Source organism: Allobosea sp., assembly GCF_017308015.1.
Taxonomy (GTDB): domain Bacteria; phylum Pseudomonadota; class Alphaproteobacteria; order Rhizobiales; family Beijerinckiaceae; genus Allobosea.
This window is the reverse complement of sequence record NZ_JAFKFW010000003.1, coordinates 110,678-166,881: the sequence shown is the minus strand read 5'-3', so window position 1 is coordinate 166,881 and position 56,204 is coordinate 110,678. Positions and strand designations below refer to the sequence as shown.

General features: G+C 66.1%; 53 protein-coding genes and 1 tRNA gene (2 of these 54 running past the window's edge). 27 read left to right on the top strand and 27 right to left on the bottom strand.

Annotated features, from left to right (window positions below):
• The 3 genes from J0I42_RS03870 to J0I42_RS03860 all read left to right on the top strand — a co-directional run.
• A protein-coding gene (locus J0I42_RS03870; RefSeq protein ID WP_291652971.1) for a 2-isopropylmalate synthase crosses the window boundary here: on the top strand, window positions 1–1,533 show its 3' portion. The gene continues 30 nt to the left of window position 1, outside the view; the window shows 1,533 of its 1,563 coding nt (coding positions 31–1,563); its start codon lies off the left edge, out of view; its stop codon occupies window positions 1,531–1,533.
• Between the two features lie 315 nt (window positions 1,534–1,848).
• Window positions 1,849–3,126: a solute carrier family 23 protein gene (locus J0I42_RS03865; RefSeq protein ID WP_291652970.1), complete on the top strand. Its 1,278-nt coding sequence runs from the start codon at window positions 1,849–1,851 to the stop codon at window positions 3,124–3,126.
• 139 nt (window positions 3,127–3,265) lie between these two features.
• Window positions 3,266–3,341, top strand: a tRNA-Lys gene (locus tag J0I42_RS03860).
• Window positions 3,342–3,488: 147 nt separating this feature from the next.
• On the opposite strand, the gene J0I42_RS03855 is transcribed toward J0I42_RS03860, so the two are convergent.
• The gene (locus J0I42_RS03855; protein WP_291652969.1) at window positions 3,489–3,827 is read right to left on the bottom strand and encodes an RcnB family protein; all 339 of its coding nucleotides are present in this window, start codon (window positions 3,825–3,827) and stop codon (window positions 3,489–3,491) included.
• 223 nt (window positions 3,828–4,050) lie between these two features.
• Between J0I42_RS03855 and J0I42_RS03850 the strand changes: the two genes are divergently transcribed.
• A complete protein-coding gene (locus J0I42_RS03850) occupies window positions 4,051–4,509 on the top strand; it encodes an MgtC/SapB family protein (protein ID WP_291652968.1) in 459 nt (152 codons plus the stop codon).
• A gap of 73 nt (window positions 4,510–4,582) precedes the next feature.
• Window positions 4,583–4,840 (top strand): hypothetical protein, encoded by a 258-nt coding sequence (locus tag J0I42_RS03845; protein ID WP_291652967.1) that lies wholly within the window; start codon window positions 4,583–4,585, stop codon window positions 4,838–4,840.
• Between the two features lie 6 nt (window positions 4,841–4,846).
• Here J0I42_RS03845 and J0I42_RS03840 read toward each other — a convergent pair whose 3' ends face one another.
• On the bottom strand, window positions 4,847–6,235 hold the full coding sequence (locus J0I42_RS03840; RefSeq protein WP_291652966.1) for a M20 family metallopeptidase: 1,389 nt from the start codon (window positions 6,233–6,235) through the stop codon (window positions 4,847–4,849).
• A gap of 83 nt (window positions 6,236–6,318) precedes the next feature.
• On the opposite strand from J0I42_RS03840, the gene J0I42_RS03835 reads away from it, so the two are divergent.
• Window positions 6,319–7,776 (top strand): SNF2-related protein, encoded by a 1,458-nt coding sequence (locus J0I42_RS03835; protein ID WP_291652965.1) that lies wholly within the window; start codon window positions 6,319–6,321, stop codon window positions 7,774–7,776.
• A 5-nt stretch (window positions 7,777–7,781) separates the two neighbouring features.
• Here the strand turns inward: J0I42_RS03835 and J0I42_RS03830 are convergent, their stop codons facing one another.
• Window positions 7,782–7,940 carry a hypothetical protein gene (locus J0I42_RS03830; protein ID WP_265060169.1) on the bottom strand — a complete coding sequence of 53 codons (159 nt, stop codon included), beginning with the start codon at window positions 7,938–7,940 and terminating at the stop codon, window positions 7,782–7,784.
• 160 nt (window positions 7,941–8,100) lie between these two features.
• Here J0I42_RS03830 and J0I42_RS03825 point away from each other — a divergent pair, with 160 nt between their 5' ends.
• Entirely contained in the window at window positions 8,101–8,841 is a 741-nt protein-coding gene (locus tag J0I42_RS03825; protein ID WP_291652964.1) for an alpha/beta fold hydrolase, read from the top strand.
• 19 nt (window positions 8,842–8,860) lie between these two features.
• Here J0I42_RS03825 and puuE read toward each other — a convergent pair whose 3' ends face one another.
• Together puuE and uraH are read right to left on the bottom strand one after the other, a co-directional pair.
• Window positions 8,861–10,285, bottom strand: a complete 1,425-nt coding sequence (puuE, locus tag J0I42_RS03820) for an allantoinase PuuE (protein WP_291652963.1) — start codon at window positions 10,283–10,285, stop codon at window positions 8,861–8,863.
• A gap of 6 nt (window positions 10,286–10,291) precedes the next feature.
• Window positions 10,292–10,645, bottom strand: a complete 354-nt coding sequence (uraH, locus tag J0I42_RS03815; protein WP_291652962.1) for a hydroxyisourate hydrolase — start codon at window positions 10,643–10,645, stop codon at window positions 10,292–10,294.
• Window positions 10,646–10,866: 221 nt separating this feature from the next.
• Here uraH and J0I42_RS03810 point away from each other — a divergent pair, with 221 nt between their 5' ends.
• Both J0I42_RS03810 and J0I42_RS03805 read left to right on the top strand, forming a co-directional pair.
• Window positions 10,867–12,105, top strand: coding sequence for a urate hydroxylase PuuD (locus J0I42_RS03810; protein ID WP_291652961.1), 1,239 nt, complete (start codon window positions 10,867–10,869; stop codon window positions 12,103–12,105).
• Window positions 12,106–12,461: 356 nt separating this feature from the next.
• Window positions 12,462–14,957 carry a glycosyltransferase family protein gene (locus J0I42_RS03805; protein ID WP_291652960.1) on the top strand — a complete coding sequence of 832 codons (2,496 nt, stop codon included), beginning with the start codon at window positions 12,462–12,464 and terminating at the stop codon, window positions 14,955–14,957.
• A 60-nt stretch (window positions 14,958–15,017) separates the two neighbouring features.
• On the opposite strand, the gene J0I42_RS03800 is transcribed toward J0I42_RS03805, so the two are convergent.
• A complete protein-coding gene (locus J0I42_RS03800) occupies window positions 15,018–16,079 on the bottom strand; it encodes an NAD(P)/FAD-dependent oxidoreductase (protein ID WP_291652959.1) in 1,062 nt (353 codons plus the stop codon).
• A gap of 158 nt (window positions 16,080–16,237) precedes the next feature.
• Window positions 16,238–16,666, bottom strand: coding sequence for a GlcG/HbpS family heme-binding protein (locus J0I42_RS03795; protein ID WP_291652957.1), 429 nt, complete (start codon window positions 16,664–16,666; stop codon window positions 16,238–16,240).
• Window positions 16,667–16,843: 177 nt separating this feature from the next.
• Here J0I42_RS03795 and lysM point away from each other — a divergent pair, with 177 nt between their 5' ends.
• From lysM to J0I42_RS03760, 7 genes are all read left to right on the top strand, one after another.
• Window positions 16,844–17,284, top strand: a complete 441-nt coding sequence (lysM, locus tag J0I42_RS03790; protein WP_291652955.1) for a peptidoglycan-binding protein LysM — start codon at window positions 16,844–16,846, stop codon at window positions 17,282–17,284.
• Between the two features lie 147 nt (window positions 17,285–17,431).
• Window positions 17,432–17,749 (top strand): rhodanese-like domain-containing protein, encoded by a 318-nt coding sequence (locus J0I42_RS03785; protein ID WP_291652953.1) that lies wholly within the window; start codon window positions 17,432–17,434, stop codon window positions 17,747–17,749.
• Between the two features lie 56 nt (window positions 17,750–17,805).
• Window positions 17,806–18,765, top strand: coding sequence for a DUF3829 domain-containing protein (locus J0I42_RS03780; protein WP_291652951.1), 960 nt, complete (start codon window positions 17,806–17,808; stop codon window positions 18,763–18,765).
• A 101-nt stretch (window positions 18,766–18,866) separates the two neighbouring features.
• Window positions 18,867–21,176: a xanthine dehydrogenase family protein molybdopterin-binding subunit gene (locus tag J0I42_RS03775; RefSeq protein WP_291652949.1), complete on the top strand. Its 2,310-nt coding sequence runs from the start codon at window positions 18,867–18,869 to the stop codon at window positions 21,174–21,176.
• Window positions 21,177–21,307: 131 nt separating this feature from the next.
• Complete coding sequence (locus J0I42_RS03770) at window positions 21,308–21,739, top strand: c-type cytochrome (RefSeq protein ID WP_291652947.1); 432 nt, start codon at window positions 21,308–21,310, stop codon at window positions 21,737–21,739.
• A 179-nt stretch (window positions 21,740–21,918) separates the two neighbouring features.
• Window positions 21,919–22,860: a c-type cytochrome gene (locus J0I42_RS03765; RefSeq protein ID WP_291652945.1), complete on the top strand. Its 942-nt coding sequence runs from the start codon at window positions 21,919–21,921 to the stop codon at window positions 22,858–22,860.
• Window positions 22,861–22,880: 20 nt separating this feature from the next.
• Window positions 22,881–23,516: an HAD-IA family hydrolase gene (locus tag J0I42_RS03760; RefSeq protein ID WP_291652943.1), complete on the top strand. Its 636-nt coding sequence runs from the start codon at window positions 22,881–22,883 to the stop codon at window positions 23,514–23,516.
• On the opposite strand, the gene J0I42_RS03755 is transcribed toward J0I42_RS03760, so the two are convergent.
• The 3 genes from J0I42_RS03755 to J0I42_RS03745 all read right to left on the bottom strand — a co-directional run bounded on the left by J0I42_RS03755 (window position 23,494) and on the right by J0I42_RS03745 (window position 26,221).
• Window positions 23,494–24,114, bottom strand: a complete 621-nt coding sequence (locus J0I42_RS03755) for a helix-turn-helix domain-containing protein (RefSeq protein WP_291652941.1) — start codon at window positions 24,112–24,114, stop codon at window positions 23,494–23,496. The genes J0I42_RS03760 and J0I42_RS03755 overlap by 23 nt on opposite strands.
• Before the next feature lie 99 nt (window positions 24,115–24,213).
• The gene (locus J0I42_RS03750; RefSeq protein ID WP_291652939.1) at window positions 24,214–25,137 is read right to left on the bottom strand and encodes a DMT family transporter; all 924 of its coding nucleotides are present in this window, start codon (window positions 25,135–25,137) and stop codon (window positions 24,214–24,216) included.
• A 304-nt stretch (window positions 25,138–25,441) separates the two neighbouring features.
• Window positions 25,442–26,221 carry an SDR family oxidoreductase gene (locus J0I42_RS03745; RefSeq protein WP_291652936.1) on the bottom strand — a complete coding sequence of 260 codons (780 nt, stop codon included), beginning with the start codon at window positions 26,219–26,221 and terminating at the stop codon, window positions 25,442–25,444.
• Between the two features lie 129 nt (window positions 26,222–26,350).
• Here J0I42_RS03745 and J0I42_RS03740 point away from each other — a divergent pair, with 129 nt between their 5' ends.
• Window positions 26,351–27,181, top strand: a complete 831-nt coding sequence (locus J0I42_RS03740) for a UDP-2,3-diacylglucosamine diphosphatase (RefSeq protein WP_291652934.1) — start codon at window positions 26,351–26,353, stop codon at window positions 27,179–27,181.
• Window positions 27,181–28,293 (top strand): glycosyltransferase family 4 protein, encoded by a 1,113-nt coding sequence (locus tag J0I42_RS03735; RefSeq protein WP_291652932.1) that lies wholly within the window; start codon window positions 27,181–27,183, stop codon window positions 28,291–28,293. Before J0I42_RS03740 ends, J0I42_RS03735 begins: the two co-directional genes overlap by 1 nt.
• Here the strand turns inward: J0I42_RS03735 and J0I42_RS03730 are convergent.
• Window positions 28,229–30,022 carry a cation:proton antiporter domain-containing protein gene (locus J0I42_RS03730; RefSeq protein WP_291652930.1) on the bottom strand — a complete coding sequence of 598 codons (1,794 nt, stop codon included), beginning with the start codon at window positions 30,020–30,022 and terminating at the stop codon, window positions 28,229–28,231. The genes J0I42_RS03735 and J0I42_RS03730 overlap by 65 nt on opposite strands.
• 216 nt (window positions 30,023–30,238) lie before the next feature.
• Between J0I42_RS03730 and J0I42_RS03725 the strand changes: the two genes are divergently transcribed.
• The 7 genes from J0I42_RS03725 to J0I42_RS03695 all read left to right on the top strand — a co-directional run bounded on the left by J0I42_RS03725 (window position 30,239) and on the right by J0I42_RS03695 (window position 39,169).
• Entirely contained in the window at window positions 30,239–31,084 is an 846-nt protein-coding gene (locus tag J0I42_RS03725; protein WP_291652929.1) for an AAA family ATPase, read from the top strand.
• A 43-nt stretch (window positions 31,085–31,127) separates the two neighbouring features.
• A complete protein-coding gene (locus J0I42_RS03720) occupies window positions 31,128–31,655 on the top strand; it encodes a SixA phosphatase family protein (RefSeq protein WP_291652928.1) in 528 nt (175 codons plus the stop codon).
• A 13-nt stretch (window positions 31,656–31,668) separates the two neighbouring features.
• Window positions 31,669–33,114, top strand: coding sequence for a YcjX family GTP-binding protein (locus J0I42_RS03715; protein ID WP_465247634.1), 1,446 nt, complete (start codon window positions 31,669–31,671; stop codon window positions 33,112–33,114).
• 13 nt (window positions 33,115–33,127) lie between these two features.
• Window positions 33,128–34,141, top strand: coding sequence for a YcjF family protein (locus tag J0I42_RS03710; RefSeq protein ID WP_291652926.1), 1,014 nt, complete (start codon window positions 33,128–33,130; stop codon window positions 34,139–34,141).
• Between the two features lie 177 nt (window positions 34,142–34,318).
• Window positions 34,319–35,731 (top strand): flagellar hook protein FlgE, encoded by a 1,413-nt coding sequence (locus tag J0I42_RS03705; protein WP_291652925.1) that lies wholly within the window; start codon window positions 34,319–34,321, stop codon window positions 35,729–35,731.
• A 59-nt stretch (window positions 35,732–35,790) separates the two neighbouring features.
• A complete protein-coding gene (gene flgK / locus J0I42_RS03700) occupies window positions 35,791–37,647 on the top strand; it encodes a flagellar hook-associated protein FlgK (protein WP_291652924.1) in 1,857 nt (618 codons plus the stop codon).
• A gap of 7 nt (window positions 37,648–37,654) precedes the next feature.
• Window positions 37,655–39,169 (top strand): flagellin, encoded by a 1,515-nt coding sequence (locus tag J0I42_RS03695; RefSeq protein ID WP_291652923.1) that lies wholly within the window; start codon window positions 37,655–37,657, stop codon window positions 39,167–39,169.
• A 91-nt stretch (window positions 39,170–39,260) separates the two neighbouring features.
• Here the strand turns inward: J0I42_RS03695 and flaF are convergent, their stop codons facing one another.
• The 8 genes from flaF to J0I42_RS03655 all read right to left on the bottom strand — a co-directional run bounded on the left by flaF (window position 39,261) and on the right by J0I42_RS03655 (window position 45,832).
• Window positions 39,261–39,632 (bottom strand): flagellar biosynthesis regulator FlaF, encoded by a 372-nt coding sequence (flaF, locus tag J0I42_RS03690; protein ID WP_291652922.1) that lies wholly within the window; start codon window positions 39,630–39,632, stop codon window positions 39,261–39,263.
• Window positions 39,616–40,008, bottom strand: coding sequence for a flagellar biosynthesis repressor FlbT (gene flbT, locus J0I42_RS03685; RefSeq protein ID WP_291652920.1), 393 nt, complete (start codon window positions 40,006–40,008; stop codon window positions 39,616–39,618). The genes flaF and flbT overlap by 17 nt, the downstream gene beginning before the upstream one ends.
• Before the next feature lie 48 nt (window positions 40,009–40,056).
• Window positions 40,057–41,406, bottom strand: a complete 1,350-nt coding sequence (locus tag J0I42_RS03680) for a flagellin N-terminal helical domain-containing protein (protein WP_291652918.1) — start codon at window positions 41,404–41,406, stop codon at window positions 40,057–40,059.
• Window positions 41,407–41,600: 194 nt separating this feature from the next.
• Entirely contained in the window at window positions 41,601–42,917 is a 1,317-nt protein-coding gene (locus J0I42_RS03675) for a flagellin N-terminal helical domain-containing protein (protein WP_291652916.1), read from the bottom strand.
• Between the two features lie 262 nt (window positions 42,918–43,179).
• Entirely contained in the window at window positions 43,180–43,632 is a 453-nt protein-coding gene (locus tag J0I42_RS03670) for a hypothetical protein (RefSeq protein WP_291652914.1), read from the bottom strand.
• Between the two features lie 235 nt (window positions 43,633–43,867).
• Window positions 43,868–44,356: a hypothetical protein gene (locus tag J0I42_RS03665; RefSeq protein ID WP_291652912.1), complete on the bottom strand. Its 489-nt coding sequence runs from the start codon at window positions 44,354–44,356 to the stop codon at window positions 43,868–43,870.
• Window positions 44,343–44,699, bottom strand: a complete 357-nt coding sequence (locus tag J0I42_RS03660; RefSeq protein ID WP_291652911.1) for a rod-binding protein — start codon at window positions 44,697–44,699, stop codon at window positions 44,343–44,345. Before J0I42_RS03660 ends, J0I42_RS03665 begins: the two co-directional genes overlap by 14 nt.
• Window positions 44,699–45,832 (bottom strand): flagellar basal body P-ring protein FlgI, encoded by a 1,134-nt coding sequence (locus J0I42_RS03655; RefSeq protein WP_291652909.1) that lies wholly within the window; start codon window positions 45,830–45,832, stop codon window positions 44,699–44,701. The genes J0I42_RS03660 and J0I42_RS03655 overlap by 1 nt, the downstream gene beginning before the upstream one ends.
• A 323-nt stretch (window positions 45,833–46,155) precedes the next feature.
• On the opposite strand from J0I42_RS03655, the gene J0I42_RS03650 reads away from it, so the two are divergent.
• The gene (locus tag J0I42_RS03650; RefSeq protein ID WP_291652907.1) at window positions 46,156–46,563 is read left to right on the top strand and encodes a flagellar assembly protein FliX; all 408 of its coding nucleotides are present in this window, start codon (window positions 46,156–46,158) and stop codon (window positions 46,561–46,563) included.
• Window positions 46,564–46,767: 204 nt separating this feature from the next.
• Here J0I42_RS03650 and J0I42_RS03645 read toward each other — a convergent pair whose 3' ends face one another.
• The 3 genes from J0I42_RS03645 to J0I42_RS03635 form a co-directional block, all read right to left on the bottom strand.
• On the bottom strand, window positions 46,768–47,313 hold the full coding sequence (locus J0I42_RS03645) for a 2,4'-dihydroxyacetophenone dioxygenase family protein (RefSeq protein ID WP_291652905.1): 546 nt from the start codon (window positions 47,311–47,313) through the stop codon (window positions 46,768–46,770).
• 89 nt (window positions 47,314–47,402) lie between these two features.
• Entirely contained in the window at window positions 47,403–48,140 is a 738-nt protein-coding gene (locus tag J0I42_RS03640; RefSeq protein ID WP_291652903.1) for an SDR family NAD(P)-dependent oxidoreductase, read from the bottom strand.
• Window positions 48,141–48,217: 77 nt separating this feature from the next.
• Window positions 48,218–49,033: a hypothetical protein gene (locus J0I42_RS03635; protein ID WP_291652901.1), complete on the bottom strand. Its 816-nt coding sequence runs from the start codon at window positions 49,031–49,033 to the stop codon at window positions 48,218–48,220.
• 212 nt (window positions 49,034–49,245) lie between these two features.
• Here J0I42_RS03635 and J0I42_RS03630 point away from each other — a divergent pair, with 212 nt between their 5' ends.
• Window positions 49,246–50,460, top strand: a complete 1,215-nt coding sequence (locus J0I42_RS03630) for an NADP-dependent isocitrate dehydrogenase (protein ID WP_291652899.1) — start codon at window positions 49,246–49,248, stop codon at window positions 50,458–50,460.
• 78 nt (window positions 50,461–50,538) lie between these two features.
• Here J0I42_RS03630 and J0I42_RS03625 read toward each other — a convergent pair whose 3' ends face one another.
• The 5 genes from J0I42_RS03625 to cckA form a co-directional block, all read right to left on the bottom strand.
• Window positions 50,539–51,174, bottom strand: coding sequence for a class I SAM-dependent methyltransferase (locus J0I42_RS03625; protein ID WP_291652898.1), 636 nt, complete (start codon window positions 51,172–51,174; stop codon window positions 50,539–50,541).
• 68 nt (window positions 51,175–51,242) lie between these two features.
• Window positions 51,243–51,902, bottom strand: coding sequence for a hypothetical protein (locus J0I42_RS03620; RefSeq protein ID WP_291652896.1), 660 nt, complete (start codon window positions 51,900–51,902; stop codon window positions 51,243–51,245).
• On the bottom strand, window positions 51,902–54,544 hold the full coding sequence (gene alaS / locus J0I42_RS03615; protein WP_291652894.1) for an alanine--tRNA ligase: 2,643 nt from the start codon (window positions 54,542–54,544) through the stop codon (window positions 51,902–51,904). Before alaS ends, J0I42_RS03620 begins: the two co-directional genes overlap by 1 nt.
• Window positions 54,545–54,834: 290 nt before the next feature.
• A complete protein-coding gene (gene recA, locus J0I42_RS03610; RefSeq protein ID WP_291652892.1) occupies window positions 54,835–55,920 on the bottom strand; it encodes a recombinase RecA in 1,086 nt (361 codons plus the stop codon).
• Between the two features lie 273 nt (window positions 55,921–56,193).
• A protein-coding gene (gene cckA, locus J0I42_RS03605; RefSeq protein WP_291652890.1) for a cell cycle histidine kinase CckA crosses the window boundary here: on the bottom strand, window positions 56,194–56,204 show its end. The gene runs 2,494 nt beyond the window's last position; the window shows 11 of its 2,505 coding nt (coding positions 2,495–2,505); the start codon falls outside the window, past its right edge; the stop codon is at window positions 56,194–56,196.

The window sequence follows — 56,204 nt, the reverse complement described above, 5'->3', positions numbered from 1 at the left end:
AAAGATCGCGTCCTGATCTTCGACACCACCTTGCGCGACGGCGAGCAATGTCCCGGCGCCACCATGACCTTCGAGGAGAAGCTGGAGATCGCCGAGATGCTCGACGCGATGGGCGTCGACATCATCGAAGCAGGTTTCCCGATCGCGTCCGACGGCGATTTCGAGGCGGTGTCCGAGATCGCCCGCCGCCTGAAGCGTGCGACCGTGGCGGGCCTCGCCCGTGCCATCAGCGCCGATATCGCGCGGGCCGGCGAGGCGGTGCGCCATGCGGTCAAACCGCGCATTCACACCTTCGTATCGACCTCGCCTATCCATCTGGAGCACCAGATGCGCAAGACGCAGGAGCAGGTGCTGGAGATCATCACCGCAACGGTGACGCAGGCGCGCAATCTGGTCGAGGATGTCGAGTGGTCGGCCATGGACGCCACCCGCACGCCGATCGATTATCTCTGCCGCACGGTCGAGGCCGCAATCAGGGCCGGCGCGACCACGATCAACCTGCCGGATACGGTGGGTTACGCCACGCCGGACGAGTATCGCGCCATGTTCAAGGCGGTGCGGGAGCGCGTGCCGAACGCCGACAAGGCGATCTTCTCCGCGCATTGCCACAATGATCTGGGCTTGGCTGTCGCCAATTCGCTGGCGGCGATCGAGGGCGGCGTGCGGCAGGTCGAGTGCACGATCAACGGCATCGGCGAGCGCGCCGGCAATGCCGCGCTGGAGGAGATCGTGATGGCGCTGCGCGTGCGCGGCGACGTGATGCCCTACGATACCGGCATCGATGCGACGCAGTTGATGCGCATCTCCAGGGCCGTCTCGACGGCCTGCTCCTTCCCGGTGCAGTACAACAAGGCGATCGTCGGCCGGAATGCCTTCGCGCATGAGAGCGGCATCCACCAGGACGGGATGCTGAAGAACAACACTACCTACGAGATCATGACGCCGGAATCGGTCGGCGTGACCAAGACCTCGCTGGTGATGGGGAAGCATTCCGGCCGCGCCGCCTTCCGCTCCAAGCTGAAGGAGATGGGCTACGATCTCGGCGACAACCAGCTCGAGGACGCCTTCACCCGCTTCAAGGCGCTGGCCGACCGCAAGAAGCATGTCTACGACGAGGATATCGAGGCGCTGGTCGACGAGAACATCGCGACCGCCCATGACCGCATCAAGCTGGAATCGCTGACGGTGATCGCCGGCACGCGCGGCCCGCAGCGTGCGACCATGAAGCTCAATGTCGATGGCAAGCACGTTACCGAGGAGGTCGAGGGCAACGGCCCGATCGATGCGATCTTCAATGCGATCAAGACGATCGTGCCGCACGAGGTGACGCTGGAACTCTACGACGTGCATGCGGTGACCGAGGGCACCGATGCGCAGGCCGAGGTTTCCGTCAGGCTCTCGCGGGACGGTTCGTCCGTGACCGGCCGTGGCGCCGATCCCGATACGCTGGTCGCCTCGGCCAAGGCCTATCTCGCCGCGCTCAACAAGCTGATCGCGCGGGGCGGGCGCCTGCACGCGCAGGCGGCCGAGTAAGAAAGCGAGTCCTTCGGGGAAGGGTATCATCCCGTGCGCGCCGCAGCCTGAAACGCCGCGGCGCGAATACGGGGTCGCGTGGCGATCGAGCTCCTTCTTTCAGGAGCTCTGTCAGGGCGTCTTTCCCGAGAACGATCCCGCGTCTGCGCAGCGGCATTTCACACCGCAGCGCGCACGGGATGACAGCGCTGCGGTCAAAACGCCGACAGCGCTTGATTTCAGTGGATGACGCTGGCGCGATCTGGCGCCGGCTCGCCTTTTGCTTTCATCTGCGCTTTCGGTGCGGTCGCTCCCCCGGCGACCCTGGGGAGCGCGATGCCGATGGGCTATTTTCCGAACTGGACACTGAAAACCTCCGGCGCCGTGCTGCCGGACGAGCGGCTGCCGACCGGCCAGACGGTCGTGGCCGGCCTGCAGCATGTCGTCGCGATGTTCGGCTCGACGGTGCTGGCGCCCGTGCTGATGGGCTTCGACCCGAATGTCGCGATCTTCTTCTCGGGTATCGCGACGCTGCTGTTCTTCGTCATCACGCGCGGGCAATTGCCGAGCTATCTCGGCTCCTCCTTCGCCTTCATCGGCGTCGTCATTGCAGCGACCGGCTATGCCGGCTCCGGTCCCAACCCGAATATCGGGGTGGCGCTCGGCGGCATCATCGCCTGCGGCGCGGTCTATGCCGTGATCGGCCTGATCGTACAGGGCGTCGGCACAAACTGGATCGAGAAGCTGCTGCCGCCGGTCGTCACCGGCGCGGTCGTCGCCGCGATCGGCCTCAACCTGACTTCGGTCGCGATCAACATGATCTCGGCCAGCGCCTATACCAAGTGGATCGCGCTGTTCACCGTCGTCGCGGTCGCGCTGGTCGCCGTCTACGGACGCGGCTTGCCGCAGCGCCTGCCGGTGCTGATCGGCGGGCTTGCCGCCTACATCCTCTACGCATTGACGGCGTCCAGCTTCGGCGCGCCGACGATCGACTTCGGCAAGATTGCTGCCGCTGCCTGGTTCGGCCTGCCGCAATTCGTGGCGCCGGTCTTCGAGATGAAGGCGATCACCCTGATCGTGCCGGTTGCGATCATCCTCGTCGCGGAGAATCTCGGCCATATCAAGGGAATCTCGGTGATGACCGGGCGTAATTTCGACCACCTGATCGGCCGCGGCTTCTTCGCGGACGGACTGGGCACCATGATCGCCGGCTCCGGCGGCGGCACGGGCGTCACCACCTATGCCGAGAACATGGGTGTGATGGCGGTGACGCGGGTCTATTCGACCCTGGTCTTCGTCGCTGCCGGCATCATCGCGCTCCTGCTCGGCTTCTCGCCCAAGTTCGGCGCGGTGATCGGCACGATCCCCGTCGCGGTGCTTGGCGGCCTCGCGGTCGTGGTGTTCGGCCTCATCGCCGCCACGGCCGGCCGGATCTGGGTCGAGAACAAGGTCGATTTCTCCGAGCCGAAGAACCTGATCACAGTTGCGACCGCGCTGATTCTCGGCGCAGGCGACCTGAAGCTGCCGATCTTCGGCTATGAACTCGGTGGAATCGGCACCGCGACCTTCGGCGCGATCGTGCTCTATCACCTGCTGAACCGTCGTACGGCCTGACAATCCACAGCGCGGCGAACGCTTTTTCGCCGCGTTTGAAAAAACTGTCACAGATGGGTGGACAGGGGGCGGGGCCTTTGCTACACGCCCCCTGCCTGACGCGGCCGACGCCGCTGACCGGCGGCGCTTCGTGGCGTATGGGTGATTAGCTCAGTTGGTAGAGCAGCTGACTCTTAATCAGCGGGTCGTAGGTTCGAGCCCTACATCACCCACCACGACCTTTCCTTTAAGATCAAATAGTTGGATGCGGTGGCCGGGTTCGGTTGCCGGGGCAGGGCGCGAACATCGCGCCCTTTTTTCATGTCGCAGGCGTCGCGAGCGGCTGACCTGCTGGCACCGCCGCCCGTTCCGCCTTGCGGGCCTCAGCGGGCTGCAGCGAGGGCTGCGATCATGCCCGTGATGCTGTTGATCAGGATGAACTGATTATCCACCCTGACCCAACGCTGGCCGGGGCCCGGCGCACGCAGATGGTAGCGGTGATAATCCCGGACATGGCTTTGGCGGTATTGCCGGGGCAGGGCGTGCCCGCGCGCCCAGCGGTTCTTTCGGACGACGACTTTCTTCGTCACGTGCTTCTCGACGTGAACCGGACCGTGACGAGCGGGGCCGTGATACGGGGCTCTGTAAGATTGAGCGAAGCTGGGGGCGGTCGCTCCGAGCAGAATAGCACCAGCGATGGCAGAAGATAGAATTGTTTTCATGATTATCTCTCCTGTTTTTGATGGGTTCATCGTGGCGTTTCTTTAATAAACAGGAGATGAATGGCGGCATTAATTCTCTGTAATGTAATTTTCATCTGGGTCCTGAATTTTGTCTTTCTGGTCATTTTGCTTGTGGTCTGCGTCGCTTCGGTTCGCCTGCCTGCACCCGAGGATGGGGGCTGTGCTATCGTCCACCTGAAACGGCGACGGAGCGAACGGTATCGTGGCTGAATTCGAACTGGTGCTGCGGCTTCTGGCCGGTCTCGTGGCTGGCGGCGCCGTCGGCTGGCAGCGAACGCTGCAGCGCAAGAGCGCGGGCCTCAGGACGTTCGGGCTGGTCGGGCTCGGGACGGCGGCCGCGGCGAGCCTGTTCAGCGAGACCCTGCATCCCGATGCCGCCAGCCGCGTTGTTCAGGGCGTCCTGACCGGGGTCGGCTTTCTCGGTGCCGGCCTGATCATCCACCGCAACGGCGAGATGATGCCCCATGGCCTGACCACGGCTGCGGCGATCTGGGTCACGGCGGCGCTCGGCTGCTCAGCGGGGCTGGGCAAATGGCTGGTGACATTGGCGGCCACGGCGATGGCGCTGGCTCTTCTGCTTCTCGACCATTCGCTGGAAAGCTGGCTGCAGCGCCGCCATCCGCTACCGCCCGACGAAGATGCGTCTCGCCCGCCGGACTGAGCGGCGGCGTTCGCTGCGGTGGAGGGAGCCTTTCAGCGGCTCGGGCGTTTCCGTCCGAAAGGATGGATCTCGCATGATGCAGTTCAATCAGGGCCTTGCGGCCGCTCCCGGCAACACGCCGGCCATTCCGAACCCGCCGCCCGAGGCGCCGCCGCTGACGCCGGGTGAGGTTCCGCCCGCTCCGCCGGTCGAATCGCCGCCGGGCGAGGAGCCGCAGGGCATTCCGACGGAGCCGCCGCCGGAACTGCCGCCGAATGTGCCGCCGGAGGCTCCCCCGGCGACGCCGATCGACCTGCCGCCGGGGCGCGATCCGCGCCAGCCGCAGGAATAGTCCCGCTCAGACCTTCGGTGCGTTGCCGGCGCCGATATCCCAGTAGAGCCCGGCCATGGCGACGAGCCCTTCGCGGGCGATGGCGGCAGGCAGATGCTCGTCCGGCGCGTGCTGCGAGCAGCCGGGATAAGAATGCGGCACCCAGATCGTGCGCAGCTTCAGGATTTCCGCGAAGATGTCGTTCGGCAGCGAGCCGCCGAGATTGGGCAGCAGAGCCGGCTTCTTGCCGGTGCTCTCGGCGATCGAAGCGATGGTGAAGCGGACCCAGGCATCGTCAGGATCGAGCCGCGTCGCGCCGAAGCGCTCGGTGCCGGGCATGATGATCTCGACCATGTCGAAGCCATGACGATCGAGATGACGACGCAGCGCGGGGGCGACGTCGCGCGGGTCGATGCCCACGACGAAGCGCAGCGCGACACGGGCCCAGGCGCTCGGCGGCACGGCGTTGACGGGCGTTTCCGGCACGCCGGACTTCATCGCGAGAACGTCGAAGGAGCACCAGCCGAAGACCTGCTCGGCCGGGGAGAGGCCGGGCTCGCCCCAGTTCGGGTCGATGGTCGGGCCGTCCGGGCCGCCGTCGATCTCGCAATCGGCGAGCGCACGACGGACGCCGTCCGGCAGTTCCTTCGGCACCCATTCATGGATGCGGATCTGGCCGGTCGGCGAGGTGATCGAGGCGATGGCGTGGGCGAGCTGGATCGCCGGATCGGAGAGCATCCCGCCCCAGTTGCCGGAATGATGGCCGCCGTCGCGCGCCTTGATCTTGAGATCGAAGGTGATGACGCCGCGGGCGCCCAGGAAAACGGTGGGGCGCTCGGCATTGAGGCGGGGCCCGTCCGAGGCGATCAGGATATCGGCCTTGAGCAGTTCGGCCTCGTCCTCGCAGAGCTCGCGCAGGCCCGGCGAGCCGGATTCCTCACCCATCTCGATCAGGTACTTGGCGTTGAAGCCGAGCTTGCCGCGCGTCTCCAGCACGGCGCGCAGGCCGTTGATGTTGATCAGGTGCTGGCCCTTGTTGTCGACGACGCCGCGGCCATACCAGCGGCCGTCACGCTCGACGAGCTTCCATGGCGAGAGGCCCTCGCTCCATTGCGCATCGAGGCCGCGGATGACGTCGCCATGGCCGTAGCCGAGGATGGTCGGCAGGGCAGGGTCCTCGATACGCTCGGCATAGAGGAAGGGGCCGCGGGCCTTGGCATGGGTCAGGATGCGACAGGTGAAGCCGAGCGATTCGAGCAGGGGCTGCATCTCCTTGTCGAGATATTCGCCCAGCACGGGAGCACGGTCGGGATTCTGGCTTTCGGTGGGGATTGCGACGAGCCGGCCGAGATCACTCTTCATCCGGCCTGAATCGAAATAGTCCTGGGCTTTCGCGATCGCCTGCGCGCGGGTCATGGTCTTGTGGTCTCCCCAATCGGTGGCCGGCACAGTGCCGGTGGACGGAGGCCGGCGCCAGTGCCAAGAGAGCCGGGCGCGCCATGCCTGCCGGGCAGGGCGGGCACTGCACCGACCGACAGGGCTTCTTCTTCCGCATGACGATGATCCCGCACCCGCACCAGCTCGTCGCCCGTGACGCCATCCTGGCGGCGCGAGCGAAAGGCGCGTCCGGCTTCCTGCTGGGCGACCTCACCGGACTCGGCAAGACGCTTTCGGCCTGGCTCGCGCTCTCGGCGATGCCGGAGGAAGAGGTGCTGGTGATATGCCCGAAAGGCGCGATCCCGCAATGGCGGCGGACCATGGCGCTGTCCGGCCTGCCGGCGAAGCGCGTGACGCTGATGAATTTCGAGAAGACCAAATCGCTCCTCGCCCCCGTGGTCGACAGCAAGAAGCGCTCGACGCGGGCGAAGAACAACGAGATCGCCAAGCATGGAAGGCCGAAGCGCGTCTGGCCGCTCGTCGTGATCGACGAGGCGCATCGCATCCGCAATCCCAACTCGCAGCAGGGTCTGGTCTGCCGGCAGATGGCGGAGGCGGCCGCGTTCACGATCTATATGAGTGCGACCGCCGGGCAGTCGCCGCACGAGCTGTCCTATCTAGCGGGGCTGCTGGCGAAGGCCGCGGGCATGCCCTCGGCCGATCTCGACGGGTTTCGCGTGCTGATGAAGCGGCTGAAGATCGGCCGCGCCAAGGGACGCTGGAAGAACTGGAGCTGGGAGCCGAACGAGGCCGACCGCAAGGTGATGGCCGACCTGCTCTATCGCGGCGCCAATGCCATCGGCTTGCGTCGCCGGCCGGAAGAGATCGCCGGTTGGCCGGAGGTGCAGCGCGAACTGGCGCCGGTCGCGCTCGATACGGCCGCCCGCAAGCTCTATGACGCGACCTGGCGCGAGTTCCGGAAGGAGTTGGGTTTGGCCGGCGGCTCGACGCGCAAGCCGCAGGGCTGGGCCGCCGATCTGCGCTTTCGGCAGAAGGCCAGTTTGCTACGCATCCCAGGCACGGCGGATTTCTGCGAGGACCTGCTCGGGAATGATGAGCAAGTCGCGATCTCCGTCGCCTTCCTCGAGACCAGCGCGATGCTGGCCGAGACGCTCAGGGGGCGGGGCTGGCGCACCGCCGAGATCAATGGCGAGCGCTCGGGTACGCAGAACGAGGAGACGCGCATCGCCTTCCAGACCGGGCAGCTCGATGCGGTGATCTTCACCGTCACCGAGTCGATCTCATTGCATCGCGGCGAGATGCCGGGCGGCGAGCGCGAGCGGGCGCTCGTGATCCACGACATGCGCCATAGCGCGATCCAGCTCCAGCAGATCGAGGGGCGCTGCCATCGCGACGGCCAGCACGCGACGATCTTCTATGCCTATGCCGAGGATACGGTGGAGGAGGCGATCGCCGGCACGGTGATCCAGCGCATGGCGGCGATGGAAGGGCTGGCGGGCGACGATACGCGGATGCTGGAGGCTATTGCGGGAATCGTCGAGGGGCGGGCGGCGGCCTGAGGCTTTCAGTTGCGGGCGCGCTCGCCGAGTTCCTTGGCGCCTTCGACCGATGAGCCGGTGAGGCGAACGATGCTGTTCCAGGCGTCGCGCGTATAGGCGCCCTGATGGACGATGGCATCGTAGCCGACGACCAACACGATGATGATCAGAAGCAGGCGGAACACGAGGTCTCTCCTTATAGCCCGACATCAACGCCGGCATCCTGGCAGGGTTCCGTATGCCCGTTCGACGCTGAAAAGGGAGGCTTGTGAAGCGGCGCTCTCTTGTAAACGGCCGTAATACCGAGATGATGACCCAAGGGAAGATAGCGCTCTGGAGATCAAGATGAAATTCATCGCCTCCGTATTTGCCATTTGTCTCGGCATGATCTCGCTCGCAGGTTCCATATCGGCAATGGAGTTCAAGGGCACAACCGTCATCCTGATTCACGGCAAGGCCGGCGGGCAGGGGCCGTTGCAGCCGCTTGCCGCCGCGCTCAAGGCGGAAGGGGCCAGCGTCGTGCTCCCGCGCATGTCCTGGGTCTCGGGCTATCGCACCTACGAGCAGACCCTGGGCGAGGTGCAGGCCGCGGTGCAGCGTGCGCGGGCTGCAGGCGCTGCGCGGGTCGTGCTGATGGGTCACAGCCTCGGCGCCAATATCTCGATGGGCTATGCGGCACGCGTCGGCGGCGTCGCGGCGGTGGTCGCTCTCGCGCCGGGGCACCGGCCGGATTTCATCGCGTCGCAGACGGAGGACAGCCTCGCCCAGGCCAAGGCGATGGTTGCTGCCGGGCGCGGGCAGGAGAAGGCGCGCTTCCTTGATTTCAACCAGGGCCGGACTTTTCCTGTGACCACCACGGCTGCGGCCTATGTCAGCTTCTTTGATCCGTCGGGACCGGCAGCGAGCGCTGCGCAAGGCAGCGGCGTCGGTGGTCCGGTGCTCTGGGTGATCGGGACGGGCGACCGGGCCGCGATGAACGACCGCGCGCCTTATTCGCGCGGCACGCGCATCGAGGTCGCGGCCGGCCATGGGGACACCCCGCGCGTCGCCGTGCGCCAGGTCATCGACTGGCTGCGGGCGCAATAGCGGACAGCCTCCGGCAGGTTCAGCCCGCCGGCAGCAATTCCTTCAGCCGGAACAGAGCGATCTTCTCGACCTCGGCCAGCGCCGTCGCAACTTCCTGCTCGGGCGTGTTCTTCAAGCGTGCGTCGAAGGCGGCGAGGATCCGGGCCTTGGTCGCGCCCTTCACCGCCATGATGAAGGGGATGCCGAAACGAGCCTTGTAGGCCTCATTCAGCGCCGTGAAGCGGACGCGCTCGTCGCTGGTCAGGCGGTCGAGCCCGGCGCCGGCCTGCTCCTGCGTCGATTCAGGCGTGAGCTCGCCTGCGGCAGCGAGCTTGCCGGCCAAGTCGGGATGGGCGGAGAGCAAGGATTTCCGCTGCTCGGCCGAGCCCTTGCGCATCGCCTCGACCATCGCCCCATGCAGGCCGTCCGCCATGTCATGGCTCGCGCCGATGCCGGCGTCATGGGCGGCATCGGCGATCCAGGGCGAATGCTCCCAGACGCGGCCGAAGACCTCGGTGAAGAGGGCCTTCGGCAGCTTCGAGGGCACGTAGCCGCCCTCGGGCGGATGCGTGCGGACCCAATGGCGGGCGATATCGAGCCGGGTCGCGACCCAGACCCGGTCATGGCTCTGCACATAGTCGAGGAAGCGGGCGAGCGCGGCGGCCCGGCCGGGCCGGCCGGCGAGGCGGCAATGCAGGCCGATCGACATCATCTTCGGCGCGGTCTCGCCCTCGGCATAGAGCGTGTCGAACGAGTCCTTGAGATAGGTGAAGAACTGCTCGCCGGTGTTGAAGCCCTGCGGCGTGGCGAAGCGCATGTCGTTAGCGTCGAGCGTATAGGGCACGGCGAGCTGCGGCCCCTTCGGCCCGGCGAGCCAATAGGGCAGTTCGTCGGCATAGACGTCTGCCGTGTAGAGGAAGCCGCCTTCCTCCATCGTCAGCGGAATCGTGTTCTCGGAGGTGCGGCCCTGGTAGCAGCCGAGCGGGCGTTCGCCGGCAAGCTCGGTCTGGACGCGGATGGCCTCGAGGATATCGGCGCGCTCGCGTTCCTTGGGCGTATCGCGATAGTCGATCCATTTCAGGCCGTGGGTCGCGATCTCCCAGCCGGCTTCCTGCATCGAGCCGACGATCTCGGGATAGCGCGCGAGCGCACTGGCGACGGCGAAGACCGTCACCGGCAGGTTCCGCTCGGTGAACATCCGCCACAGCCGCCAGTAGCCGGCGCGGGAGCCGTATTCGTAGATCGACTCCATGTTCATGTGGCGCTGGCCCGGCCAGGGCGCGGCGCCGACGATCTCGGAGAGGAAGGCCTCGGAGGCGGCATCGCCATGGAGGATGCAGTTCTCGCCGCCTTCCTCGTAATTGATCACGAACTGGACGGCGATGCGGGCTTCGCCCGGCCAATGCGGATGCGGTGCCGCACGGCCATAGCCCTTCATGTCGCGCGGATAGGTGGTCTGGCTCATGGTCGTTCAGCTGCCGCGATAGGTGGAATAGCTCCAGGGCGAGGCCAGGAGCGGGACGTGATAGCGCCCCTCCGGCTCGGCGATGCCGAAGCGGACGGGGACGAGATCGAGGAAGGCGGGTTCGGGCAGGGCGGTGCCGAGGCCCCGGAAATAGGCGCCGATCGCGAAAGTCAGTTCATAGATGCCGGGCACGAGCGGTCCTGTGAGAAGCGGGGCGTCGGTGCGCCCGTCGGCATTGGTCACGGCCTCGGCCAGCCGTTTGCGCGAGCCGTCGGCCTCCAGTCGGTCCAGCGCCACCGCGATGCCGGCACCGGGGCGACCGCTGACCGTATCGAGTACATGCGTCGAGAGGTGTCCCATGCGGTCTCCTGAAGCCCCCGGGATCAGACGCTGCCCGCTTCCAGGCAGTGTAAGGCGCCGTTTGCGGCGGTGAATATTGGCTTTTGCGATAAGATCATGTTCCCGGATGTCAATCCACGCGGCCGTTCGGGCGATTTCGGCGGCGACGAAAGCAGGCTATTTTACGCGAGCCGGGGGACCCCGGCACCCGGTCACCTCCAGCTCTCCCGGAGCGCAGCGCGATGCTCGAAGCCTATCTGATGGAATGGGGCGGCATGATGCTGCGCTGGCTCCATGTCATCACGGCGATCGCCTGGATCGGCGCCTCTTTCTTCTTCATCCATCTCGATGCCTCGCTGAAGCCGGCGGAGGACATTCCGCCCGGCACCGGCGGGCGCGCCTGGCAGGTCCATGGCGGCGGCTTCTACGAGATGCGGAAATACATGGTGGCGCCGGCCGCAATGCCGGCCGAACTGACCTGGCACAAATGGCAGAGCTACTGGACCTGGATCTCCGGCTTCTTCCTGCTGGTCTGGGTCTATTACGCCCAGTCCGAGCTATACCTGATCGATCCCGCGGTGATGCAGCTCTCGCCTTTCGCGGCGGGCGCGATCGGCGTCGCGGCGCTGGTGATCGGCTGGCTGATCTACGATCTGCTCTGCAAGTCGCCACTCGGCAGGCATGAGGTGTGGCTCGGACTGGTCGGCTTCGGCTATGTCGTCGCCGCGAGCTGGGCTTTCGCCAATGTCTTCTCGGGGCGCGGCGCGCTGATCCATACCGGCGCGCTGATGGCGACGATCATGACCGCCAATGTCTTCTTCAACATCATGCCCGGGCAGCGGAAGGTGATCGCGGCACTCGTCGCGGGCGAGAAGCCCGATCCGAAATACGGCAAGGCGGCCAAGCAGCGCTCGACGCACAACAACTACATCACCCTGCCGGTGCTGTTCCTGATGCTGTCAAACCACTATCCCATCACCTATGCCAACTCGTCGGTAATCCCGCTGCTGGTGGCATTGGTGATCGTGGCCGGGGCACTGATCCGGCACTTCTTCAACATCCGGCATGGCGATCACGCCAAGTCGCCCTGGTGGTGCTGGGCGGTGGCGATCCTGGCGCTCTGGCTCGCCTTCTGGGTGGCGATGTCGTCCTCGCCCGGCGGACGCGAGCAGCTCGGTCTCAAGGCATTTGAGGCGGGCAGGCCCGTCCTGCTGGCCGGCATGACGCTGCCGCCGACCGAAGTTTCGAATATCGTGTCCGGACGCTGCGCCATGTGCCACGCGCCGGAGCCGTCCTGGCCCGGCATCCAGATCGCGCCGAAGGGCGTGATGCTGCACGAGCCAGAGCAGATCGCGATCCATGCTCGCGCCATTCGGACGCAGGCCGTGATGACCCACGCGATGCCGCCGAACAACCTGTCCGGCATGACACCGGCCGAGCGAAAGACGCTGGCGGGCTGGCTCACCGCGGCGGCGCGCTGAAACAGGCCAGCGTCGGTTGACGTGCTCGGAACCTCGCGGGTCATCCCGGGCTTGACCCGGGATCCATGCCGGAGCGCTTCCGAAAAAGGTTCAGGCATGGATCCCGGATCTTCGCTTCGCTGCGACCGGGATGATCCGCGTTTTCATGACAATACCGCCGGTGCTGATACGCGCGCGGTAACCGCCACTCGTACATCCGATTTCCGCTTTCTTCAGCCTGTCATCAGCCGCGTTCACGGAGGCGTGAACACGTTCAGATTCGGTTCAGGTACGCAGCGTCATGGTCCGGCCACTGACAGGGCTGGAGACAGGCTCCCAAAGCGGGACCGTTCGTGCCGAGGACCGTGGGGGTCCAGTTGAGACGCGTTGATGCAAGGGGCGCCGGCTACCTGCTGGCGGCCATCGGTTTCGTCGTGGCATGGGGCATCCTGTGCTGGCCCTGGCTTTCGGGGGCGGTGACGATTCCGTTCGACGCCAAGGCGCATTTCCAGGCCCAGGTCCAGTTTCTCGCCAACGCGATCCATACCGGCCAGTCGCCCTTCTGGAACCACAATGTCTTCGCTGGATCGCCGCAGATCGCCGATCCGCAATCGCTGATCTTCTCGCCCGCGATCCTGCTGGCGCTGATCTCGCCGGAGCCGAGCTTCCGCGAGGTCGATGCCTATGTGCTGGCGCATCTGCTCGCAGGTGGTCTTGCGCTCCTGATGTTCTTCCGCGATCGCGGCTGGCACCCGGCCGGGGGCCTGATGGCGGCGCTGGTCTTCGCCTTCGGCGCCTCGGCAGCCTGGCGCGTCCAGCATGTCGGGCAGATCGCGAGCTATGCCTTCTTCGCCATCGCTCTCTGGCTGACGGCGCGGATGCTGCAGCGGTCGTCCATTCTCTCGGGAGTCTTCGCCGGCCTCGCCGCCGGCATGATGGTGCTCGAGCCCGATCAGGTCGCGCTCCTCGCCGGTTATGTGCTGATCGCGACGGTCGTGGCGCACTGGATTTCAGGCGGCTGGCCGGCTTTCAAGGCAAGCCTGCCGCCGATCGCCGCCGCCAGCGTGGTCGGCCTCGCGGTCATCGCCATGCCATTGATCTGGACCTGGCTCTTCGCCGAGGCGACGACCCGGCCCGAGATCGATTTTGGCATCGCGGCGCGTGGCTCGCTGCACCCGATGTCGTTGCTCTCCGCCTTCGTCGGCGACCTCTACGGCGCCAAGGACCCGGCCGTCGAGTTCTGGGGTCCTTATGGCGACGCGCGGGTGCTCTATCTCTCGCAGAACATGGCGCAGGTCTATTTCGGTGCGCTGCCGCTCTTGCTGCTGCTGGCGCCGGGCGTCACGCGCGGCTGGCTCTGGGACAAGTCGGTGCGCCCGCTGACCCTGATGCTGGTCTTCATGGTGCTGTTCGCGCTCGGCCGCTACACGCCGCTGTTCCACCTGACCTACGAATATCTGCCCGGCGTGAAGCAGTTCCGCCGGCCTGCCGACGCGACTTTCCTGATCGGCGGCATCGCGGCGATCCTGTCGGGCTATGTGCTGCATCGCATCCTGACGGCGGAGGAGAGCACCTCGTTCCGGCGCGACATGCTGATCGGGGCGGCGCTGGTTCTCGGCACGATCGTGCTCGCGCTCGCGGTCTCGCGCGACTGGGGCCATCTCGCCGACGCCTGGAAGCCGGTCGCGATGGCGCTGGGCTGGTTCGCGCTCGCGGGCGGGGCCTTCTTCATCCTGCAACGCTGGCGCGGCGCACTCGGCACGGTGGCGGCGGCCGTTCTGGTCACGGGCGTCGTCGCCGCCGATCTCGGCATCAACAACGGCCCGAACGAATCCACCGCGCTCTCGCCGCAGATGTACGACGTGCTGGACGCCCGCACGAAGAACGACACCATCGCGCTGCTGAAACAGTTGACGACCCAGCCCGAGGGGTCGCCTCGCCGCGATCGCGTGGAACTTCTCGGCATGGGCTTCGAGTGGCCGAATGCCGGCATGGTCCATGGCTTCGACCATACGCTGGGCTACAATCCGCTGCGGCTGGAAGATTTCTCCGAGGCCGTCGGCACCGGCGACGGTATCGCCAGGCCGGCCGACCGCAAGTTCACGCCGCTCTTCCCGTCCTATCGCTGCCGGCTCGCGAACCTCCTGGGGCTGCGCTACATCGCCTCGCCGGTTCCGATCGAGCAGGTCGATCATGCACTGGGCGAGGGCGATTTCACGCTGATCGCCCGGACGAAGCAGGGCTATGTCTACGAGAATCCACGCGCGCTGCCGCGCGTGCAGTTCGTCGGTGGCTGGCAGTTCGCCGATTTCGAGAGCATGAAGCTGTCCGGCCGCTGGCCTGAGACCGACCCGACCCAGGCGGTGCTGCTCGATACCGAGCCGCCGGTCGCGACGCCGGAAGGACCGGTCGCGGCCCAGGCCGAGGTCAAGCTGACGCGTTATCGCAATGCTCAGGTCGAGATCGAGATCACGACTCCTGTCGCCGGCTTCGTCGTTCTCAATGATATCTGGCATCCCTGGTGGAAAGCCGAAGTCGACGGCGTCGAGACCGAGATCCTGCGTGCCAACGTGCTGTTCCGCGCCGTGCAGGTGCCGGCCGGCACGCATAAGGTGCGCTTCAGCTTCCAGCCGCTCTGGGGGGCGATCGCAGAGCTCCGCGCGCGCATCGAGCCGCAGGAGCCGGAGGATACGCTGCCGCCGGTGCCGCGTCACGGCGAGCCGCAGATCGTGACCGCGCCGGGCGAGATGCCGAAGCTCGCCGGCCCGTCCGAGAGTGTCCGCAATTCGCTTGGTCTGGGGACCGCCCAGGGTCCGGTGGCGCGCAACGGAACTGCTGCCGCGCATATTTCGGGCGATGCCACCGCGCATTGAAAAAGCCGCGGCGGGTGCCGCGGCTGCTCCAAGCGATCGGCCGACGCCGGCAGGCCTTGCTCAGACGACGCCGAGCTTCTTCTGCAGGCTCGTCGATGAGGTCGTGTACTGGAAGGTCAGCCGCTTCTCCGGATAGACGTAGCGGTGGACCTTCTGGGCGCAGAGCGCGGCCTCGTGGAAGCCCGAGAGGATGAGCTTGAGCTTGCCCGGATAGGTGTTGATGTCGCCCACGGCGAAGATGCCGGGCACGCTGGTCTCGAACTTCTCGGTGTCCACCGGTACGAGGTTCTCGTTGAGGTTCAGGCCCCAGTCAGCGATCGGGCCGAGCTTCATGGTGAGCCCGAAGAAGGGCAGCAGCGTATCGCAGGCAACCTCGAAAGGCTCGTTGTCGATGCCCCGGCAGACGACCGCCTCGAGCTTCCCGTTCTCGCCCTTCAGGCCCGTGACCTGGCCGAGCTTCATGTCCATCTTGCCCTCGGCGACGAGGGCGCGCATCTGCTCGACCGAATGGGGGGCTGCGCGGAAATCGTCGCGGCGATGCATCAGCGTGACGCGGTTGGCGATCGGCTGGAGGTTCAGCGTCCAGTCGAGGGCAGAATCGCCGCCGCCGACGATCAGGATGTTGCGGCCGCGGAAAGCCTCCATCTTGCGCACGGCATAGAAGACCGAGCCGGCCTCATAGGCCTCGATGCCGGGGATCGGCGGCTTCTTCGGCTGGAAGGAGCCACCACCGGCGGCGATGATCACGGATTTGGTGTCGAAGACGGTGCCGGCATCGGTGGTGACGCGGAAGCGCGGCGCCTCGGCCGTGCCGGTCGGCTCCACCGCCTCGATCATCTGGTTGAGATGGAAGGTCGGTCCGAACGGCTTGATCTGCTCGAGCAGATTGTCGACCAGCGCCTGGCCGGTGACCATCGGGAAGCCCGGAATGTCGTAGATCGGCTTCTCCGGGTAGAGCTCCGCGCATTGCCCGCCGACCTTCGGCAGGATGTCGACGAGATGGGCGCGGATATCGAGCAGGCCGAGTTCGAAGACGGCGAAGAGGCCGCAGGGGCCGGCCCCGACGATGACGACGTCGGTGGTGATGACTTCGTTTTCGTTGGCAGCAGCCGCGTCGCTCATGATCCTACCTTCGAGCCGGTCCAAACTGTCCGATTTAACGAACCCGCGCGGAGGACATGAGGCTTCGAAGGCCGGTTGGCAAGTACAAAGTGTGGAATCCGCGAGGCGATCAAGGGCAGGGGAAAAGTCTTTTCCTTGCCCCGATCGCCGTAGTGGAATCAGGCTCCGGTGTCGGCCTTGAGACCGGCCGCGGCAATGCCGGCGCAGGCGGCAGCCTCGTCATTGTCGGAGGTGTCGCCGGAGATGCCGATCGCGCCGAGGAGCGCACCTTCGGCAGAGCGGATCAGCACCCCGCCGGGGACCGGTACCAGCGAGCCGCCGACGGCGTGGGTCGCCGCTTCCACGAAATAGGGTCGGTCCAGCGCCATCTTGTGGAGCGCGCGGGAGCCCATGCCCAGCGCGACCGAGCCATGCGCCTTGCCGAGCGCGATCTCGCCGCGCTTCAGGCTGGTGCCGTCCTGCGCGGCGAAGGCCTTCTGCGCTCCGCGGGCGTCGAGGATCGCGATGGCGAGCGGCTTGAAGCCATGCGATTCGGCATGGGCCAGCGCTGTCTGGAGGATCGTCTGGGCCTGGGAAAGTGTCAGCATGGGGAACTCCGGTTTGGTCAGCGACGTTCTTGCCAGCCGCAGGCGTTGCGGGAAAGGCCGTTCAGGCTTGCTTCGTGCAATCGGCGATAGCCGGCAAGCAAAACACCTTTTCCGTGGCGACTTGCATAGGGCCGCCCGACAGGGCTTGATAGCGCAGCGACACGCGGAGGTTTGCTCATGGGTCTGTTCAGTTTCATCAAGGATGCCGGCGCCAAGATCTTTGGCGGTTCGGCCAAGGCGGCGACCGCCGACGATCTCCAGAAGGAGCTCGCGGGGCACGGCCTGCCTTCCGACGTCAATATCCAGATCGACGGCGATAAGGTGAAGGTGTCCGGCAAGGCCGTTTCGACGGAAGAGGCCGAGAAGATCATCCTCGCGCTCGGCAACACCACGGGCGTGGCGCAGGTCGAATCGGACCTGGCCGTGACCAAGGAAGCCGCGGCTGCGGTGTTCTACACGGTGAAGAAGGGCGACACGCTCTGGAAGATCGCCGAGGACCATTACGGCAAGGGCCAGGGCGCCAAATACACCGAGATCGTCAAGGCCAACACGCCGCCGGTCAAGAATCCCGACCTGATCCAGCCGGGCTGGGTCCTGCGCATTCCGCCGAAGGCCTGAGGTCTTTCGGCAAGATGGCAGCCGCGCGCCTCATGGCTTCGCGGCTGCTTTTTGTTTCTGGCATCCGGCCGTGCCGCCAACCGGTCACGATTTCCGGACTGCCGATCCATTCAACGGCTCGCATGACCGAGCTGGAGCGGCCCGCCCATGATCGTGAACGACCTCGATATCGACGACATCAAGGCGGGCCTTGGCGACGGCTCCATCCTGCTCGTCGACGTGCGCGAGCCCTATGAATTCGCCGCCGGCCATATTCCGGGCTCGGTCTCGCGGCCCTTGTCGCAGTTCGATCCGGCCGACCTGCCGAACGAGCCGGGCAAGCGTATCGTGCTGTCCTGCGCGGCGGGCGTGCGCTCGCGGCGCGCGCTCGAATTCGCGCAGTCGGCCGGGCTCGACATCGACAGCCACTATGCCGGCGGCTTCAAGGACTGGCTGATGCATGGCGAGCCGGTCGCGCAGGATTGACGACCTGTGAGGCCGATCCGCGCCCCGCGCAGTCCACAGACCAGGGAAAAACGACCATGCTGATCCGAGCTTTCCTCCATGGCGCGGCATGTGCCGCCGCACTGGCCCTTGCCGCTCCTGGCGCCGGCTGGGCGCAAGGTGCGGCAACGATGCCGGCCGGCAGCGCGAGCAAGGTTGCCGATGACGACCTCCAAGCCGCGATCACCAAGTCGAACGCCTATACCGGACTGATGAACCGCACGCTGCGGGCGATCCAGTCCTGGGAGCGCTATGGCAGCTGGGTCGACATGAAGAAGGGTCCGACCGGCAAGGAACGCTATATCACCTACGGGCTCTACAGCCTCTACGACGTCGCCAGCGAGATCAAGAAGGCCGAGGAGGCGATGGCGCGCGAGCCGAAGCTGCCGGCGATCGACGAGACCATGGGCCGCTATATCAAGGCCTATCAGGAGCTGGCGCCGCTGATCACCAAGGCCGAGCGCTATTATGACCGCAAGGATTATCGCGACGACAATCTTGCCGAGGGCCAGAAGCTGCATGCGCTGATGGTGCCGGCGGCCAAGACCTTCCTGGAGGAGCGTTCCAAGCTCGATGCGCTGATGCGCGTCTACAAGCGCGGTCTCGACCAGCGCGAGCTCGCTTCGGTCGAGCAGCGGGAGGGCAAGTCCGCCCGCTGGCAGGTGCGCAACATCATGATCAACGCCCGTGCGGTCATGGACCTGATGCCGAGCAACGAGAGCCCGATCGTCGATCTCAAGTCCTTCAACGCCGCGGTCGCCGATTATGCTGCCGCGATCCGCGAGATGGATGCGTTCAAGGACAAGGAGCCCAAGGGCGTGCCCTTCATCGAGAGCCAGGCCAGCTCCTGGCTCGGCAAGCTGCGCGATTTCAGCGAGAAGCTCGCCAAGAGCAAGGGCGACGTCCGGCGCGGCGCCGCGAACGACGCCAACTGGATCGTCAACAACTACAACACCATGGTTTCGCTCTCGGAGACGGCCATCCGCATGTCACGCTGAGATCGATGCGTGCGGCGCAGCCCGGGCGCGTGATGCGCCGGGGCTGACGTGGCGCGGTTTATGCTCCAGTCTTTCATCAGACCAAACTGAGGATATGCCTCATGCGTCCCATGAAATTCGGTTTCGGCCAGCCGGTGCGGCGGGTCGAGGATCAACGCCTGACCACCGGCACCGGCCGCTATACCGACGACATCGCCCCAGACGGCGCGTTGCATGCCTTCGTGCTGCGCTCGCCTTACGCCCATGCCCGCTTCGCCATCGCCGATGTCGCGACGGCGCGGACAATGAAGGGCGTCAAGCTCATCCTGACCGGCGCCGACGTTTCCCAGTACGGTGATCTGCCCTGCAAGGGACATGTGAAAACGACCTCCGGCGAGATGTCGCAATCATTGCCGGTTCCGGTTCTGCCGACCGATACGGTCCGACATGTCGGCGAGGCCGTTGCCTTCATCGTGGCCGAGACATTGGCCCAAGCGCGCGATGCGGCGGAAGCCATTGCGATCGACTGGGACCCGCTGCCGGCCATAACCGGCATTGCAGAAGCACTGGAAGAGGGCGCGCCGCAGGTCTGGCCGGACCGGAAGGGCAATGTCGCCTTCGAGGCCGAGCAGGGCGATCGCGAGAGGACCGAGAAAGCCTTCGCCAAGGCAGCACGGACGGTTTCGCTGACCGTCGTCAACAACCGGCTCGCCTCCAACTACATGGAGACGCGCGCCTGCATTGCTGAATACGACAAGGCCGACAGGCGCTGGACCCTGACGCTGGGCAGCCAGGGCAGCCATGGCATGCGCGACCTGATCGCGACCTATGTGCTCAAGGTCGATCCCAAGCGCATCCGCGTGGTGACGCCGGATGTCGGCGGCGGCTTCGGCACCAAGATCTTCCTCTACCGCGAATATCCGCTGGCGATGATCGCGGCGGAAAAGCTGAAGCGCCCGGTGCGCTGGGTCGCCGACCGCAATGAGCATTTCCTAGCGGACACGCATGGCCGCGCCAACCTCGCGACGGCGACGATGGCGCTGGACGCCAAGGGCAAGTTCATCGGCCTCAAGGTCGATCTCTCGGCCGAGATGGGCGCCTGGCTCTCGCAGTACGGGCCCTTCATCCCCTGGGTCGGCACCACGATGACGCCGGGCTGCTACAACATCCCGGCGGTGCATGTCGTGTTCCGGGGCGTGCTGACCCATACAACGCCGATCGATGCCTATCGCGGAGCGGGCAGGCCCGAGGCCGCCTATCTGATCGAGCGACTGGTCGATGCGATCGCGCGCGAGACCGGCAAGACTCCGGACGCGGTCCGGGCGCAGAACTTCGTCAAGCCGTCGGAGATGCCGCACAGGACGCAGACCGGCCCGGTCTACGATTCCGGCGAGTTCGAGGGCCATATGCGCCGCGCCATGGATGTCGCCGACTGGAAGGGTTTCAAGGCACGCCAGAAAGCCTCGGCCAAGGCGGGCAAGATCCGCGGCATCGGCATGGCCAGCTATATCGAGGCCTGCGGCGGCGGCGGCCCGGAAAGCTCGACCGTGATACTGGAGAAGGACGGCACCGTCACGGTGCTGATCGGCACGCAGTCGAACGGGCAGGGCCATGAGACGGCCTATTCACAGCTCGTCTCGCAGCATCTCGACATCCCGATGGATCGCATCCGCGTCGTGCAGGGCGATACCGACCGTGTCGAGACCGGCTCCGGCACCGGCGGTTCGCGCTCGATCCCGGTCGGCGGCGCGGCGCTCGACAAGGCGACGGGCATCCTGACCGACAATCTCAAGCAGCTCGCTTCCGAGAAGCTCGAAGCGGCGGTTGGCGATCTCGAGATCGCCGATGGCGCGGTCCGGATCGTCGGCACCGACAAGGCGCTCGATCTCGCCGCCATCGCGGCGCTGCCGGGCGCGACGCCGGCCCTGCTCAAGGTCCATCAGAGCTGGCAGCCCCCGGAGGCGACCTATCCGAACGGCACCCATGTCTGCGAGCTGGAGATCGACCCCGGCACGGGCGGCACGGAAATCCTCAACTATGTCGTGGTCGACGATTTCGGCGTGACGCTGAACCCGCTGATGCTGCAGGGCCAGGTCCATGGCGGCTCGGCTCAGGGGATCGGCCAGGCGCTGATGGAGGAGATCCGCTTCGATCCGGACGGGCAGATGCTGACCGCGACCTTCATGGACTACGCCCTGCCGCGTGCTGCCGACATCCCGAACTTCCATTTCGAGACGCGCAATGTCCGCTGCCTGACCAACGCCATCGGCGTGAAGGGCGCGGGCGAGGCCGGTGCGATCGGCGCCTGCCCGGCGGTGATGAATGCGGTGGTCGATGCTCTCGACCGGGCCGCCGGCATCAAGGCGATGGACATGCCGGCAACGCCGCTCAAGGTCTTCACGGCGCTGAAAGAGGCGGGGTATCGGCTTTGATGCAAGGGTGAATTTGCAAACCCGCAAGCCCGATCACGTAAAAGCGACTTGGCTGTCACGCGATCATCGTTTGATCTAGACACGTTCAAAACAGCGCCGGATGGCGTGGACTTGTCTTTGAGGGGAACTGAATGATCCGCACCGCTCTCGTCCTTGCCGGCCTCGGGCTCGGCCTTACCGCCGTGATGGCGGAGTCGAACCCGATCTCGGAGCGCCAGCAGACGATGAAGGCAGTCGGCGGAGCGACGCGTGAGGGCGCTGCGATGGCCAAGGGCGAGGCAGCCTTCGACACGGCCAAGGCTCGCGCGATCTTCAAGACCTATGCCGACGCGGCCAAGAAGATGCCGGCCCTGTTCCCCGATACGTCGAAGACCGGCGGGGAGACCACGGCCGCTCCGAAGATCTGGGAGGATCAGGCCGGGTTCAAGGCGGCTTTCGCCAAGTTCGAGACCGATTCGGCTGCGGGCACGACCGTCGCGAATCTCGACGGTTTCCGTACCGCCTTCGGCGCCGCGACGAAGAATTGCGGTACTTGCCACGAGGTCTATCGCATCAAGAAGTGATCGGTTTCGTCGCCGGTTCGCGAAGCGGGCGCCAGCGATGGTGGCCCGCTTTTTCGTGCCGCGGGAAGCCCCAAGGCTGATGGGTGCTGAATAGGCCAGGTTTGGCATTGCCGCGTTTTCAGGGTTGCCGATGAAGTGCCGGCCCGTCCAATCTGTCGACCTGCCGACGGGAGACCTCGATGCTGTTGCTGCGCCGCCTTTTCGTGACTCTCGCCCTTCTCGCGGCCGTGGGTTTCGCGGGCTTCTACGTGCTCACCGATCCGCGCGTGGTGTCGCCCTCGCCGGAGATCGGCGCGCTGCCGGCGGCGGATGTCGAGAACGGCAAGGTGCTGTTTGCAGCCGGCGGCTGCACGTCCTGCCACGCGACACCCGGACAGGACGACAGGCTTCGGCTCGGCGGCGGGCTCGCCCTGGAATCACCCTTCGGAACCTTCCATGCGCCGAACATCTCGCCGCATACGCGCGATGGCATCGGCAATTGGGGCGTGCAGGATTTCGTCGATGCGATGGCGGCGGGCGTCTCGCCTTCCGGACAGCATCTCTATCCGTCCTTCCCCTATACTTCCTATCGGCTGATGCCGCCGAAGGCGCTCGCCGATCTCTTCGCCTATATCCGCACGCTGCCGCCGGTCGAAGGCAAGGCGGCGCCGCATGACCTGCGCTTCCCCTTCAATATCCGCCGCGTCGTCGGTGGCTGGAAGCTGCTGTTCTTCGAGCGCACGCCCTTCCGTCCCGATCCCAGCCAGAGCGAGGCCTGGAACCGAGGTGCCTATCTGGTCAACGGTCCCGGCCATTGCGCCGAATGCCATTCCAACCGCAATGCGCTCGGTGCAGTCGTCGCAGCGACCCGCTTCGCCGGTGGACCCGATCCGGAGGGCAAGGGCTGGGTACCGAATATCACCCAGTCCGAGAAGGGGCTGGCCAAATGGTCGAAGGAGGAGATCGCCGAACTGCTGAAGAGCGGCTTCACGCCTGGCTTCGACAGTGTCGGCGGCTCGATGGCGGCGGTGGTGCGCAATACCGCGCAACTGCCCGAGGCCGACCGGATGGCGATGGCGGAATACCTGAAATCGCTGCCGGCGATCGAGGGGCCGGCGAAGCCGCAAGCCAAGGCGCCCTGAAGCATCGGGTCGGGGATCGGATGCGTTTCAAGGTCCTGATGGTCGATGTCGACGGTGTCGTGATCGCGCATCCCGATCCGCAAGGCTGGTCGGCCCATATCGAGCGCGATCTCGGCCTGTCGCGGGCGGTTCTGCAATCGGCGTTCTTCGAGCCGCACTGGCCGGACATCGTCCTGGGGCGCGCCGCCTTGCGCGAGCGTCTCGCGCCGGTGCTGGCCGAGATCGCGCCGGGGCTCGGCGTCGATCGGCTGATCCGATACTGGTTCGAGAACGATGCCCATCTGGACCATGGCTTGCTGGCGCAGCTCGCCGCGATCCGGGCGGGCGGCGTGAAGCTGCATCTCGCCACCGTGCAGGAGCACGAGCGCGCCCGCTACATCTGGAACGACCTCGCGCTGAACAGGCATTTCGACGCCATGCACTACGCGGCGCAACTCGGCTCGGCCAAGCCGGATGCGGCCTTCTATCGTGCCGCCGAAGAGAGGAGCGGTTTCGGGCCGGGCGCGATATTCTTCATCGACGACAAGCAGGCGAATGTCGATGCTGCGCATGAACGCGGCTGGGCCGCAGCGCTATGGAGCGGAACGGAAACGCTCGCCACTTTGATGGCACAGCAAGCGGCGCATCCGCTGCCTATTCCATCACCGCCGCCTTGAGGATGCAGACCATCAGGGCCTGTCCAGGTTCGTTGCCGACGCAGCGGACGACGTGGCGGCGGTCGCAGCGGTAACGCAGCGTCTCGCCCGCCTTGGCACGCTGGACGATGTCGCCGACCTCGACCTCGAATTCGCCGGCCGTGACCGAAAGCGATTCGATCGAGCCGCGCTGGTGACCCTCGGAATCGAGCTCGCCGCCGGGCTCGGCGCTGACCTCGTACCATTGCAGCCACTCCACCGTCTTGATCCAGCCGACGATGGCGAGGCGCAGCTTGCCGTCCTCGGAGACGAGGATCGGCGTGTCGGCGCGGGTCGTCTTCTCGATGAAGGGTTCTTCCTCGCCGCTGGACAGCACCCGCTCGATCGAGATGTCGAGCGCCTGCGACAGCCGCCAGATCGTTGCGAGCGTCGGGTTCGTCTCGTTGCGCTCGATCTGGCTGATGATCGACTTGGCGACGCCGGACTGCTCGGCGAGATCGGAGAGCGAGAAGTTATAGGCCTTGCGCAGGCGCTGGATGGTCTTGCCGAGCTGGCCGGAGATGACCTGAGCCCCGGATTCAAGCTCCCGCCCGCCGCGCTCCTTGGTCTCGATTCCCATCCGTCCGGCCCCTTTTCGATTGAGAAATCGTTTGTAACGGCGGACGATCGTTTGAACAAGCGAACTGTGCCCGATGCAGGACTTTCGGTCCTGCGACGGTCAGGTCATACGGCTGGGGCCGACCTCGCGCTGCTCGCGGCGGGCGAGGCCGAGCTGGCGCTCGCGCAGGATCACGTAGATGCCCGAGGCGATGACGATGGTCGCGCCGATCAGGATCGTCATCGCCGGCCATTCGCCGAACCAGAACCAGCCGATCGCGACGGCCCAGAGCATGGTCGAGTATTCGAAGGGGGCGATCAGCGAGGCGTCGCCATAGCGATAGGCCTGCACGATCAGGATCTGGCCGAGCCCGCCGAGGATGCCGATCAGCACCATCATCGCCGCATCCTTGAGGTCGGGCATGTGCCAGCCCAGCAGGATGGTCGAGAGTCCGAGCAGGCTCGTCAGCAGCATGAAGTAGAAGACGATCGCGCCGGTCCGCTCGGTCGCGGTCAGGAGCCGTACTTCGACCGAGGCGAAGGCCGAACAGAAGGCGCCCGCGAGCCCGAGCGCCGCTCCGAGCGCAGCATTCCCGCCGACCGGATGGGCACCGGCGCCGAGATGCGGCGAGAGCATGATCAGCACGCCGACGAAGCCGATCGTCACCGCGCTCCAGCGATAGATGCGCACGCGCTCCTTCAGGACCAATGCTGCCAGCATCACCAGGGCGAGCGGGGCGGCATAGCCGATGGCGACGGCCTCCGAGAGCGGCAGGAACTGCAGGGCGGCGAAGCCGCAGAACATGCCGGTCGAGCCCATGATGCCGCGCTTGAGATGGCCGCGCAGGTTGCTGGTCTTCAGGGCGGCGGGCAGCTCGGAGCGCCAGGCGAGCCAGATGAGCAGCGGGATCATTGCGAAGAAGGAGCGGACGAAGACGATCTCGCCGGTCGGATAGCGCGTCGAGATCGACTTGATCGCGGCCGACATCAGCGTGAAGGCCAGCGCCGAGACCAGCTTGAGGGTGATGCCGAGAAGAGGGGACAAAGCGCGGCCGGAGAGCTGGGGCGGTTTGGAGCGAAACCGCTGTTCCTTAGATCATGCCGAAGCCGGGAAGCGAAGCGAGAACACTGCAACCCGGCTAGGCCATTGGTGTGGGAGCAAGGAGGCGCTGCCGAAAGTCCAGTCATTCCGGGCTCGTTGCGCAGCAATGAGCCCGGAATCCGAAACCATCGTGCCAGCTTGCGAGGCAGACCGATCGCGCCGACGTTCCGTAGCTGCGGCTGTGGGATCGATTCCGGGTCCGGGCCGTTGGCTTGTCCCGGAACGACGATGCGGGGAGGTGTGCGGCTCAGAACGTGCCGCGGAAGGAGCCGCCGTCGATCAGGAAGTTCTGGCCGGTGATGTAGCCGGCATGGGCGCTGGCGATGAAGGCGCAGAGCTTGCCGAACTCGTCGGGCGTGCCGAGGCGGCCGGCGGGAACGGCGGCGAGCCTATTCTTCCTGGCCTGTTCGACGCTGATGCCCTGCATCTCCGCGACCTTGTTCGTCGCAGTCTTGATCCGGTCGGTATCGAACACGCCCGGCAGGATATTGTTGACGGTGACATTGGCATGCGCCACCTCGCGGGCGACACCCGCGAGGAAGGCCGTGAGGCCGGCGCGCGCGGCCGAGGAGACGTCGAGCCCGGTCAGCGGGGTGACGACGCTCGCCGAAGTGATGTTGACGATGCGGCCGAACTTGCGCTCGATCATGCCGTCGATGACGCGCTGCACCAGCTCAAGCGGGGTCGCCATGTTCTGGACGACGCCTTCGAGCAGCCCCTCGCGCGTCACCTGGCGGAAGGGCTTGGGCGGCGGGCCGCCATTGTTGTTCACGAGGATGTCGGGATTGGGCGCGGCCGCCAGCAGCGCATCCTGACCGGACTTGGTCGAGACGTCGGCGACGACGGCGATCACGGTCGCGCCGGTGGCAGACCGGATCGCCGCCGCGGTGGCTTCCAGCGTGGTGGCGTCGCGCCCGTTGATCACGACGGTGCAGCCGGCCTGGGCCAGCGCTTCGGCACAGCCGCGGCCCAGCCCCTTGCTGGAGGCGCAGACGATGGCCGTGCGGCCGGCAATTCCCAGATCCATGATGGTCTCCGATCAGCGGGTTTCGTTGGAGGCTCTCACACCCTGAGCATGGATTGGCCGCGCCGTCATCAAAGCGCAACGCAAATCAGACACACGGCCCTCGCATCGCAGCAGCAGGGGCTTTCCGGCATGAGCGACGAGGACGACAGCAAGCGGGTCCGCAGCATCTTCATCTCGGATCTTCATCTGGGCACCCGTGGCGCCCAGGCCGATCTCGTGCTGGAGTTTCTGCGTGCCTATGATGCGCCGCAGATCTATCTCATCGGCGACATCATCGACGGCTGGCGCCTGAAGAGCGGCTGGTATTTTCCGCAAACTCATAACGACGTGATCCAGAAGCTGCTGCGCAAGGTGCGCAAGGGCTCGAAGCTGATCTATGTCACCGGCAACCACGACGATTTCCTGCGCGACTTCACCGGCCTGCAGTTCGGCGGCATCACGCTGGTCGACGAGATCGTCCACGAAACCGCCGACGGCAAGCGTATGCTTGTCATCCATGGCGACCTGTTCGACCTCGTCGTGCGCAATGCCAAATGGCTCGCGCTGCTCGGCGACTGGGCCTACACGCTGGCGCTGGGGCTCAACATGGCGCTGAACAAGGTGCGGCGCTGGCTCCAGCTGCCGCACTGGTCGCTCTCCGCCTGGGCCAAGGCCAAGGTGAAGAACGCCGTGAACTATATCGGCGAGTTCGAAACCTGCCTTGCCGCCGAGGCGCGCCGCCACAAGGCCGATGGCGTGATCTGCGGCCATATCCATCACGCCGCCCAGCGCGAGATCGATGGCCTCACCTATATCAATACCGGCGACTGGGTCGAAAGCTGCACCGCCTTCGTCGAGCATGAGGATGGCCGCTTCGAACTGATCCGCTGGCCGCAGGGCCGGATGAAGACGACGCCCGCGGTGCCAGTCACGGCGCCGGCGCGGCCGTCTCCTGTCCGGGACATGATCGAGGCCGCGTGATGCGCGTTCTCGTCGCGACGGATGCGTGGCGGCCACAGGTCAATGGCGTCGTGCGCTCTCTGGAGCAGATGATCGCGGCAGCGCCCGGGCTCGGTGTCACGGCGCAGGCGCTGACGCCGGAAGGTTTTCATCAAATCGGCTTGCCGAGCTATCCCGATATCCGGCTGGCGCTCGCGACGCGCCGGGCGCTGGCGGCGCGCATAGCCGATTTCGCGCCGGACCATATCCATATCGCGACCGAAGGGCCGATCGGCTGGCTGACGCGGGCTGTCTGCCTCGCCCAGAAGCGACCGTTCACCACGAGCTATCACACACGCTTCCCGCAATATATCGCGGCACGCTGGCCGATTCCCGAGAGCTGGAGCTATGGGCTGCTTCGCCGTTTCCACGGCCCGGCCGCCGCCGTGATGGTCTCGACCGCGACGGTGGAGGAGGAGTTGCGCCAGCATGGCTTCGGGAAGCTGGTGCGCTGGGGGCGGGGCGTCGATCTCGGTCTGTTCCATCCGCGCCCGCAGAGCCTGCTCGATCTGCCGCGGCCGATCTTCCTTTATGTCGGGAGGGTCGCGGTCGAGAAGAATGTCGACGCCTTCCTGTCGCTCAAGCTGCCGGGCAGCAAGGTCGTGGTCGGCGACGGACCGGCGCGGGCCGATCTCGAGCGCGTCTTTCCCGAAGCGCATTTCCTCGGCCTGAAGGAGGGCGAGGAGCTGGCCGGGATTTATGCCTCCTCGGACGTCTTCGTCTTCCCGAGCCTGACCGACACCTTCGGCATCGTCCTGCTGGAAGCCGCGGCGAGCGGTTTGCCTGTCGCGGCCTTTCCGGTGCAGGGGCCTCGCGACGTCTTCGCCGGCAGCGCGGCTGCAGTGCTGGACGAGGATCTGCGCAGCGCTGCGATGCAGGCGCTCAGGGTGTCGCGGGAGGCCTGCCTGGAGCTCGCGGCGCGCCATAGCTGGGCGGCCAGCGCAGCGCAGTTCTATGGCCATATCCGGCGCGTGGCCTGCGAGGCCGGCTATTTCCCGCGCGAGCCGAAAGCTCCGGCTGCCAATACGCTCACAGCCTTCGCGAGCGGGCGTGGCGGGGAAGGGCGCGGGCTGCCGCGGCGCCTGCCGGCTTGAGCTGGGCACGGAAACCGTCGCGTCGCTCGTGGACCGAGGCAATGACGAGGCCCATCGGCACGCCGAGCCCGACCAGGGCGGCTTCCGACAATTGCAGGCTGGCCTCGATGGTTTCCGGTACCGCGTCGTTGACGCCGATCTCGTAGAGATGGCGGGCATGGGTCGCGTCGCGCGCACGGGCGACGATGACGATGTCCGGCCGCAGCGAGCGGGCCGCGAGGACGATGGCGTCGACGGCGCGGGGATTGTCGATCGTCACGATCAGCGCCGTCGCTTCCTCCAGGCCGCAGAGGCGCAGAAATTCGGGCTTGGTCGCGTCGCCGTAATAGGCGGGTCGGCCGGCACGCCGTTGTGCGGTGATCAGTGAGGCGTCCGCGTCCACGACGATGTGAGACTTTCCGTGCTCGTCGAGCATCGAGCCGACGAGCCGGCCGACGCGGCCGCCGCCGACGACGATGGCGCGCGGCGCATGGTCGCCGGGCGGCAGCACGGCGGCCTCGTCGGGAAGCGTGACGGGCGCCGCGAGTTTCTGGGCGAGATTGCGGGCGATGCGGGCCAGCAGCGGAAGCGCCACCATGGTGAGCGAAACGGCGGCCAGCACGATGCTGGTGGCGCCGGGATCGATCAGCTTGGTGCCGGTCGCGGCATTGAGCAGCACGAAGGCGAATTCGCCGCCCGGTGCGACCAGGATAGCGGTTTCGAGCGCGCTCGCCGTGGCCAGCCGGAAGCGGCGCGCGAGCCCGAAGATGATGACGCCCTTGACCAGGACGAGACCAATGGCGCCGCCGAGGATTGCGAAGGGGTGGGCCGCGATGTCGGCCGGATTCACGCCCATGCCGACGGTGAGGAAGAAGACGCCGATCAGCAGTGACTTGAACGGGTCGATCGTCACCTCGATCGCACGGCGGAACTCCGTCTCGGCCAGCAGCAATCCGGCGATGAAGGCGCCGAGCCCCATCGAGAGGCCCGCTGCCGCCGCGATCAATCCCGTCCCGAGTGCGACCAGCAGGGTCGCCGCCATGAAGCTCTCAGTCGAATCGGTCGAGGCGACCAGACGGAAGAGCGGGCGCAGCGCCAACCGGCCGATGACGACGATGACCGCGATGGCGACGAAGGCCTTGATGAAGGCCTCCGCGAGGCCGGCGAGCAGCGAGCCCGAGCCGTTCTGAGCGTCGAGCACGTTGATCAGGAAAAGCAGTGGAATGACAGCGAGGTCCTGGCAGAGCAGGATCGCGAAGCTGGAGCGGCCGGCCGAGGTCGTCATCCGCTTCTTGGCCGCCAGCAATTCGACGACCATCGCGGTCGAGGACAGGGCGAGGCCGAAACCAATGATGAGCGCTGCCGTCGGCGGTTGGCCGAGGGCATAAGCTGCAAGCCCGATCGCGACCGCGCAGAGCCCGATCTGGCCGAGGCCGAGGCCGAAGACGAGGCGCTTCATCGTCATCAGGCGTTCGAAAGACAGTTCCAGCCCGATGACGAAGAGCAGGAAAGCGACGCCGAGCTCGGCCGGACCGGCCAGCGCCTCGGCATTCGAGACGGTGATCGTGCTCAGCAGCGGAACCGTGGAGACCAGGCCGCCGAGGCCGAACGGGCCGAGCAGTGCGCCGCAGGCGACGAAGGCGATGATCGAGTTGACCTTGAGGCTTTTCGCCAGCGGCACGACCACGCCCGCCGTCGCGAGCACGACGACGGCGTCCTTGTAGACGGAAGGGTCGACTGTTCCGGCCAAAGGCTGACCTTGCGATTCGGAAGGCTTACGGGATGCGCCGGCAATTCTTGCGGTTTGCGGCGGCGCAGCACAACCTTGGAATCGTGATGGCGGGCAGAAAATCGCTTTGTGGCGCTAGCCTTTAGGCAGGGGGCCGCAGGTGCAGCGGAGGAAAAGCGGTTTCCGCGCGAGCGGAGGATGGGTTAGCGTCCCGCCATTGGCTCAGAAGGACTTTCCATGCGTTTTGCCGGCACCGAAAACTACGTCGCGACCGAGGATCTCACAGTCGCCGTCAATGCCGCGATCCGGCTGGAACGCCCGCTGCTGGTGAAGGGCGAGCCCGGCACGGGCAAGACGGTGCTGGCCGAGGAGGTTGCGGCGGCGCTCGGCGCGCCGTTGATCACCTGGCACATCAAGTCGACGACCAAGGCGCAGCAGGGCCTCTATGAATACGATGCGGTCAGCCGCCTGCGCGACAGCCAGCTCGGCGACCCCCGCGTCTCCGACATCGGAAACTACATCAAGCGCGGCAAGCTCTGGGAGGCTTTCGTCGCTCCGGTCCGGCCGGTGCTGCTGATCGACGAGATCGACAAGGCCGATATCGAGTTCCCCAACGACCTGCTGCTCGAGCTCGATCGCATGGAATTCCATGTCTACGAGACCGGGGAGACGATCAGGGCGGCGCAGCGGCCGGTGATGATCATCACTTCCAACAACGAGAAGGAATTGCCGGATGCCTTCCTGCGCCGGTGCTTCTTCCACTATATCCGTTTCCCGGATGCCGAGACGATGCAGGCGATCGTCGAAGTACATTTCCCCGGCATCAAGAAGCGCCTGATGGAAGAGGCGCTGCGCCTGTTCTTCGAGGTGCGCGAGGTGCCCGGCATCAAGAAGAAGCCCTCGACTTCCGAGCTTCTCGACTGGCTGAAGCTGCTCGTCGCCGAGGATGTCGGTCCGGAGGTGCTGCGCGAGCGCGATCCGCGCAAGCTCATCCCACCGCTGCACGGGGCTTTGCTCAAGAACGAGCAGGACGTCTCGCTCTTCGAAAAGCTTGCCTTCATGGCGCGGCGCGAGAGCCGCTGAAGCACCCCTCGCAAATCGACTCCAGCATCGCTAGGTTCTCTTCATGCGACGCCTCATGCTTCTGCGCCACGCCAAGTCCCACTGGCCCACGGGGGTGGCCGACCGCGACCGACCGCTCGCGGCGCGCGGCCGTGAAGCCGCCCCGGTGATGGGACGCTACCTCGCCGACGAACTGCTCCTGCCCGATCTCGTTCTGGTTTCGCCGGCCAAGCGTACCGTCGAGACCTGGGAAATGGTCGCGCCTATGCTGCCGGAGAAGCCGGCGACGCAGTACGAGCCGCGCATCTACGAGGCCAAGGTCGAGCGCCTGCTCGATGTCGTGCAGGAGGTCGAGGGCGATGTCCGCACGCTCCTGCTGATCGGGCACAATCCCGGTTTCGAGGAATTGGCGCATCTGCTGACCGGGCATGGCGACCGCTATGCTGCGGCCCGGATGGGACAGAAGTACCCGACCTGCGGACTGGCCGTGATCGATTTCGCCATCGAGCACTGGTACGCGGTTGCAGCGCATGAGGGCAGGCTGGACCGTTTCGTGACGCCAGCCTCTCTGGGCGAGGGGCCGGACGAATGATCGCCGCGGCCTCGTGAGCGACTCCTCCTATCTCGACAACGCCCGCAACGCGGCGCTCGCCTTCGGCGACACCCTGCTCGGGCTGGCGCGCCCACGCTTGCGGATCGGCGTCACCGGGTTGTCCCGTTCGGGCAAGACGGTCTTCACCACCGCCCTGATCCAGAACCTGATCGAAGGCGCGAAGCTGCCCGTGCTGAAGGCAGCCTCCGAGGGCCGCATCGCCCGCGTCAGGCTGGTGCCGCAGCCCGATCCCGACGTGCCGCGCTTTCCCTATGAGGCGCATCGCGCCGCCATGCACGGGCCGGACCGGCGCTGGCCGGAATCGACCAGGCGCATCTCCGAGCTCAGGATCGAGATCGATTACGAGCGGGCGGCCGGCTGGTTCAAGGGGCCGGCGACGCTGACGCTCGACATCGTCGACTATCCCGGCGAATGGCTGCTCGATCTCGCGCTGATCGGGCAGGATTACAAGGCGTGGTCGGCGCAGGCCGTCGCCGATGCACGCAAGGCCCACCGGCGCGAAGCGGCGGCCGAGTGGCTGGCCGATCTGCCGGCGCGAGACCCGGACGGCGCGCCGGACGAGCTTGCGGCGGAGGCGGCGAGCGATCTGTTCAAGGGCTATCTCGCGCGGCTGCGCGCCGATCCGGAGGCGGTCGCGGTGACGCCGCCCGGACGTTTCCTGATGCCGGGCGACCTCGAGGGCTCACCGGCGCTGACCTTTGCGCCGCTCGATCTCGGTCATGACCGGGACGTGCGGCCAGGCACGCTGGCGGCGCTGATGGCGGAGCGCTTCGAGGCCTATAAGCGCGTCGTGGTAACGCCGTTTTTCCGCGACCATTTCGCAAGGCTCGACCGGCAGATCGTGCTGGTCGACGTGCTGGCCGCGCTCGATGCCGGGGCGCCCGCTCTGGCCGATCTCGAAACCGCCTTGGGACAGGCGCTCGCGGCCTTCTCGGTCGGGCGCAATTCCTGGCTGTCGAGCCTGTTCGCGCCCCGGATCGAGCGGGTGCTCTTCGCCGCGACCAAGGCTGACCACATTCACCATTCGAGCCATGACCGGCTGGCGGCAGTGATGTCACATCTGGTCGGGCGGGCGCTGTCGCGGGCGCAAGGGGCAGGGGCCAGGGTCGAGGCGATGGCACTGGCCGCCGTCAGGGCGACCCATGAGGTCCGGATCAAGGACGGCAGAGAGGAACTGCCGGCGATCGCCGGGGTGCCGGAGGCGGGCGAGACGATCGACGGGCAGGTCTTCGACGGCGTCGCGGAAGCCGCGATCTTTCCCGGTGAGTTGCCCGAGCGCCCCGAAGCGATCTTTGATCCCAAGGTACATTGGCAGGTCAGGGCGCCGCGCTTCCGGCCGCCGCTGGTCGCAGCCGATGCGGGCGGGCGCCTGAAACCGCCGCCGCAGATTCGCCTCGACCGTGCGCTGGAATTCCTGATCGGCGACAAGCTGGCATGAACGGGGTTTCGCGATGAGCAAGGCACCGCGCGCGATCCGCCTCGATGGCCCGCAGCCGAACCAAACCATGGGCGAGGCGCCGCGTCGCCAGGGTGATCTTGCTGTCCTGCCCGAAAGCGAGCCGATCGATGCGGTGGTGCCTGCCACTCCGCCGAAGGCCAAGCGCGGCTTCTCCTGGGGCGCACTGTTCGTCGCGGGACTCTCCGGTTTCCTGGCGCTGGCGGCCGGGGTCTGGATCGAGAATACGATTCGCTCCCTGATGAGCCAGAATCCGGCGCTCGGCTATGCCGCACTGGTCTGTACGGCGATCGCGGCGCTGGCGCTGCTGGTCATGCTGGGACGGGTGCTGCGCGACATCCTGCGCGAGCGCAAAGTCGAGGCATTGCGCGAACGCGCGGTGGCGGCGCTGGCCGGCGGCACGCCGGACGAGGGCCGGGCGATCGCGGGCGAACTCGTGGGGCTCTACAAGGGGCGGGCGCAGACGGCGCAGGGGCGGGCCGCCCTGCAGGAGGCGTTGCCGCAGCTCTTCGCTGCGCGCGACATGCTGACGGTGGCGGAGCGCAGCCTGCTCGCGCCGCTCGATGCGCTGGCGACTGCCCAGATCGCGCAGGCGGCGCGGCGCGTCTCGCTGGTCACGGCAGTCAGTCCTCGCGCGCTGATCGATGTCGTCTTCGTGCTCGTCGCCTGCGCTCGGCTGCTGCGCTCGATCGCCGGCGTCTATGCCGGGCGGCCGGGCACGCTCGGGCTGCTCCGGCTGGCGCGGCAGGTGATGAGCCATCTCGTCCTGACCGGCGGCATGGCGGCCGGCGATGCCGTGATCCAGCAAGTGGTGGGGCAGGGGCTCGCCGCTCGGCTTTCGGCCAAGCTTGGCGAGGGCGTGATCAATGGCATGCTGACGGCCCGGATCGGACTCGCGGCGCTCGCTGTCTGCCGGCCCTTGCCTTTCGTCGAAGCCATTCCGCCGACATTGTCGGATGTCGCGGGTGATCTCGGTGGATGGCGGACTGGCAGGGACGAGGAAGCCTGAACCCGGCAGATTCTGCCGGCAAGGGCGTTTCTGCCCGGCTCGAACTGCCTCGAAACCTTTCGTAAACGATCCAACTCCTTGAAATAGCAAGACACCGCACGTGGCACGCGCCGTGCAGAACCCGGCCTCAGAGTTGTGGGCCGCCCTTGGGGGGCTGCCGGTCGAGGTGAGGGTTCCATGGGTGTTTTCAGTGCGCTGACCACGGCGGTTTCGGGAATGACGGCGCAGTCCTATGCGCTCGAGAACATCTCCGGAAACATCGCGAATTCGCGGACGGCGGGCTACAAGCGCGTCGATACGGCCTTTGCCGACCTCGTGCCGGACGCGGCGCTGCGGCGACAGGTCGCCGGCTCGGTCCAGGCCTTCAGCCAGGCGACGAACTCGATCCAGGGCGATCTCAACCCGACCCGCATCGACACCAATATCGCGATCAACGGTGATGGTTTCTTCGTTGTCGATCAGCGCCAGAGCGGCGTCGGCGCCAACACCCAGTTCGCCAATACCAACCTCTATACACGGCGTGGCGATTTCGACTTCGATGCGAACGGCTATCTGGTCAACGGCGCCGGCTACTATCTCAAGGGCCTGAAGATCGACCAGGTCACCGGCCAGCTGATCGGCACGCAGCCGGAAGTGCTGCGCATCACGAAGGAGCAGTTCCCGGCCAAGGCCACGACCTCGATCGAATACCGCGCCAATATCCCGGCTGTGCCGGCCACGACCCAGAAGGCGCAAGGCGGCAGTGATTTGCTGGACGCGGCTTCGGTTACGAATGGCACGACCCTGACGCCCAGCGTGCCGCACGACGTGATCCTGGGTCAGAACATCACGAATTTCCTCGGCACAACGATCCCCGGTGGGTCGGTCACCGTCTATGACGAACTCGGACGCGCCACCAGCGTCGAGATGCGCTGGGCGAAGACCGCCGGTGCCACCGCTGCGGACCTGACCACGACCCCGCCCACGCCCGCCTCGTCCGGGACCTGGAGCCTGTTCATCGCGCAGAACACAAGCGCTGCTACGGGCCAGGTGGCCTATGTCAAGGCGGACAGCGACATCAAGTTCGATTCGGCCGGCCAGATGATCGCTCCTTCGGGCGGCAATATCCTGCTGCCCGACATGACGATCAACGGGACCCCTATCACCGGCATCAGCCTGACGACCGGCGGCAACGGCGTGACCCAGAACGGCGACGTCAGCGGTCAGATCGATGCGCGCAGCATCCGCCAGGACGGCTACACCGCCGGCACGCTCGACCGCGTCTCTGTCTCGGCCGAGGGCCAGGTGATCGGCACCTTCAGCAACGGCCAGGTCGTCGCGCTCGCCCAGGTCTCGGTCGCCCGCTTCAACGCCGACAACTCGCTGAAGCGCCTCGACGGCGGCGCCTTCGAGGAGACGATCGAATCCGGCCCGCCGATCATCGGCCTCGGCACCTCGCAGATGGTCGGCGGCAGCGTCGAGCAGTCGAACACCGATATCGCCGACGAATTCTCCAAGATGATCGTCACCCAGCAGGCTTATTCGGCCAACACCAAGGTCATCACCACCGCGCAGGAGATGTTGAGCGCGGTGTTCAACATCATCCGCTGAGCGACGCATCTGCCTAAGCGGCAGCCCAGAAGGGCTGCCTCTCGCAACAGGAGTTGACGATGGGCCTGAGCACTTCCCTCAACACGGCGATCGGCGGCCTCAACGCCGCTCAGGTCGGCATCGGCGTCGTCTCGCAGAACGTCGCCAATGCGGGGACGACGGGCTATGTCCGACGCACGGTCTCGACCGCCGACAGCCTGACCGGGCACACGATCGGCGTGCAGAGCACGCAGGTCCAGCGCCTGCTCGACAAGATCGTCCAGCATCAGCTCTGGCAGGAGGCGTCAGGGGCTGCCTACACGTCGACCCGTGCGAGTGCATTGTCCAATCTCGACAAGCTCTACGGCGCGCCAGGCAGCTCGACCGCGCTGGACACGATCTTCAACAAGTTCACCGGGGCGCTGCAGTCGCTCCAGAACGATCCGTCGTCCTATAGCCTGCGCTCGCAGGTGATCGACAACGCGACGCAGCTCGCGCGCCAGCTCAACACGCTTTCCAACGGCGTGCAGGCGCTGCGCAGTCAGGCCGAATCCAGCATCGCCAGCGCCGTCGGCAAGGTCAATGACCTGCTGGGCGCGCTGTCCAAGGTCAATACCCGCATCGTCGGCAGCCCGAACGACGGCGCGACCGCCGCGCTCAAGGACCAGCGGGACCTGATCCTGTCCGAGCTGTCGCAATATGTCGACATCAAGACCACCGAGGATGCGCGCGGTTCGGTCAGCGTGGTGACCGGCTCGGGCACGCAGCTCTTCGATGGGACGGCGGCCGTCACCTTCAAGTTCGACGAGCATTCCGGCCTGGGCCCGGACAACCAGTGGAGCACCGACCCGACCCAGCGCGGCGTCGGCACGATCAAGATCATCGATGCTTCCGGCAACGCCTCCGACGCAATCGCCAACCGGATCTTCCGCTCGGGCGAGATCGCGGCCAATATAGAGCTGCGCGACAAGACGCTGGTCCAGGCTCAGGCACAGCTCGACGAGATTGCCGCCCAGATGGCGAAGGCGCTGTCGGAGCATTCGTTGCAGAGTACGGCGTATCCGGCGGGATCCCCCACGCCGACCGGTCGCGAGCTCGATCTCGGCTTCGACCCCGCCAAGCAGCGCCTGAACACGCTGACCTTCGACTACGCACCGACGCCGCCAGGTCCGGCGAGGCACTTCACCTTCGTCAATGCGCCGGCCGGAGCGACCCTGCCGCCCAGCAGCGAGCCGAACACGACGGTGATCGCGATCGATTTCTCGGCCGGTCCGGCCGTGGTCGCGAGCCAGATCCAGAGTGCGCTCAATGCGAATGGCGCAACCGGTTTCGCAGTCACGAATACCGGCTCGGTGCTGCAGATCACCGAGCCGAGCGGACGTGTCTCCGGGCTCAGTGCCAAGACCAGTGCGCTGACCGCCGACGCCCCGACGACCGGGATGCCCCTCTTCGTCGATGCGGACAACAAGCCCTTCTTCGCCTCCTACGACGAGGCCACGCGCAAGACCGGTCTGGCGGCGCGCATCTCGGTCAATGCCGACGTCATCAATGACAGGTCGCTGCTTGTCGGCCCGGCCGGCACGGCTGCTGGCGACACGACACGCCCCAAGGCACTGCTGGCCAGCCTGACGAGCAGCGTCCGCAGTTTCGACAACCGTTCTTCGCCGGACGGGGCGACGGCGCCTTTCTCCGGCACGATCACCAATTTCGTCCAGCGCGTGGTGTCCTCGCAGGGGCAGGCCGTCGAGGCGGCCAAACGCCTCGACGAGGGGCAGCAGGTCGCTCTCGCCTCGATCCAGAGCCGCTTCCAGACGACGGCCCAGGTCAATGTCGACCAGGAGATGTCGATGCTGATCGAACTCCAGACCGCCTATGCCGCCAACGCCCGCATCATCTCCACGATGAAGGAGATGATGGACGTGCTGATGAGAGTGTGAGGCCGCGATGACCATCACCAGCTACGGGACCGGCGCCTATCGCGCGGCAAAGCCCAACGAGTTCGTCTCGACCCGCGCCCGGTTCGACGATCTCCAGCGCCAGCTCGACACCAAGCAGCGCAGCACCAGCTATGGCGACCTCGGTATCGACCGGCGCCTCAGCCTCGATCTCAACGGCAAGGTCGCGCAGATCGATTCATGGCTGAGCGGCATCGAGCTGACCAATGTGAACCTCAAGCTGTCGTCGCAGAGCGTCGAGACCTTCGCCAAGATCGCGGCCGAAGCGCGCAACGACATGCGCTCCAACAGCTATGTGCCGACCGCCGGCGGCCGCTCGGCCCCGCAGGTGCTGGCCGAAGAGAAGCTCAAGCAGACGCTCGATCTGCTGAACACATCGGTCAATGGGCGCTACCTCTTCTCCGGGAAGACCTCCGATACGCAACCCACCGCCAGCTTCGACGAGATCATGAACGGCGACGGCGCCGGCAAGGTCGGCCTCCGGCAATTGATCGAGGAGCGCAGGCTGGCCGATGTCGGCAACGGCCGCGGGCGGCTGACGACGGATATGCCGACCACGACGAGCGTGACGGTTACCGACCAAAACTCGGTCTACGGCTTCAAGCTCTCGGGAGCCATGGCGAGCGGCACGGCCCTGGTCGCGACCTACAGCAACGGGGCACCTTCGAACCTGGCCGTTGACGTGACGGCGCAGCCCCAGCCGGGCGACACCGTCAAGCTCAAGCTCACCCTGCCCGATGGAACCCAGGAGGAGGTCGTGCTGACCGCCCGGGCTGCGGGAACCGATGGAGCGGCGGCTGACACGTTCGAGATCGGAGCGACGCCCGCCGATACCGCCGGTGCCCTGCGGGTGTCGATCGAGCGTGCCCTCGAGCGGGAGGCCAAGACGACGCTTCCCGCCGCATCGGCCCAGATGGCGGCCGCCGACTTCTTCGCCGGCAGCACCAGCGCCCCGCCGAAGCGCGTACCGGGCCCGGATTTCGCCACGACCGTCACGCCGCCGAGCAATGCCGGCACGGACCTGACGACGGTGACCTGGTATCGGGGTGACGACGGCAATGACCCCGCCCGCAACACCGCAACGGTCCAGATCGACCAGGGGCAGGTCGTCGGCACCGGCGCACGGGCCAATGAGCAGGCCTTCCGTGTTGGTCTCGCGCAGTTCGCGATCATGGCGGTCTCGACTTTCCCGGCCAGCGACCCGGAGGCGCAGGCCGGTTATGACGCGATGGCCGCGCGGGTCGGCGAAAAGCTCGGCTTCGGTGGCGCTACCCAGAAGCCGGCGGAGATCATCACCGAGTTGGGCACTGCCCAGAATGCCCTGGCCAGCGCCAAGGAGCGCCACCAGAGCACCAAGGGTTATCTGCAGACGACGCTGTCCGGTGTCGAGAACGTCACGACCGAAGAGGTCGCGACGCAGATTCTCTCGCTGCAGACGCAGCTTCAGGCGAGCTATCAGGTGACCTCGATGCTCTCCAAGCTGTCGCTGACCAACTATCTCTGACGATCAGGACGGTGCTTTGCGCTGAAACCAAAACGCCGCCCTCCCGGGCGGCGTTTTGGCAAGTGGACCATCGGTTTTCGCGGGAGGGCGCTCAGCGCCCGCGGAGCCCCGCCGCGATGTCGCGGTTGATGCCGATCAGCGCGGCGAGAGCCTGCGGGTGCGGATCGGACGAGATCCTGAAGGTCTGGTTGAAGATGAAATTGGCGAGGCCGAGGATGTTGGTCTTGATGCCGACCGGGAGCGGATTGTCCTCGGCGGTCACGGCGGAGACCAGCAGGGTCCACAGGCGGCGGTTATAGGTCAGCGCGTCGTCGAGCTCGCGGTCGCGCAGGTTCCAGTCGTCGGCGACGGCCTGGAGGCGCATGGCGGCCTTGATCAGAAGGGAAGCTTCGAGTTCGCGAGGCGAAACGACGGATTGGGCAGTCTTGGCCGCGGCAGCGTAGGCGTTAAACCCGTTTTGCATTCTCGATCAGTTCCGCTTCGTAGGCGATCAGCTTTCTCGCTGCCTTGAGAGCCTTGTAGAGGTCGTCGCTTAAGATGCGGTTATTGATCTCGTGAACATGCTGCAGAGCGCTGGGCGCAGCGTTGACGAAGTCACGCACGAGCTGGAAATAGGTCTCGTGCTCATGCGTCGGGTCCTGCGCCAGATACATCAGCTGGATCGCGAGATAGATCTTCTTGGCCGGCGTGTCGGCGGTCGCGGCCGTGAGGATGTCCTTCTCGCGCAGAATGGGCGCGTCGCCTTCGATGAAGAAGCGCGTGCGCTGCTCGTCGTTGCGGATCACCACCTGGCCGATGATGATGCGTTCGCGCGGCTTGAGTTCGACCTTGAGGGCCATGGCGGACCTGCCTTCTGGCTGGGGGGAGGGCGGGCGGCGTCTTCGGCGTCAGCCGAAGAGCCGGAGCACGCCCTGGTCGGCCTGGTTCGCCAGCGACAGCGCCGTCTGCGAGAGCTGCTGGCGGGTGTTCAGGGCGAGCAGCTTGGCGCCTTCCTCGTTCGGATCGGCGAGGACGAGGTTGTCGGCGCCAACCGTGAGCGTGTTGATCAGGTTCTTGGTGAAATCCTGACGGGTCTGCACGACCGAGAGGCTCGAACCGAAAGTCGAGGCGATCGAGCGCAGCGTGGTCAGCGCGCCGGTCAGCACGTCGGCCATGTTGTTGAGCGAGGTGTCGTCCTGGATGTTGAATTGCTTGCTGTTGGCCGGCGTACCGCTGACGGCCGTGAGAACGCCCAGATTGGCGGCGGTGATCGTCTCGCCCTGGATGTCGCTCTTCGACTGGTTGGTGCCGGTCTTCTCGTTGAAGATGATCGAGAGCTTGTCGCCGGTCAGCAGGTTCTTGCCGTTATAGCCGGAGTCCCTGGCAAGCTGGTCGATCTGGTTGGAGAGATCGTTGAACTGGTTGATCAGGTTGGTGCGGACGGTGGAGTTGCCACCGCTGGAGAGGATGCCGGTGGCGCCCGTGGTCAACGGCAGGCCCAGGGCCGCGTTCGCGTTGCCGGTATTGGCTTGCGCGTTGGTGAGCGCAGCGGCATCGGTTCCAGCCGCTATACCGATCTTCAGCGTATCCGAGCCCGTACCGGTGACATTGAGCTTGCCGCTGCTGTCGACAGAGGCGGTGGCGATGCCGGAGCGGTTGATCTCGTTGACAAGGTCGCGCACGGTCGACGTGCCCGTCAGCGTCGTGGAGACGAAGGTCGTGCTGCCGGCGCTGATCGAGAGCGTCATGGTCGCGCCGATGCCAAGGGACGCGTCGGTCGTCGCGCCTGTCGTCGCATTATAGGAGGCCGGGGCAGCCGGGATGCCAAGCTTGGCATCGAGGGCGATGTCCTTTGCGCTCTTCGAACCGGTGTAGCCCGTGCCACCGAGTTTGCCGAGCACGGTCGACGTGCCGTTGCTCTGGTCGCCGACGGCAGTCGGCCGGTTGCTGGCGTTGTCGGACTGCGCCTGCTTGATGGTCGATTGCAGCGACTGCACAAGCTTGGTGATCGCGTCGATGCCTTTGGAGGCAGCCTGGATGGTCTGGATGCCGTTGGAGATGCCGTCAAGGAGGCCGGAAAGCTGATCGGCCCGGTCGTTGAGGTTCATCGAGGTGAAATAGTTGACCGGGTTGTCGATCGCGGAATTGACCTTGCGGCCGGTGGCGAGTCGATTCTGGATGACGCTCTGCTGGGCCGTGGTCTGCTGGAGCGTCAGCAGGTTGTTGCGGACGCCGCCGGAAAGAATCGTATTCGCCATGTCTCGGTCCCCTGAGAGCGCGGTCGCGGCGCTTGCCCGGTTTGGATCGGACCGATCATCATTTGTTAAGGCTAATAATCCGTTAACGCTGCCGCAACAGGGTTAAAAACGCGAAAACGGCGGGGCTTGCGGCCCCGCCGTTTCCATGTGCTTCGGCCCGCGTCCTGCAGGCTGCCCGCTTCTGCGGACGAAGATCAGAACAGGCGCAGAACTGCCTGGTCGGCCTGGTTCGACAGCGACAGAGCGGTCTGCGACAGCTGCTGGCGGGTCTGCAGGGCGAGGAGCTTGGCGCCTTCCTCGTTGGTGTCGGCCATGACCAGATTGTCCGCGCCCTGGGTGAGGGTGTTCACGAGATTCTTCGTGAAATCCTGACGAGCCTGAACAGTCGAGAGGCTGGCACCCAGCGACGAGGAGGTCGAGCGCAGCGTGGTCAATGCGTTGGTCAGCGCATCGGCGGCGCCCGACAGAGACGTGTCGTTCTGGATGTCGAAGCTGGTCGCCGTATCGGACGATCCGGCCTGGAGAATACCCAGATTCGCAGCCGTGAGGGTCGTGCCCTGAACGTCGAGCTTGGACTGGTTGGCGCCGGTCTTCTCGTTAAAGACGATCGAGAGCTTGTCGCCGGTCAGCAGGTTCTTGCCATTGAAGCCCGAATCCTTGGCCAGTTGGTCGATCTGCTTGGTCAGATCGTTGAACTGGCTGACCAGATTAGCACGAACGGCCGAGTTCACCGACGCGCTGATGCCGGTGGCGCCCAGGGTCTGAGCCAGGCCGAGCTTCTCGTTGTCGTTGACGTTGGTCTTCGAGTCGGCGAGCGCCGTGGCGGCGACAGCGTTCGAAGCGATACCGACTTTGAGCGTGTCGGAACCCGTACCAGTGACGACGAGGTGACCGCCATCATCGATGTTCGCCGTGGCAACACCGGACTTGTTGATCTCGGCAACCAAGTCACGAACCGTGGAGTTGGCGGTCAGCGACGTCGAGGTGAAGGTGGTGTTGCCGGCGCTGACGGTGACCGCAATGTTCGCGGCAAGGCCGAGAGCGCCGTCGGTGGTCGCGGTGGCAACACCGGCAGTTCCGCCGAGCTTGGTGTCGAGCGCGACGTCCTTGGCGGACTTGGTGCCGACAGCGCCGCCGCCGATCTTCCCGTTCGGGGTCGAAGCCGCCGTGTTCGCCGAACCGGTCTGGGTCGGGCGGTTCGCGGCGGCGTCAGCCTGAGCCTGCTTGATCGTCGACTGCAGCGAATTGACCAGCTTGGTGACCGAGTCGATGCCCTGCGAAGCGGCGGTGATTGTCTGGACGCCGTTGGAGATGCCGTCGAGGAGGTCGGTCAACTGGCCGGCGCGGGCGTTCAGGCCGGCGGCGGTGAAGAAGTTGACCGGATTGTCGACGGCAGAGTTGACCTTCTTGCCGGTGGCGAGACGGTACTGCGATTGCACCGCATCGGCCTTGGTCGAGTTGAGCGAGGTCAGAGCGGCGCGGACGCCGGAAGAAAGAGAAACGGTAGCCATTGTTGAAAAACCCTTCTGGGATTGTGCCTTCTGGCGTCGTGGCGGTTCTGGCCGCGACCGATGGACCCTGCTGCGCCAGCCCGTAACAACCGGTAAATTTCAGCCGGCGAATTGAAGCGGATCGGCGGCTTGTCGGTGCATGGTTAAGTGGCTCCTAACTGGCACGCCGCGAGCAGAAGGGAGCGGCGGTGACTTGCGGGGCCCAAACGCAAACCGCCCGCGCAGGGGCGGGCGGTTTGCGGATCCGGAGAGCGGCACGCCGTCAGGCGGTCCGCTCGATCTGGTGATTGGGCTCCTCGGTTTCGCGGGCGCGTTCGCCAAGCTCGCGTGCATACGCGCGCAGCTTCAGGAGCGTCTCGTCCGGGAGCTGCGAAATGGTCTCGCCGGTGTGAGGATCCTTCTTCTGCAGCACGATCGCCCGGGTCTGCGGGTCGATGACCAGCTTCCGCTCGACCGTATCGTCGGTGATGCGGGCGGCCTCGCGGTTGTTCCGGTCGTTGGTGCGGGCGCGGCGCTCGCCGTCGGCACGGCTTTGCGCGTCGCGCGTTTCGGCGCGTACCTCGACGTTGATGGCCGCTCCTGCAGAGGCCGATTGCACGGTCTTTTCGGGGGGAAGATCGACTGCGACGCTGCCGGCATGAGCCGCGACGTCCGAGCGGGTGACGGGCGGCGCGCCGATCACGGCCGCGAGCCTGGGTGCGTTGCCAAAATCCATGTCCACTCCTTCTGGAGTCGTTGACGGCGCCGTCGCGCCGTTCTCGTCCGGTGCCGGGAGCAGGACGCGACTACCCGACATTGTGGAGATTGACGGAAAAGATTGAATCCGGCGTCAAGAAATTAGGTAAATCTTTAGGGCTTTCGGCGCAGGCGCGGCGTAAACGCTTTATATACCAAGGGGCTGGCAGCAGCGGCCGCCCGGCTGGGACCGGCCCGGCCAGGCCGAAGATCACTCATAGCCGGCGAGACACGACCAGCGGTCCGGAATTGGGCCGGGCGAACACGCCGGCGCCCACCGTGGCCGTCGGGCCATAGCCATTGGCGCGCATCGGCTTGTTGGCATCCGCAGCGAGATCGCGAATCACGGATTCCGAGACGGCACGGGCTGTCGCCAGTACGATCTGGTTGGTCTCGATCAGGCTCTGGAAGGCGAGATGCGCGTCCTTCAGCCGCCTGACCTGGTCCGGTACGAAGCGGGCGAGCGCGACAGCATTCAGCTTCACCTGCTCGACGCCGCGCATATAGATGCCGGCAAGCTCGGTCTTGCGCGGCTCGCGGGTCATCGCCTCCGGCAGACGGCCGGCGCGGACCAGCTCGGTTTCCTCGCCGACGAGGTGGGAGAGAGCGCCGAGCGCCTCCAGCACGGCCTCGATCAGGGTGCGCGCGCTGAGCGCATCAGCGATGCGCGGGCGCTCGTCTAGGACAGGCTTAGCGGCCAGCATTCTGCACTCCGCCGGCGGCCTGCTCCTGAAGATTGATCAGGTCGCGCATGATCTGGTCGGACAGGCCGATACCGCCGGCCTTCTGGATCTGCTTGGCGTATTGCTGGGTGAGCTGCGAGCGCCAGATGCCGCCGCCGGTGCCGTTTTCGCCAAGCGGGCCTTCCGTGCCCTCGCTGGCGAAGAGTTTCTCGGTCATCTGCTCGAGGAACATGGTCTCGAAATCGTCGGCCTGCTTCTTCGCCTTGGCCTTGGCCGGGTCGAGTGCATCGGCGATGCCGTTGGCGACCTTGCCGGCGACGCCGAGCGCGAGGTTCGCCGCGGGGAGCGCGAGGGCAACAGTCATCACATCACCTCGATTTCGGCCTGCAATGCGCCTGCCGACTTGATGGCCTGGAGAATGGAGATCAGGTCGCGCGGGCCGATGCCGAGCGCGTTGAGGCCGTCGACCAGCTCCGCCAGCGTCACGCTCTCGCGAACGAGGGCGAGCTTGTTGCCGCCGCCGGTATCGACCTTGACGTTGGTACGCGGCGTCACGACCGTCTGCCCGCGCCCGAAAGGCTCGGGCTGCGAGACTTGCGGCTGCTCGCTGATCGTTACGGTGAGGTTGCCCTGCGCCACGGCGACCGTGGAGACGCGGACATCCTTGCCCATGACGATGATGCCGGAGCGCTCGTCGATGACGATGCGGGCGAGCTGGTCGGGCTCGACGCGCAATTGCTCGATATCGGTGAGCAGCTTGATCATGTTGCCCTTGAAGCGGGCGGGAATCTGCAAGACCACCGTCGACGGGTCGGTCGGCTCTGCCGAGTCGCCGCCGACGAATTCGTTGATCGCGGCGGCCATGCGGCGCGCGGTGGTCAGGTCGGGATTGCGCAGCGAGAGGCGCAGCGTCGAAAGCTTGTTCAGCGCAAAATCGATCTCGCGCTCGACCACGCCGCCATTGGCGATGCGTCCGACGGTCGGAACGCCGCGGGTAATCTTGCTGGCCTCGCCCTCGGCCGAGAAGCCGGAGATCGCGACCGGACCCTGCGACACCGCGTAGACCTCACCGTCGGCGCCCAGAAGCGGCGTGACCAGCAGCGTGCCGCCTTGCAGCGATTTGGCGTCGCCCATGGCGGAGACGGTGACATCGACGCGGGTGCCCTGTGTCGCGAAGGGCGGCAGGTTGGCGGTCACCATCACGGCGGCGACATTGGCGGTGCGCATGTTGGCGCCGCGGGTGTTGACGCCGAGGCGCTCCAGCATGGCCTGCAGCGACTGCTTGGTGAAAGGCGTGTTGTTGAGGGTGTCGCCGGTGCCGTTGAGGCCGACGACGATGCCGTAGCCGAGGAGCTGGTTGGTGCGCACGCCCTCGACGGAGGCGAGGTCCTTGATGCGCGAAAGCGCGAACACCGGCTGCGACGACAGGCCGACGACCACGGCCAGCAGCGCGGCCAGCGGCTTCAGCAGCGTCTTCAGGGCGGGGTTACGGAACATGCGTCTGGCACCACAGGGCAGTTGAACTCATCCGACCCTTGCGAGCGGCGTGCCAAACCGCTCGAATTTGAAAAGCCTTGTTTGTCAGTCCTTTGCAGTTCTGCCCGATGTTCGGGAGGCCCTTGCGGAGCCTGCGCTTCCTGCCGGGGCGGCAGTTTCTGCCGGGCAATTTACCGGCTGTTAACCGTGTTCCGGCAAGAGTTCGTTAACCCTTCCAGATCGTCGCGCGCCCTATCGGACGCAACCTGGCGATCTGGTCACTATCTTGGCATCAGACCGAAAAGTGGCGTTCACTCTCCGGTCCGATGCTCCAGAGGCCGCCGATGATCAGAATCGACCAGCGCGCGCCCGTCTCGAATGCCGGCCCGGCGAGTTCCGCGAGGCGCTCGAGTGGCGCGGCCTTCACGCTTCCGACGCAGGAATCCGCGACTGCGGCCCGCAGCAGCGGCGTCAGCGCGGCCGGCCCGCTCGACACCTTGCTCGCCGTGCAGGCGCAGGAGGATGCACAGGACCGCAAGCGCCGGCAGGCCCGGCGGGGGCATGATCTGCTCGACGGGCTCGACCGTCTGAAAGCCGCGCTGCTCGCTGGCCGCGTGCTGCCCTCCGAGCTGGAGCGGCTGCACACCACGTTGTCGTTCCGCCGGGAGACCACGGACGATCCGCGCCTCGACGAGGTTCTGGCGCATATCGAATTGCGCGCGGCGGTGGAGCTGGCGAAGCTGAAGCGTTGAAGTGTTCAGCCGACGTCGTGCTCAGGCTTGACCTGGGCGACTCCTTCTTCGTGACCGCCGCGCCGAGCTTCATCCAGCTAACGAGTGCAGGCAGTTCAAGCGCGGGGAACCCTCTCCTTACGGGAGAGGGGTTCTCCAGCGCCTTCTGGTCACGAGATTCTCGGGTCTGCGCTTCGCTGCGCCCGAGAATGACGGCAACTCGATCTACCGAATAAACTGATCCACGTAATCTGTGCCCAACCCGTTCCGGGCGTAATGCGCGCGGCATTTGTCGATGCGGGTGAAGACGTCGTCATAGCCGAGACATTTGCCGTCCGGATCGACATAGATCATCGCGCCGTTCACCTGGAACATGGTGATCATCTCCTCGACATCGGGATCGACCACCAGTGTGTGCGTCTCGCCGGGCGCCTCGTAGACATAGGAGCCCTCGGTCGCGACCCAGTCATGCTCCAGATAGCGCCACTTGCCCTTCAGCACATAGCCATGGACCGGCAGCGGGTGGCGATGGCGCGAAAGCACGCCGGCGCGGCGCACCTTGAGCAGGTTCATCCAGTAGCCGCGCGAGGCGCAGAAGAGCAGGGGGCGGAACCAGACATTGTCGTCGACGGGCACCCAGACGCGCTCGTCGGTCGGGATGACGTTGGGGACGATCAGCTCGGGCGGCGATTCCTTCGGCTGGGGATGGCGATAGGGTGTCCAGCGCTCCTCCTGCGTGGCGGCGACGGGCATCGGGCTCGTCGTGTTCATGGCGTCTCTCCCGTGCTGATGTTCTGATTCAATGCGCGTGCAATTCGATTCAGGTTTCTCGCTTTAGTTTTTGGCGCGGCGTCGTTTTTCTAAACAGAGAGATAGCCGCCATCGACCGGCAGGATGGCGCCCGTGACGAACTGGGCAGCGTCCGAGAGCAGGAAGGCGATGACGCCGCCGACATCGCCGGGCTTGCCCCAGCGACCCATCGGGGTGCGGGCGAGGATCGGTGCCGAGCGCTCGGCATCCTCGACCAGCGGTCGGGTCAGTTCGGTCTCGATCCAGCCCGGCGCGACCGCGTTGACGCGGATGCCATCCTGCGCCCAGGCGGCGCCGAGCGATTTGGTGAGCTGGCCGATGCCGCCCTTCGAGGCTGCATAGCCAGGCGCGAAGGGCGAGCCGTGGAAGGTCAGCATCGAGGCGATGTTGACGATGGCGCCGCCCGTCTTGTCCGCGCCCTTGGCGGCGAGCTTGTCCCTGGCGGCGAGGCACATCCGCATCGTGCCGTTGAGATTGACCTCGATGGTCAGGCGGAAGGCGTCGATCTCGAATTCCTTGCCGCCGCGCTGGATCATGCCGGCGCAGTTCACCAGCGCGTCGAGGCGCGGGTAGGTCGCGACGATCGCTGCGACCTCGGCATCGCGGGTCACGTCGAGCCGGGCATGGCGGATGGCTGGATGGGCCGGCGCCGCCGCGACTTCCTCCGCGGTCAGGCCGGTGGCGAGAACCTCGTAGCCGGCCGTGGCGAGCGCGAGTGCGGCGCCGGCGCCGATGCCGCGCGTGCCGCCGGTAACGAGAGCGAATTTTGTCGAGATCGGGTGCGTCATCAGCCGAGGCTAGAGCGGCACGCGCCCATGGGGAAGGAGGGATGATGCAGGTCGCCATGCGATGGCGGCCGTGCCGGTCAGTTCCACTTGTACTTCAGGGAGAGCATGGCCTGGCCGCGCGTCTCGAAATCGCTGGCGACGAGCGGCACCTTGCGCGCCAGCGTCACGTCGAACGAGGTTTGCCAGGGCAGGTCGGCGAGCCTGGCGAGATCGACCGAGAGCGTCATCTCGGGCGTCATTGCGGTGTGGAGGCCGTCTCCCGGCGCGAAGACGTAATGGCCGCCCATCGTGAGCCGGGAGGTCAGGATGAGGTGGGGGAACAGTTCCTGCCGGTAGCCGATCAGGGCCTCGCCGATCTGCTCGGGATCGCCGTAGAGCGAGCTGCCGCCGCCGGTCGCAAGGCCCCAGATGAAGCCTTTTCCCGCTCCAACTGGCTGGGCGAGGCGCCAGCGCAACTCCGCATCGCGTGTCGCGCCGATGCCGGCCGGATCGGAGAGCGTGGTCGAAAGCGAGAAGATGTCGTGTCCGAACTTGAAGCCGACCGAGCGGTCCAGCGCCGCGCTCGTCATGCTCTGGCGTGCGGCGAAGCCCTTGCGGATGATGTCGACCGGGATCGGTGCCCGCGCCCGCAGATGCGCCCCGGATGCCGCGGTGGCGCGGCCGAGGGCGGCAAGCCCCGGATCGAAGACGATCGCTTCGGGCTCGCCTGCCGCGAGCGTCGGCATCTCGACGGCATCGGGATCGACCAGCGCGCCCCGCGGGATCGGCAACGGCGTGGCGGGTTGCTCCTCGGCCGTGATCGGCGCGGAGGCAAGGGCGGAACCGAGTGTCGCGGCGAGGATGAGAATGGCCGGCGCGAGGCCGGACCGGCAATCGGGAATGAAGCGGAACACGTCGTTCGTCCTGTCGCTATGACGAGCGGCAGGCCAGGCTAGGCGCGGAAGGTGCCGATTTTGCGGCAGTGCAGCATAATCGACGCGGCAGATTGCCCGAAAGCCGCGCTTCCCCCGCCGCCCTTAACCCGCTAGGAAGCCTCCCAGCCGTCGACCGTGGCCCAAAGCTGCGGTTTCGGATCGTTCTATCTGGAGAGAACAGGGGTCATCGCATGAGCAAGATCAAGGTCGCCAATCCGATCGTCGACATGGACGGCGACGAGATGACCCGGATCATCTGGCAGAAGATCAAGGACACGCTGATCTTCCCGTATCTGGACCTCGAGCTCGACTATTACGACCTCTCGGTCGAGAACCGCGACGCGACCAACGACCAGGTCACGATCGACGCCGCCAACGCCACCAAGAAGCACGGCGTCGCCGTGAAGTGCGCGACCATCACGCCGGACGAGGCGCGCGTGAAGGAGTTCAACCTCAAGGAAATGTGGAAGTCGCCGAACGGCACGATCCGCAACATCCTCGGTGGCGTGATCTTCCGCGAGCCGATCATCTGCAAGAACGTTCCGCGCCTGGTGCCGGGCTGGACCCAGCCGATCGTCATCGGCCGCCATGCCTTCGGCGACCAGTATCGCGCGACCGACTTCAAGTTCCCGGGCAAGGGCACGCTTTCGATCAAGTTCGTCGGCGAGGACGGCAACGTCATCGAGAAGGAGGTCTTCAAGGCCCCCGAGGCCGGCGTCGCCATGGCGATGTACAACCTCGACGACTCGATCCGCGACTTCGCCCGCGCCTCGCTGAACTACGGCCTGATGCGCAAGTACCCGGTCTATCTCTCGACCAAGAACACCATCCTCAAGACCTATGACGGACGCTTCAAGGACATCTTCCAGGAGATCTACGAGAAGGAGTTCAAGGCCAAGTTCGACGAGCTCGGCATCACCTACGAGCACCGCCTGATCGACGACATGGTGGCCTCCGCGATGAAGTGGTCGGGCGGCTATGTCTGGGCCTGCAAGAACTATGACGGCGACGTGCAGTCCGACACCGTGGCGCAGGGCTTCGGCTCGCTCGGCCTGATGACCTCGGTGCTGATGACGCCGGACGGCAAGACCGTCGAGGCCGAAGCCGCGCACGGCACGGTGACCCGCCACTACCGCGAGCACCAGAAGGGCAAGGAGACTTCGACGAACTCGATCGCCTCGATCTTCGCCTGGACCCGCGGCCTGTCGCATCGCGCCAAGCTCGACAACAATGCCGAGCTTGCCAAGTTCGCGGCGCTGCTCGAGAAGGTCACGGTCGACACGGTCGAGGCCGGCGACATGACCAAGGACCTCGCCCTGCTGGTCGGCGCCGAGCAGAAGTGGCTCTCGACCACCGGCTTCCTCGAGAAGGTCAGCGAGAACATGCGCAAGGCGATGGCCGCCTGATTTCAGGCGCATCGTTGCGTGAAATGAGAAGCCCGGCCGAAAGGCCGGGCTTTTTTGCGCTGCGCCAGCCCGCGGCGATCAGCTCTTCCGCGCCACGATATAAGGGCGCCTGTCCTTGCCCTTGGTCGCGTGGCGCTCGACGGCCAGAATCTGGAAGCCCGCCGCAGATACGCGTTCTTGCAACTCGGCTGCGTTGAAGACGGCAGCATAGGGCGCCAGCCGGAGAGCGCGCATCACGGGCAGGGCGCCGTATCCGAGGAGCGGGTTCATGTCCCCGATACAGGGGGTCTTCGAGATGAACAGCCCGCCTGCGGCGAGCAAGCCGCGAAGCTGTGCCAGCGTGCCGGGCAGGTCGCGCACCAGATGCAGGTAGCTGAAGCCCAGGACGGCATCGAAAGGTGCATCGGTTGCGAGCGTTTCCGCTGTGGCGACGCGGAAACTCAACCCGGGGATCGCCTCGGTTGCCTGCTTCTGCTCGGCAATCGCGATCATGCCGGTCGAGATATCGGCCGCCAGATAGCTTTGCACGCAGCCGGCCAACCTGAGCGCCGTCGATCCGGTGCCGCAGCCCAGTTCCAGCACCCGGTCCTGCGGTTTCAGTCGCTCACGCGTGCGATCCAGCGTGCGTTCGTAGCCGGCCTGATCCGAAATGGCGCTGCGGGCATACCGGCTGGACGTTCGATCCCAGAAATGGGCGTCGTTCACGGCGTTCATCCTTCGTCGCCCCCTTAGGCAAGGCCGATATAGGCGGCGAAGATTGCCGGAATTTTACGCTATGCGGCTCACTCCACCCTCACGGCACGCCGCGCGAGAATGCGATTTTCGGCCAGCGGTGCATGCAGGATGTAGCGCAACTCGTAGACGCCAGGCTGGTCCGGCGCTTCCAGCGTCGCCTCGACATTCTCGGCCGGGAAGAAGCGCGGGCCGTCCGCATCGGCCGGCGCGTCCGGCTTCACCAGTATCACGCGGTCCTGTTCGCCATTGGGGCCGATGCCGCGCACCGGCAGGCCCTGGCCACGGCTGATGCGCTCGGGTGCGGCCAGCGTCGCGCTGGGCTCAGTCGTGGCGAGCGGCTGGCGCAGCAGGACAGTGGGTGCGCCGTCCTTCTCGACCATCAGGCGCAGTTCGTAGGTGCCGACAGCGCCTGGTGTCGGCAGGGCCGGCACCATGTTCTTCAATTCGAAGACGACGATTGCCTTGTCCGCGGGATCGTCCGGCCGGGCGATAGCGAGGCGGGCGCCTCGCGGCACGTTGCCCAGCAGGACGCTGAGCGGCGCGCCGGCCATGATGCTCCGGGCGGCGGAAAGCGAGGGCTGCGATTGACGCGGCGCGGGCTTCTGATGCTTCTGGGCCATGGCCGCAGCCGGCCAGAGGCCCGCCGCGATCAAGAAGGCACGGCGGGAGAGGGAGCCCATGTGGGCGCCGTTCTGCCGCGCTGCCATCAGCCCATCGCGGCTGCGACGGCGTCGAGCGCGGCCTGCGCCTTGCTGCCGTCCGGCCCGCCGGCCTGGGCCATGTCGCGGCGGCCGCCGCCGCCCTTCCCGCCGAGTTGCTCGGAGGCGACGCGGACCAGCGCGACCGCGTCGAAGCGTTCGGTCATATCCGGCGTGACGCCGACGACGACGCCGGCCTTGCCGTCATCGGCGACGCCGACGATGGCGACGACACCGGAGCCGACGCGCGTCTTGGCCTCATCGGCGAGGCTCTTCAGGTCCTTCATCTCGATGCCGGTGACGGCGCGCGCCAGGAGCTTCGCGCCGGCGATCTCCTGAATCGGCTCCTCGGCCGCGCCGCCGCCGCCCATGGCGAGCTTCTTGCGGGCCTCGGTCAATTCGCGATCGAGCTTGCGACGCTCCTCGATCAGCGCGGCGAGGCGGTTGCCGGCCTCGTTGGCCGGGACCTTGAGCAGGCTCGCGAGCCCGTCGAGCAGGCGCGATTCCTCGTTGAGGCGCAGGCGCGCGCCATTGCCGGTCATCGCTTCGAGACGGCGCACGCCGGCCGCGACCGCGCCTTCGCCGACCACGCTGACGAGGCCGATATCACCGGTGCGCGAGGCATGCGTGCCGCCGCAGAGCTCGACCGAATAGGCCTTGCCGGCGGGATTGGTGCCCATCGCGACGACACGGACCTCGTCGCCGTATTTCTCGCCGAACAGCGCGCGGGCGCCCGAAGCGATCGCCTCGTCGACGCTCATCAGGCGGGTGGTGACAGGCTCGTTCTGCAGGATGATCGCGTTGGCGATCTCCTCGACCTCGCGCAGCTCCTCGGCGCTGATCGGCTTGGGATGCGAGAAGTCGAAGCGCAGGCGATCGGCCGAGACCAGTGAGCCCTTCTGCGCGACATGGTCGCCGAGGACGAGGCGCAGCGCCTCATGCAGCAGGTGGGTCGCCGAGTGGTTGGCGCGGATCGCGGTGCGGCGCTCGTGATCGACGGCGAGCTCGACGGCGGCGCCGAGCTTCAGCTCGCCTTCCTTGACCGTGACGCTATGGGCGAAGACGTCGCCAAGCTTCTTCTGAACGTCGGAAACCTCGACGACCGTGCCCGGCGCCTTGACCTGGCCGGCATCGCCGACCTGGCCGCCGGACTCGCCGTAGAACGGGGTCTGGTTGACCAGCATGAAGCCGCTCTCGCCGGCCTTCAGGGACTGGACCTCGGCATTGTCGCGGATCAGCGCGGTGACGACGCCCTCGGCGGTCTCGGTGTCGTAGCCCAGGAACTCGGTCGCGCCGACCTTGTCGCGCAGCGGGAACCAGAGCGTCTCGGTCGCAGCCTCGCCGGAGCCGGACCAGGCGGCGCGCGCCTTGGCCTTCTGCTGCTGCATGGCGGCATCGAAGCCCTCGGTGTCGACCGTGATTTCGCGGGCGCGCAGCGCGTCCTGCGTCAGGTCGAGCGGGAAGCCGTAGGTGTCGTAGAGCGTGAACGCGACGTCGCCCTTGAGGCTCTGGCCGGCGGTCAGGTCCTTCGAGGCGTCGTCGAGCAGGGTGAGGCCGCGCGCCAGCGTGGTGCGGAAGCGGGTTTCCTCCAGCTTCAGAGTCTCGGTGATCAATGCCTCGGCGCGCAGCAATTCGGGATAGGCGCGGCCCATCTCGCGGGTCAGGGCAGGCACGAGCTTGTAGAGCAGCGGCTCCTTGGCGCCGAGCAACTGCGCATGGCGCATGCCGCGGCGCATGATCCGGCGCAGCACATAGCCGCGGCCCTCGTTCGACGGCAGCACGCCGTCGGCGATCAGGAAGGCCGAGCAGCGCAGATGGTCGGCGATGACGCGATGGCTCGCCTTCATCGGGCCGTCCGGGTCGACCGAGGTCAGGTCGGCGATGGCGGTGATCAGGGCGCGGAACAGGTCGATATTGTAGTTGTCATGCGTGCCCTGGAGCACGGCCGCGATACGCTCCAGCCCCATGCCGGTATCGATCGAGGGGCGAGGGAGGTCGGTGCGGATGCCACCGGCCGCTTCCTCGTATTGCATGAACACGAGGTTCCAGATCTCGATGAAGCGGTCGCCGTCCTGTTCGGCGGAGCCCGGCGGGCCGCCCCAGATATGGTCGCCATGGTCGTAGAAGATTTCGGAGCAGGGGCCGCAGGGGCCGGTATCGCCCATGCGCCAGAAATTATCCGAGGTCGGAATGCGGATGATCTTGTCGTCGGTCAGGCCGGCGATCTTCTTCCAGAGTGCATGCGCCTCGTCGTCCTCGGAATAGACGGTGACGGTCAGCTTGTCCTTGGGCAGGCCGAATTCGCGGGTGACCAGCGTCCAGGCGTGGTTGATCGCCTGCTCCTTGAAGTAGTCGCCGAAGGAGAAGTTCCCCAGCATCTCGAAGAAGGTGTGGTGGCGGGCGGTGTAGCCGACATTGTCGAGGTCGTTGTGCTTGCCGCCGGCGCGCACGCATTTCTGGGCGGTGGTGGCGCGCGAATAGGGCCGCTTCTCCTGCCCGGTAAAGACGTTCTTGAACTGGACCATGCCAGAATTGGCGAACATCAGCGTCGGGTCGTTGCGCGGCACGAGCGGGCTCGACGGCACGATCTCGTGGCCCTGGGACTTGAAGTAGTCGAGGAAGGTCGACCGGATATCGTTGACGCCGCTCATCGCTGTCTTGCGCTCTGATCTGGGGCAGGAGGCCGGGCGCGCCCGGCAGGAAGGTCCGGTTCTAGTCAGGCCGCTCGCCGCTGTCCAGAAAGCTGGAGCGCTTCCGCATTTCTGTGAAACGCGGAAGCGCTCCAGTCTTTTCGTTGTCGCATTTTCTTCACGCGAACCGGCGGCCACTTCGCTTGAAAATGCTTGGGATGCAGCGCACCACCCGCAAGGCCTTATCGGCAAACGAAAACAGGCGGCCCGAAGGGCCGCCCGTGCATTCGTCCCGGATCGGGAAAGCCGTCTCAGGCTTCGCCTTCGTCGAGATCGTCCGCCGTAGGTGCCGCCTCGTCGAGGATGCGGTCGGCGACGAGGCCGGAATTCTGGCGGATCGTGGTCTCGATCCTGGCAGCCACGTCCGGGTTGGCCTTGAGGAAGTTCTTGGCGTTCTCGCGACCCTGGCCGAGGCGCTGGCTGTCGAACGAAAACCAGGCGCCGGCCTTCTCGACCATGCCGGCCTTGACGCCGAGATCGATCAGTTCGCCGACCTTCGAGATGCCTTCGCCGAACATGATGTCGAACTCGACCTGCTTGAAGGGCGGTGCGACCTTGTTCTTGACGACCTTGACGCGGACCTGATTTCCGGTCGCCTCGTCGCGCTCCTTCAGGGTCGAGACGCGGCGGATGTCGAGGCGCACGGAAGCATAGAACTTCAGCGCGTTACCGCCGGTGGTGGTCTCCGGCGAGCCGTACATCACGCCGATCTTCATGCGGATCTGGTTGATGAAGATGACCATGCAGTTCGAGCGCGAGATCGAGGCGGTGAGCTTGCGCAGCGCCTGACTCATCAGGCGGGCCTGCAGGCCGGGCTGGACATCGCCCATCTCGCCCTCGATCTCGGCGCGGGGCGTCAGCGCCGCAACGGAGTCGACCACGAGCACGTCGATTGCGCCGGAGCGGACGAGCGTGTCGGTGATCTCGAGTGCCTGCTCGCCGGTATCCGGCTGCGAGATCAGCAGGTCGTCGAGATTGACGCCGAGCTTGCGAGCATAGACCGGATCGAGCGCATGTTCCGCGTCGACGAAGGCGCAGACGCCGCCCTTCTTCTGGGCTTCGGCGATGGTGTGCAGCGCCAGCGTGGTCTTGCCCGAGGATTCCGGCCCGTAGATTTCGATGACGCGGCCCTTCGGCAGGCCGCCGACGCCGAGCGCGATGTCGAGGCCGAGCGAACCCGTCGAAATCGTCTCGATCTCGATCGAGGGCGAATTCTTGCCGAGCCGCATGATCGAGCCCTTGCCGAAGGCGCGCTCGATCTGGGAGAGCGCTGCATCGAGCGCCTTAGCCTTGTCCATCGAGGAGCCTTCCACGAGTTTGAGATTCGCCTGATTCACGGTTCGGGCTCCTTATGGCAGGGCGAGGGGGACATCTCAATGCGTCTTGACATGAGGATGGTCACGCTTTGTTCTTGCTCGCAAGTTCTTTTTTTGTTCTCCGTGTCAGTTTTTGTCAGGAGGAATGTCAGGAGCCGCCGCGAGTTCCAAATTTGCCGTGGCGACATCTGCATCAAGGGGGTGTCTGTCGATCCGGCGCCGGTTCGACCTGAGCCCTCATCGTGAGGCGCGGCGCCTCGAAGGATGAAGGCTGAGGGCGCTTATGCCGAACCGTCAGCCCATCG

Coding starts and splice junctions, on each gene's coding strand:
- J0I42_RS03865 (WP_291652970.1), top strand. CDS start 1,849: ATGCCGATGGGCTATTTTCCGAACTGGACACTGAAAACCTCCGGCGCC.
- J0I42_RS03855 (WP_291652969.1), bottom strand. CDS start 3,827: ATGAAAACAATTCTATCTTCTGCCATCGCTGGTGCTATTCTGCTCGGA.
- J0I42_RS03845 (WP_291652967.1), top strand. CDS start 4,583: ATGATGCAGTTCAATCAGGGCCTTGCGGCCGCTCCCGGCAACACGCCG.
- J0I42_RS03840 (WP_291652966.1), bottom strand. CDS start 6,235: ATGACCCGCGCGCAGGCGATCGCGAAAGCCCAGGACTATTTCGATTCA.
- J0I42_RS03835 (WP_291652965.1), top strand. CDS start 6,319: ATGCCTGCCGGGCAGGGCGGGCACTGCACCGACCGACAGGGCTTCTTC.
- J0I42_RS03825 (WP_291652964.1), top strand. CDS start 8,101: ATGAAATTCATCGCCTCCGTATTTGCCATTTGTCTCGGCATGATCTCG.
- puuE (WP_291652963.1), bottom strand. CDS start 10,285: ATGAGCCAGACCACCTATCCGCGCGACATGAAGGGCTATGGCCGTGCG.
- uraH (WP_291652962.1), bottom strand. CDS start 10,645: ATGGGACACCTCTCGACGCATGTACTCGATACGGTCAGCGGTCGCCCC.
- J0I42_RS03810 (WP_291652961.1), top strand. CDS start 10,867: ATGCTCGAAGCCTATCTGATGGAATGGGGCGGCATGATGCTGCGCTGG.
- J0I42_RS03800 (WP_291652959.1), bottom strand. CDS start 16,079: ATGAGCGACGCGGCTGCTGCCAACGAAAACGAAGTCATCACCACCGAC.
- J0I42_RS03795 (WP_291652957.1), bottom strand. CDS start 16,666: ATGCTGACACTTTCCCAGGCCCAGACGATCCTCCAGACAGCGCTGGCC.
- lysM (WP_291652955.1), top strand. CDS start 16,844: ATGGGTCTGTTCAGTTTCATCAAGGATGCCGGCGCCAAGATCTTTGGC.
- J0I42_RS03785 (WP_291652953.1), top strand. CDS start 17,432: ATGATCGTGAACGACCTCGATATCGACGACATCAAGGCGGGCCTTGGC.
- J0I42_RS03780 (WP_291652951.1), top strand. CDS start 17,806: ATGCTGATCCGAGCTTTCCTCCATGGCGCGGCATGTGCCGCCGCACTG.
- J0I42_RS03775 (WP_291652949.1), top strand. CDS start 18,867: ATGCGTCCCATGAAATTCGGTTTCGGCCAGCCGGTGCGGCGGGTCGAG.
- J0I42_RS03770 (WP_291652947.1), top strand. CDS start 21,308: ATGATCCGCACCGCTCTCGTCCTTGCCGGCCTCGGGCTCGGCCTTACC.
- J0I42_RS03765 (WP_291652945.1), top strand. CDS start 21,919: ATGCTGTTGCTGCGCCGCCTTTTCGTGACTCTCGCCCTTCTCGCGGCC.
- J0I42_RS03760 (WP_291652943.1), top strand. CDS start 22,881: ATGCGTTTCAAGGTCCTGATGGTCGATGTCGACGGTGTCGTGATCGCG.
- J0I42_RS03755 (WP_291652941.1), bottom strand. CDS start 24,114: ATGGGAATCGAGACCAAGGAGCGCGGCGGGCGGGAGCTTGAATCCGGG.
- J0I42_RS03745 (WP_291652936.1), bottom strand. CDS start 26,221: ATGGATCTGGGAATTGCCGGCCGCACGGCCATCGTCTGCGCCTCCAGC.
- J0I42_RS03740 (WP_291652934.1), top strand. CDS start 26,351: ATGAGCGACGAGGACGACAGCAAGCGGGTCCGCAGCATCTTCATCTCG.
- J0I42_RS03735 (WP_291652932.1), top strand. CDS start 27,181: ATGCGCGTTCTCGTCGCGACGGATGCGTGGCGGCCACAGGTCAATGGC.
- J0I42_RS03725 (WP_291652929.1), top strand. CDS start 30,239: ATGCGTTTTGCCGGCACCGAAAACTACGTCGCGACCGAGGATCTCACA.
- J0I42_RS03720 (WP_291652928.1), top strand. CDS start 31,128: ATGCGACGCCTCATGCTTCTGCGCCACGCCAAGTCCCACTGGCCCACG.
- J0I42_RS03710 (WP_291652926.1), top strand. CDS start 33,128: ATGAGCAAGGCACCGCGCGCGATCCGCCTCGATGGCCCGCAGCCGAAC.
- J0I42_RS03705 (WP_291652925.1), top strand. CDS start 34,319: ATGGGTGTTTTCAGTGCGCTGACCACGGCGGTTTCGGGAATGACGGCG.
- flgK (WP_291652924.1), top strand. CDS start 35,791: ATGGGCCTGAGCACTTCCCTCAACACGGCGATCGGCGGCCTCAACGCC.
- J0I42_RS03695 (WP_291652923.1), top strand. CDS start 37,655: ATGACCATCACCAGCTACGGGACCGGCGCCTATCGCGCGGCAAAGCCC.
- flaF (WP_291652922.1), bottom strand. CDS start 39,632: ATGCAAAACGGGTTTAACGCCTACGCTGCCGCGGCCAAGACTGCCCAA.
- flbT (WP_291652920.1), bottom strand. CDS start 40,008: ATGGCCCTCAAGGTCGAACTCAAGCCGCGCGAACGCATCATCATCGGC.
- J0I42_RS03680 (WP_291652918.1), bottom strand. CDS start 41,406: ATGGCGAATACGATTCTTTCCGGCGGCGTCCGCAACAACCTGCTGACG.
- J0I42_RS03675 (WP_291652916.1), bottom strand. CDS start 42,917: ATGGCTACCGTTTCTCTTTCTTCCGGCGTCCGCGCCGCTCTGACCTCG.
- J0I42_RS03670 (WP_291652914.1), bottom strand. CDS start 43,632: ATGGATTTTGGCAACGCACCCAGGCTCGCGGCCGTGATCGGCGCGCCG.
- J0I42_RS03665 (WP_291652912.1), bottom strand. CDS start 44,356: ATGCTGGCCGCTAAGCCTGTCCTAGACGAGCGCCCGCGCATCGCTGAT.
- J0I42_RS03660 (WP_291652911.1), bottom strand. CDS start 44,699: ATGACTGTTGCCCTCGCGCTCCCCGCGGCGAACCTCGCGCTCGGCGTC.
- J0I42_RS03655 (WP_291652909.1), bottom strand. CDS start 45,832: ATGTTCCGTAACCCCGCCCTGAAGACGCTGCTGAAGCCGCTGGCCGCG.
- J0I42_RS03650 (WP_291652907.1), top strand. CDS start 46,156: ATGATCAGAATCGACCAGCGCGCGCCCGTCTCGAATGCCGGCCCGGCG.
- J0I42_RS03645 (WP_291652905.1), bottom strand. CDS start 47,313: ATGAACACGACGAGCCCGATGCCCGTCGCCGCCACGCAGGAGGAGCGC.
- J0I42_RS03640 (WP_291652903.1), bottom strand. CDS start 48,140: ATGACGCACCCGATCTCGACAAAATTCGCTCTCGTTACCGGCGGCACG.
- J0I42_RS03630 (WP_291652899.1), top strand. CDS start 49,246: ATGAGCAAGATCAAGGTCGCCAATCCGATCGTCGACATGGACGGCGAC.
- J0I42_RS03625 (WP_291652898.1), bottom strand. CDS start 51,174: ATGAACGCCGTGAACGACGCCCATTTCTGGGATCGAACGTCCAGCCGG.
- J0I42_RS03620 (WP_291652896.1), bottom strand. CDS start 51,902: ATGGCAGCGCGGCAGAACGGCGCCCACATGGGCTCCCTCTCCCGCCGT.
- alaS (WP_291652894.1), bottom strand. CDS start 54,544: ATGAGCGGCGTCAACGATATCCGGTCGACCTTCCTCGACTACTTCAAG.